The following is a 54,542-nucleotide window of genomic DNA, read 5'->3' on the forward strand; positions in this document are numbered from 1 at the left end:
GAAATTCAGCGGTTTTGTTGGGCTGAACACTCTGTTCGTGGCCCTGTGCAACAACGAAGGTTTCCGCAAGCTGGATTTCTCTGCACTGAAAGTCACCCTGTCCGGTGGCATGGCCCTGCAATTGGCTGCGGCCGAGCGCTGGAAAGCGGTCACCGGTTGCGCCATCTGTGAAGGTTACGGCATGACCGAAACCAGCCCGGTGGCCACCGTCAACCCAATCCAGAACATCCAGATCGGCACCATCGGTATTCCGGTTCCGTCGACCCTGTGCAAAATCATCGACGATGCCGGCGTTGAACAGGCGTTAGGCGACATCGGCGAGCTGTGTGTGAAAGGTCCGCAAGTGATGAAGGGTTACTGGCAGCGTCAGGACGCCACCGATGAAATCCTCGACAGCGAAGGCTGGTTGAAGACCGGTGACATCGCGCTGATCCAGCCTGACGGTTACATGCGCATCGTCGATCGCAAGAAAGACATGATCCTGGTCTCCGGTTTCAACGTGTACCCGAACGAACTGGAAGACGTGCTCGCGACTCTGCCAGGCGTGCTGCAATGCGCCGCCATCGGCGTGCCGGACGAGAAGTCGGGCGAGGCGATCAAGATCTTCATCGTCGCCAAACCGGGCGTGACCCTGACCAAGGAAACGGTGATGGAGCACATGCGTGCCAACGTCACCGGCTACAAGGTTCCGCGCTCCGTGGAGTTCCGCGATGCGCTGCCGACTACCAACGTCGGCAAGATCCTGCGCCGCGAGTTGCGCGACGAAGAGCTGAAGAAGCTCGGCGTCAAGAAGGTAAGCGCGTAACAAACAAAAGCCCCGCAGATGCGGGGCTTTTTGTTGAAGATCAAAAGATCGCAGCCTTCGGCAGCTCCTACATGGAATTGATGTACACCCTGTAGGAGCTGCCGAAGGCTGCGATCTTTTGCTTTTAAAGGCGGAACTGCGCGAAATTGACGTTGGTACCCGCCGGGCGCATGTCCTGGAGGTACGAGTCCTTGTCGGCGCTCAGTTCCAGGCTCAAGGCCGCTTTGCGTTTACCTTCGTTGCGCACCACCAGACCTTCGAGCTTCTCGCGCAGGAACACCGTCGGCACTTTCAGGTGCAGCAGTTCGTCGGAATCCGGGGTGTGCATCAGCAGGTGAACCCATTCGTACTGACCAATGGCCAGACGCGCGACCGGAATATCGAACCACCAGATGTTGCGGTTGCGGTTCAATTCGGTGAAATGGCAGTTGTTGACGCCAAGCACAGCACCGCCAAGTTCCTGGTTTCTGCGGGCAATGGCCTGCTTTTTATCGAGTTTCATAACATTCCTACGGGATTGGATCTTCAGCGCCATGGCCTGAATACGTTGCGCATTCTCGGGGGTTGGTCGGCAAACATAAAGCCCAACCTGCACTGAACGATGAAATGTGCTGCTGAAAATAAATGAAACTCCGCGCAAACGCCTCCGGTCAACCTTGTGTAACGACTTTTCTCGTTCAATTGTTCACAGGAGAAACACCATGAGCAGCACTGGCGATAAAGCAAAAGGCTTGGCCAACGAAGCAGTCGGCAACGTCAAACAAGGCGTCGGCAAGGCAACCGGCAACGACAAAATGCGCACCGAAGGTGTGGTGCAGGAAAGGAAAGGCGAAGCCCAGCAAGCGGTTGGCAAAGCCAAAGACGCGATCAAGAAAGGCATCGACAAGGCGTGATCCGGCCTTTGACGAGCAACAGAAACGGCCATCCGCGGATGGCCGTTTTTGTGTCAGCCTGAACTTGCACAAGGAAATTGTTTCAAACTCGCCAAGTAGGCTACTTTGATGTAGAAAACGGCCCCTGAGTCGCCACGACTTCGACCAAATTTGCGGCGAAAGGAGACGCTAATGTTTTTCCCACACATGAAAGGCCAGCGCCTGCACCGTGTCATGGTGCGCACGATCACCGAGTTCGTCGACGACGAGATGTCGACCTATGCCTCGGCGTTGGCCTATCAGATGCTGTTCTCGCTGTTTCCCTTCATTCTGTTCCTGATCGCCCTGATCGGTTTCTTGCACCTGCCGGACTTCTTCTCCTGGCTGCGCCTGCAATCGGAACTGGTCCTGCCGCCCCAGGCGCTGGAACAGGTGAACCCGGTCATCGACCAGCTCCAGCAATCCAAGGGTGGCTTGCTGTCGGTCGGTATCGTGATTGCCCTGTGGACCGCGTCCGCCGGTGTGCGGCTGATGATGAGCGCGATGAACGCCGCCTACGACGTGGTCGAAGGCCGGCCGGCGTGGAAGCGTTTCCCGCTGTCGATTTTCTACACTATCGGCATCGCCGGCATGCTGCTGGTGGCCGCTGCGCTGATGGTGCTCGGGCCGCAGGTGATGGGCTGGATCGCCTCGCAAGTCGGCCTCGAAGACTTCATCGTGACCCTCTGGACCATCGTGCGCTGGCCGGTGGTGGTGATTCTGTTGATGATGGCGGTGGCGCTGATTTATTACGTCATGCCCGACGTCAAACAAGAGTTTCGCTTCATCACCCCCGGTTCGGTGCTGGCCGTGGTGGTGTGGATCCTTGCATCGGTGGGCTTCGGTCTGTACGTCAAAACATTCGCCGACTACAACGCCATGTATGGCAGTATCGGCGCGATCATCGTGCTGTTGCTGTATTTCTACATTTCCGCCGCGGTGCTGTTGCTCGGCGCCGAGATGAATGCCGTGATCGAACACATGTCCACCGAGGGCAAGGACCCTGGCGAAAAGGTCCCCGGCGAGCTCGATCACGAACCCAAACACCACGTGTCGGGACTGGGTCGGGATCACTCGATCAAGCCGACCACTGACGAAGTCATCAAATGATCCGTGAAATTCTGAAAATGGGCGACGAGCGCCTGCTGCGCATTGCCCCGCCGGTGCCCGCCGAAATGTTCGACAGCCCTGAGCTGTGGCAACTGATCGACGACATGTTCCAGACCATGGAAAGTGTCGGTGGCGTTGGCCTGGCTGCGCCGCAGATCGGTGTCGACCTGCAACTGGTGATCTTCGGTTTCGAGCACAGCGAACGCTATCCGGACGCCGAAGCCGTGCCGCAGACGATTCTGATCAACCCGTTGATTACGCCGTTGAGCCCGACGCTGGAAGAGGGTTTCGAAGGCTGCCTGTCGGTGCCCGGCCTGCGTGGCGCGGTGGATCGCTATCAGCACATTCGGTACGAAGGTTTCGATCCCAAGGGCAATCCGATCGTGCGCGTTGCCGAGGGCTTCCATGCGCGGGTTGTGCAGCATGAATGCGATCACCTGATCGGCCGGTTATACCCGTCGCGCATCAGTGACTTCAGCAAGTTCGGGTTTACCGAAGTGATGTTCCCGGATCTCGATCCGAACTCAGACGATTAAACAGCTAAAAAAAGATCGCAGCCTTCGGCAGCTCCTACAGGTGTACGTAGAACCCTGTAGGAGCTGCCGAAGGCTGCGATCTTTTGATATTCACTGTTATTTCGCTGGTTCGATGAACCGCAAGCCATCCGGTCAATCTCACCGTGCCAACCCCATGGCGATCATCGGTTTGCTCCGCGCATAACGGCTCAAGCGTTCCGCCATGGAGTAGGGCAGTGGCGGGTCGAAGGTAAAACCGCGACGTTCATAAAACCCGCGCAAGTCCGGATGACAAAACAGCCACACAGGGCCTTCAAGATCTTTGAGTGCCTCGGCGATCAACGCCGCAGCGATACCCTGTTCTCGGCAGGCCGGATCGACAAACAAACCCGTCAGCCAATGCCCGTCCGCCACCGGTCGCAAACACAGTGCGCCAATGATCTCTTCGCGCCTGGCCACCCAGAGTTGAGCGTCGCGGACCGCTTTCATCGACGATTGGTGAGCGCGATAAAACTTGTTCATCAAGGGCCATAAAGGCTCGGCGAGCAAGGTGTAGTGGGTGTTGGGCATGGTCTTCGACTGTCGGTGCGCAAAGCGGGCGATTATAAAAGAACGCGCGCGCAGCGATAGGTGTATACCTGATCTCACATCCCGTATGAGTGGAGTAAGTATCATGGCCAAAGGCATGGATTCAAAAAAAGCGGCAAAGAAAAAACCGGCAAAAACCGCCGACGAAAAGCGCGCGGACAAGAAGGCCAAGAAGGTGGATGTGTTCGGTCATTGATCCCGTGACAAGGGAGCCCAGCCTCGGGCTCCCGCTGCTTCTGACGAAATAACCAAATAATCTGCAAGAAAACCCTGCGCCATTGCACAGAAGGGGATTGGTCCCCGATCTGAGCAACGCCATGCCCCATTACTTCGATACCGCCCACCGTGAAGAAATCGACACCCTGCGCCAACGCCTGACCGCTCGCACCGAGTGGCCGACCTGGTTGCTGCTGATCGGCGTGTACGCTGGTTGGTTCAGCATTGTTTTGGGGAGCCATCGGCTGGGGCTCTGGTGGAGCACGGTGCTGTTGATTCCGTTGGTGGTGCTCTGGTTGTCGGTGCAGCACGAATTGCTTCACGGGCATCCGACCCGTTGGACATTGCTCAATAAAGTCCTCGGCTACGCGCCGTTCGCCGTCTGGTATCCCTACACCCTGTATCGCGACAGCCATTTGCTGCATCACCGCGACGAAGACCTGACCCTCCCCGGTCGCGATCCGGAAAGCCGTTACCTGAGCGCCGAGCAATGGCAGGGCAGTTCGCTCTTCGAACAATGCCTGTACTGGCTGAACAAAACCGTGCTCGGGTGCTTCATGCTCGGCGCGCCGTTGGCTCTGCTGGCGCTGGCGAAGGAAGAACTGCAGCGGCTGATCAACGGTGAGCGGCAGGCCTGGTTGATGTGGTTGAGCCACGGCACGTTGACCCTGCTGATGTTGCTGTTTATCGCCCGCTACAGCGTGCTGCCGGTGTGGCATTACCTGTTGCTGATCAGCGTGCCGGCGCTATCGATTGCGATGATTCGCTCCTACTATGAACACCGTCCCCACGCCGAGCCCGCGCAAAGGACAGTCATTAATGAAGCCGCCTGGCCGTGGCGCTGGCTGTTCCTCAACCTCAATCTGCATTTGGTGCATCACGACTTGCCAGGGCTGCCCTGGTACGACTTGCCCCGCGCCTACCGCGCGCGTCGCGAGCAATGGCTGGCGCGCAGCGGCGGCTTTCTGGTGCAGGGTTATGGCCAGTTGTGGCGTCAGCATGGAGTGAAGGCCATCGACAGCCCGCGGCATCCGTTTCACTGATTTTTATGATCGACACCACTCCCTGTGGGAGCGAGCTTGCTCGCGATAGCGTTGGATCAGTCAACAGGTGTGTTGGATGAGAAATAGCCATCGCGAGCAAGCTCGCTCCCACATTTGAATGTCGTTATATTGGAACATTTTGATGACACAACACTTCGCCGAACTCCTGATGTACGTCGCCCCCGAGCCGATCCGCGAGGCCAACGAGCGCTGGCTGACGCGAATGCTCGAGCGACTGGGTGCCACTCGACTTAGCGCCGAAGGGCTATCGCTGATGGACCTCTGGTTGTCCCCGCACTTGCTGTTGACCCAAACCTGCGGCTACCCGCTGATGACCGCGTTGCGCGGTCGGGTCCGGGTCATCGGTCGTCCTCGTTATGAGCTGCCAGACGCTAACGGCGGCAACCATTGCAGCCTGTTGCTGAGTCGCGCTGATGATCCACGGCGCAGCTTACTGGCCTTTCGCGACAGTCGTGGGGTGATCAATGGCGAAGACTCCAACAGCGGCATGAACCTGTTGCGTCACCGTCTGGCGCCGTTGCATCGAGAGGGGCAGTTCTTCGCCAGTGTCGGTATCAGCGGCAGCCACCGCGAAAGTCTGCGCGGGTTGCGTGAAGGGACAGCGGATCTGGCGGCCATCGACAGCGTGACCTTCGCCTATCTGGCGCGGCACGCCGAAGAAGAAGTGGCCGGCCTGCGGGTCATTGCGCGAAGTGCATTCAGTCCGACCTTGCCGTTTATCACCGCCGCGACCGTCACCGATGAACAGGCTGAAGAGCTGCGGCAGGTGATGAACACGACGTTGCAGGCGTTGCCCAACGTCGCTGAAGTCCTCGGCCTGCACGAGGTTCTGCCGGCCAGCGAAAGCGACTATCAGATTGTGCTCGACTATCAGCTAGAGGCTGAAGCGCTGGGGTATGGGCGATTGCGGTAGGCAGAATCAAAAGATCGCAGCCTCGCTTCGCTCGACAGCTCCTACAGGTGTACGCCGATATCCTTGTAGGAGCTGTCGAGTGAAACGAGGCTGCGATCTTTTGATGTTTAATTCTTAAATGGAATATAAAAATGCTTTTTAAGTATTATTAATGAATAAGGCTCCTTGCTAGGATCGCGTCACCGGATCACCGGACATTCAGCGACCCCTAACCCTTGGAGCCTCTATGTCCGGCACCGACCTTTCCCATCGCAACGACGTGGGCGGCTTGTTCCGCGCGCATTACCCCTGGCTGTGCGCACGGTTGCGCCGGCACCTGGGGGCCAGTTCCAGCGTCGAAGACATCGCTGCCGAAACCTTTTTACAGTTGCTCGAATCGCCGGGGCTGACCCCGATCCGCGAGCCTCGCGCCTTGCTCACCACCATTGCCCAGCGGTTGATCTATCAGCTCTGGCGCCGCCGTGATCTGGAACGCCAACACCTCGATCAGTTGCAACACCTCGATCAGCAGCAAGCGATCTCGCCCGAAGAACGGGTGCAACTGACCCAGGCCTTGCATGGCCTCGACCGCACGCTTGAGCGCTTGCCGGGCAAGGTTCGCGCAACTTTCCTGTTGTCGCGAATCGACGGTCTGACCTACCCGCAAATCGCCGCCGAACTGGGCATTTCCCAGCGCTCGGTCAGCGTTTACATGACTCGCACTCAAGCCCTGTGCGCCCGGCACAGCGCCAACCAATCCTTGAATCCCCTGACCCGGAGGTCCGCATGAGATCGATCAAAACCCTGCTCGGCAGTTCGCTGCTGGCCCTGAGCCTTGTGGCAACCCACGTTCCCGCCGCGGAGAAAACTGCGCCAATCCATTTCGGTGACATCACCTGGGAAAGTGGCAGCCTGATCACCGAAATCCTGCGATTGATTGTCGAGAAAGGTTACGGCTACCCGACAGATACCTTGCCGGGCAGCACCGTCAGCCTCGAAGCGGCGTTGGCCAAGAACGATATTCAAGTGATCGGCGAAGAGTGGGCCGGGCGCAGTCCGGCGTGGGTCAAAGCCGCGTCGGAAGGCAAAGTGTTTGGGTTGGGCGACACGGTCAAGGGCGCCACTGAAGGCTGGTGGGTGCCGGAATACGTGATCAAGGGCGACCCCGAACGCGGCATCAAACCCTTGGCCCCGGAGCTGAAATCCGTCGCTGATCTGGCGCGTTACAAGGATGTGTTCCGCGACCCGGAAGACCCGAGCCGAGGACGCTTCCTCAACAGCCCGACCGGCTGGACCTCGGAGATCGTCAACAGTCAGAAACTCAAGGCCTATGACCTGACCGGCAGCTTCGTCAACTTCCGCACCGGCTCCGGGGCGGCGCTGGACGCCGAGGTGGCTTCGTCGTTCCGTCGTGGCAAACCGGTGTTGTTCTACTACTGGTCGCCGACGCCGCTGTTGGGGCGTTTCAAATTGGTGAAACTCGACGAGCCGGCCTTCGACGCCGAAGCCTGGAAGACCCTGGCCGACGCCAATAACCCGAATCCAAAGGGCACTCGGTCGATGCCGGCCAGCCTGGCGATCGGTGTGTCCGCGCCGTTCAAGGCGCAGTACCCGGACTTGGTGGCGTTCTTCGAAAAGGTCGATCTGCCGATTGATCTGTTGAACCATACCCTCGGCCAGATGAGCGAAAAGCGCCTGCAACCGCGTCAGGTGGCCGAAGCGTTTTTGCGTGATCAGCCGCAGATTTGGAAGGGCTGGGTTCCCGGTGAAGTGGCCAATCGTGTCACCGCGGGGTTGTGAACGGGCTTTCCCCGTGTGAGGCGTAATGGCGCCGATTGTCGAACCTGTTATTTGTGACAGTAGACAGACAATTGTAATGAATGAACTCTGTTCTCTATTCGCGCTGGATCTTTTCAGCGTTTAAAGAATGGAGTTTGTTTCATGAAAACCAGAGGGTTCGTTGGGTTCGCGATTGTGTGTGCCAGCATTAGCGCACTGTTCGTTTTTTATGCGACGCAAGCACCGGTCAAACAACACCGGTATGCACTGTTTAATCCCAGCATGACGGCTGAACAAAAAGTAGAGGTACAACAGCAAATTGATCGGCAGCTCAGTCGGAAATCGGGCGGACAGCAAGTCAGTTCAACTCAAGTGGCTTATCGCAACGGTGCCGTTGTGCTGACGTTCCCGGTACCCGGTGATACACGGCAGTCGGATGCCACCTGTGATTACGGTTATTTTTGTGTCTGGGATGCCTGGGATTTTGCAGGCAGGAAACTGTCGCTGCTCAGTACGCCGACAAGCCGCCCCGTCAACTTGGTGGACTACGGCATGGGATATCAGGTCTCGTCCTGGCAGCACAACAATAGAATCCATTCCGTGAAGATTTTCGGCGTGGATGGGCCTCGGGCGAAGGGCAGCCTGATGATGAGCAATATCAAGGAAGTTGGCTTGGGGAAGGGCTGCTGTCCGTTCAGCATTCCCGAACAGCCTAGCGTTACGGGAGCATGGACTGAAGTCTACTCACAGCGTCAATTGGTCGAATTTAACGACCGGATGGTCAGCGTCGCGTTTTCTCCCATGTTTATTTTATTTGCTCAGTAGGGTCCCGTTAGAGGGTAATGCTGTTCACTTAAGCGCGGGCGTCCACATTTGTGGCGAGGGGATTTATCCCCGTTCGGCTGCGAAGCAGTCGTAATCCAGACAACTTAGTCTGTCTGAAAAGACGCTGGGGCCGCTTCGCAGCCCAACGGGGATAAATCCCCTCGCCACAGGTTCTTGCTCGACTGAAGAATGTCTTAAGTGAACAGCATTGCCGTTAGAGGGACCCTTTTTAGTTGTTGCAGCGCCGTTAAAGCGAAGCGAGAAACTTGTCGACCACTTGGCTGCTGCCGTTTTCGCTGCTGCTGTTTTCTTTCTCGGCCTGCGCCAGTTTGATCTTGTCTTGCATGCGCTCGGCAATCTCTTTACCGATCGCCAGTTGTTTTTCCGGCGGCATGGCTTTTAAGTCATCTTCCGTCAGCCCCATCTCTTGCAAAATACTGTCGCGCAACCGCTGTTCCGGTGTTTTGCTCATGTACTCCTTGAAGGCGTCCGTGGCTGTTTCAACATCGGCCGGTAGTTGGGCGGACGAGGCTTGCAGTCCCACGCGGGTTTTGGCGAACGCCTCATCAACGTTGTCGCTGATCCGGGTCGCTTCGCTGACCTGTTGCGTGGCGATTTGGGTCGCGGAGTCCTGGACCTGCCTGCTGGCTTGCGCGGTTTGCGTCTGCACATTGTTTTGCAGGGCTTGGGTCATGGCGGCTTGCAGGCCGCCCTGAAGTCCGGCGGCAGCGTCCGTGATCGGTTCGTCGCCGGGCCGCTTGGGGAGGGGCGCCACCAGGTTTTGTTTTGCACTGACCAACATGATGAATAGACCTTGTAGGTATTTGCGGTGCAGTGCTTTCAGCAAATAGTGTGCCTAATGAAAAACACTAACAAAATCAATTGGTTGTGGTTTTACGGCTCAAGGGTAACCGAGGGGTTGCGGTCAACCTTTGCCGCCGGACGGCAGAGGTCGACCGCACGTTGGCTCAGCGATGAGCGATGTTTTCCAGTGCCAGGTTGCGGGTTCTTGGGCCGAACCAGCCGATGGTCAGCATCACGATCAGCATGCTGCCGACAATGAACGCCAGCACACCCGGCGTGCCGAAGTGCTCGAGGAAAATCCCGATCAGCAAACTGCTGAACACCGTCGACAATCGACTGAATGAATAACAAAACCCCACCGCCCGGGCGCGGATGTTGGTCGGGAACAATTCGCTTTGGTATGAGTGATAACTGAAGCTCAGCCAAGCGTTACAGAAGGTGATCATCACCCCGCAGAAGATCAGGCCGAAGGCGCTGGTTTGCAGGGCGAACAAGGTGCCGAAGGTCATGGCACCCAAGGCCGAGCCGACAATCTGCCACTTGTTCTCGAAGCGGTTGGCGAACTTCACGAACAGCAACGGCCCGAGCGGGTAGGCGAGGGTGATGATGAAGGCGTACATCAGGCTGTGCGTCACGCTCACGCCCTGGCCGGAGAGCAGCGCCGGCAACCAGTTGCCGAAGCCGAAGAAACCGATGGCCTGGAACACGTGGAAGACAATCAGCATCAACGCCCGACGGCGATAAGGCGGCTGCCAGATATCAGCGAAACGGCCCGTACCCTGGACATCCACCGCCGCCAGTTCCGGTTCATCCAGCGGCTTGCCCTGATCCTTCACGCAGCGGGCTTCGATGCCATCGAGAATCTTGCTGGCTTCGTCGAACCGTCCATGCTGGGCCAACCAGCGCGGCGACTCCGGCAACCGCGAACGCAGCCACCAGATGAATAGCGCAAACACCGCGCTCGCCAACACCACCCAACGCCAGCCGGACACACCGAACGGCGCTTGCGGCACCAGCCACCACGACATCAACGCCACCGCCGGCACCGACAGAAACTGTATGAAAAACGCGAAGGCAAATGCCGAGCTGCGCATGCGCTTGGGCACCAGTTCCGAGAGGTAGGCGTCGATGGTCACCAGTTCGATACCCAGTCCGATGCCCACCAAAAAACGCATGCAGATGATGCCAATGGCTGAACTCTGAACGCCCATCGCCACCGTCGCGACCGTGTACCAGATCAATGCGAAGGTGAAGATCGCGCGTCGGCCAAAACGATCGGCCAACGGGCTCAACAGACTGGCGCCAAGGAACAACCCGAGAAACGTCGCCGAGGCGAAGGCGGCCTGATCGGAGAAGCCGAACACGCCTTGGCTGCCGGTGGCGAAGATGCCGTCGCGAATCAGGCCGGGGCTGATGTAGGCCGTCTGAAACAGGTCATAGAGCTCGAAAAAACCACCGATCGAGAGTAGCGCCACCAATCGCCAGATTGTGGAGACGGCGGGGAGTCGGTCGATGCGGGCGGAAATCTGCGCGGCCCGAACGGGGTCGATTCCGTCAGGTTGAGCAAAGGCGGGGGAGTGGGCAGTCATGGGCTGATCCAATGCTTATCGTTGGAGAAGCTTAGCCTGCTATCGGAAATGAATGATTGTGAAACTCGGCGGCTTTGCGTCGAGATTCACTCAGTTATTGCAATGAATGTTTACATTTTAGCGATTTGTAGCGCGGGAGCCGCTCAAGGCAGTCCGTTGCAGCCATGTTTCAGGAATCCCGGGCGTTGTGCCAACCGTTGGAAATACTCGTCGATGGCGGGGTAGTCGGGACGCTCCATCGGTGTCATCAGCCAGCGGTTGACCGACAGCCCGATGACGATGTCCGCCAGCGTGAAGTATTGCCCGGCGACATACGCTTTGGTGGCCGCGAGCTGATGCTCGAGGATGCCCATTTTCTGATTCCAGCCGTGTACTCCGGCGGCAATGTGATGAGGGTCCTGGAACTCCGGATCTTTGCGTACCAATGCCGTGAACGCATAGCTCCAGGAGGCATTGAGTTCAGTCGCTTGCCAATCCATCCACTGTTCCACCCGAGCGCGGGCCGCCGGTTCGTGGGGTAGCAGATCGGTGTTGTGGTGTTTGCCGGCCAAATAGCGGCAGATGGTGTTGGACTCCCACAGCACGCCGGCCTCATCGATGATCACCGGCACCAGTGCGTTGGGGTTGAGCCTGAGAAACTCCGGCGTGTGGGTCGACGCATAACCGCCACCCCAGTCTTCACGTTCGTAGGCAACACCCAGTTCCTCACAGGTCCACAGGACTTTTCTGACGTTGATGGACGAGGCTTTTCCCAGAATCTTCAGTGCATGTTCCATTGAGCTACTCCGTTAGCGATTCGACGCTTCAGGAATCTAACAGACATTCAGCGTTTTCAAACCGGAGCCGGCAGCGCCGAAGTTGGCAAACCAAACGTGCGATCAAACAACCAGTTGAAGGCGAAGGTGTAGCACGGGATGAAAATGATCAGCGCCGCGTCCAGCAGGAAGGCTTGCACCAGGCTGATGTTCATCCACCAAGCGATCAACGGGATGAGGAACACTATCAAGGTTAGTTGAAAACCCACGGCATGGGCGATGCGCCGTTTAACGGTGCGGGTTCGCGAAGGCTGACGACTTTCCCAGCGTTCGAACAGCGTGGTGTAGATGAAATTCCAGGTCACCGCAATGGTGGTGATGATCACTGCCAACGGGCCAGTGCTGCCGGGCGAGGTGCCGGACAACAACGCCAGACCCAGGGCCGAGAAGGTCATTCCGATGACCTCGTAAAGGGACACGTAGAGCAGTTTTCGTTTAACGCCTTGCATGGGAATTTGCCTCTTTCTTGCTAACTTGAAGCCAGGAGCACTGGCGAAGGCGGCGAAAGATAGCTTCAATAGCGCTGACAGAAAAAGTCAGTAGCTTTCAGTTTTATTGATAGGAAGAGGGATGAATTTCAATAGTGACAGCATCGAGTTGTTCCTCGCGGTGATCGAGCGCGGCTCGTTTTCCGCAGCTGCCCGGGCGCTGGGTAAAGTGCCGTCGGCGGTGAGCATGGGCATCGCCAACCTGGAAGCCGAGCTCGGTTATCCACTGTTCGATCGCAGTCATCGCGAACCGGTGCCGACGGCGATGGCCAGCGCATTGGTGCCGCATGCGCGACTGATTGCCGAGCAGCTCAAACAGCTGCAAGTGCATGCGGTCGAGTTGTCGCTGGGGCTGGAAAGCAAGTTGTCGATCGGGGTCGTGGCGGACATCGACAAGGGCCGTGTGATGGCGGCGATCAAGGTCATCGCCGAGCGTCATCCTCTACTGGAAATCGAAATGCTCAGCGCGCCGCAGGATGATGTGCTGGCGATGCTCCACAGCGGCCGGGTCAGCGTTTGCCTGGCGTTCGCCGGGCTGAGCGTGAACGTGCTGGAGCGGTTTCAGTTCGTTGGCACCGAACGGATGATCGCCACGCTGGCGGCGGACAATCCGCTGTTTCAGGGCGGGGATTTGTTCCTGGAAGACTTGGTCCACGTACGGCAAATAATCGTTGCCAGCCGCGACCTGCCGATCAGCGAAACCCGGCCGCTGGTGGCCGAGTCTTACTGGCGCACCGACACCCTGGCCATGGCGCTGGAAATGGTCGAGGCCGGATTGGGCTGGGGCAATTTTCCGCTGTCGGTGGTCCAGCCGTTGCTGGAGGCCGGAAGGCTCAAGCGCCTGAGCTTTCGCAACATCGAGAACGGGTTGGTGCTGCCGGTGCATGCGGTGTGGCTCAAGAGCCAGCCGTTGCAGAAAGGGGCGTTGGCGTTTGTGGAGTTGATGGGGCGTTGATCCAGTGTGGGAGCAAGCTCGCTCCCACAGTGGCTACGTACTTTCGCGCACCTTCAATTCAAACCCCATGTCCTGCACCGGTTTGGCCACAGTGTTGCCAGCCATCAACGTCAACATCTGCTCCGCCGCGCGGCGGCCAATCGCCTCGCGCGGGGTGCTGATGCTGCTCAGGCGCGGGACCATGTGGGCCGAGGCCGGCAGGTCGTTGAAGCCGAGGATCGCCACTTGTTCGGGGATCTTGATCCCGCAGCGCATGGCTTCGAGCAGTGCGCCCTGGGCCAGGTCGTCGTTACCAAAGAAGATCGCGTCGACATCGGGATGAGTGGCGAGCAGTTGCAGGAACAGTTCGCCACCAAGGCCGACGGAGGAAGAGCGAGGGGTCAGCACTTCCAGGTCCGGGTCATATAAACCGGCCTTTTGCAGGGCTTTGCGGAAACCTTCGCCGCGCAGCAACGTGCGTTGATCCAGTTGCGCGCCGATATAGGCCAGACGCTTACGACCTCGTGACAGCAAATGCTCGGCCGCTGTCTCGCCGGCAGCGAGTTGCGAAAAGCCCACGCAATTCAGGCCGGCGGCGCTGTCCAGTTCCATCATGTACACGCAGGGAATATTGCTGGCCTCGATCATCCGGCGCGAACTTTCGGTGCGGTCGAAACCGGTCAGCAGCAAACCGCGAGGTTGATACGCCATGTAGTTGCGCAGCAGGTTTTCTTCTTCATCACGTGAGTAATGAAAGTTCCCGATCAGCACCTCAAAGCCTTTGGGGCGCAAAACCTGATGAATGGCTTCCAGCGTGTCGATGAACAATAAGTTGGACAACGACGGCACCAAAACCACCACCGAATGGCTCTGGGCCGAGGCTAAAGCGCGGGCGGCGGGGTTGACCACGTAGTTGAGTTCAAGCGCCGCTTTCTGCACTTTTTCCACCAGTTCGGTGGCCACCGTGCTGACCCCGCGCAGGGCGCGAGAGGCGGTGATCGGGCTGACACCGGCCAGGCGTGCGACTTCGTTCAAAGTGGGGCGGCCAGTGGTGCGCGTATTTTTATCGTTTTTAGGGGAGATCATCGGACGGCTTGCCAAACAAAATTCGAGGCACTAAGGTAGCGCTGTCTCGATGCAGCTGCAAATGCGTGAGCGGGGTTTGCCTGAACCTCGCTTTTTGGCCTTGGGTCCGAACATGCTGCAACCCACAAAAATGACAAGAAGGCGTCGGCAACTTCTGCTTTTGTTCTAGTGTCATAACTGGCAAAGGTAGCGCTGTCTGCGCGCTGAGGTGTTACATGAATCATCCCATCACCGCCCTGGTCATCATGGGTGTTGCCGGTTGCGGCAAGACTTGCGTCAGCGAGGCCTTGTGCCAACTCAGCGGCGCGACCGCCATTGAAGGCGACACCTTCCACCCTGCCGCCAATATCGAAAAGATGAGCGCGGGTATCCCCCTGAACGACGACGACCGTGCCGGCTGGCTCGACAGCCTGTGCGATGAATTGCGCCGCATTGACGCCAAGGGCGAACGCCCGGTGCTGACCTGCTCGGCCCTCAAACACATTTACCGTGAACGTCTGCGCAGCGCCTTGCCGGGCCTGGGCTTCGTGTTCCTTGAGCTGACCCCTGAGGTTGCCGCCGATCGTGTCTCCCATCGACCGGGCCACTTCATGCCGTCGACGTTGATCGACAGCCAGTTCGCCACCCTTGAATCACCCGTTGGCGAGCCCCTGACCCTGGCTCTGGACGCTTCTAACCACAGCGTCGACCAATTGGCGAAGCAAGCTCATGACTGGTGGCAGGCTCATGGCCTGAAACACGCCGTATGAGTTTTGCCCAAAGAGATAGCGCTGTCCTGTTGGCTTGCGAATTACCCGCTTTAATAACAACAACAACCAGGAGACACCCCTAATGTTTGGCATGTCCCACGAGACGTTCCTGCTGCTAGACGCAGTGGTCACGGTGATCGGGCTTATCGTCCTGATTACCAAGTTCAAGCTTCACCCGTTCATTGCCCTGATCATCGCCGCGGCTTTTCTCGGGCTGACCTCCGGCATGCCGATCGGCACCATCATCAAGGCGTTCCAGGACGGCTTCGGTGGGGTGCTTGGTTTCGTCGGGATCATCCTCGCGCTGGGCACGATGCTCGGCAAAATGATGGCCGAGTCGGGCGGGGCGGATCAGATTGCCCAAACCCTGATCCGCGCGTTCGGCAAGGACAAGGTGCAGTGGGCGATGATGTTCGCCGCGTTCCTGGTCGGCATTCCGCTGTTCTTCGAAATCGGCTTCGTGCTGCTGATCCCGCTGGTGTTCATCGTGGCCCGGCGTACCGGCGTGTCGATCATCAAGATCGGTATCCCGCTGCTGGCCGGTCTGTCCGCCGTGCACGGTCTGGTTCCGCCGCACCCGGGTCCGTTGCTGGCCATCGGCGTGTTCGGTGCCGACATCGGTAAAACCATTCTGTACGGTCTGATCGTTGCGCTGCCGACGGCCATCATCGCCGGCCCGATCTACGGCACGTTCATTGCCAAGTACATTCCGGGTCATCCTAACCAGGAACTGGTCGATCAACTGGCGCGCGAGCCAGAGGCGGCTGAGCTGCCGAGCTTCAGCATCACCCTGATCACTGTGTTGTTGCCGGTGTTCCTGATGTTGCTCAAGACCTTTGCCGACGTGGTGCTGCCGGAAGGCAACTTCTTCCGCTCGTTCATGGACCTGATCGGTCACCCGATTTCGGCGCTGCTGCTGGCGTTGCTGCTGTCGCTATACACCTTCGGGCACCGTCAGGGCATGGGCTCCAGCAAGATTCTCAAGTTGCTCGACGCGAGCCTTGCGCCGACCGCCGCGATCATTCTGATCATCGGTGCCGGTGGTGGCTTCAAGCAGATGCTGGTGACCAGCGGCGTGGGTGACGTGATCGGCCACATGGCGGTGAACGCACAGATCTCGCCGATCCTGCTGGCCTGGCTGGTAGCAGCGGTGATCCGTATCGCGACCGGTTCGGCAACCGTGGCGACCATTACCGGCGCCGGCATTGTGGTGCCGGTGGTGGGGATGATTCCAGGTGTGAACCGTGAGCTGCTGGTACTGGCGACCGGTGCCGGTTCGTTGATCCTGTCTCACGTCAACGACGCGGGTTTCTGGCTGGTGAAGCAGTACTTCAACATGACCGTGGCGGAAACCTTCAAGACCTGGACGGCGATGGAAACCATCCTGTCCGTGGTGGGTCTGGGCTTCATCCTGCTGTTGTCGCTGTTCGTCTGACACAAACGCCAAACACAAAAAAACCGCAGCAATGCGGTTTTTTTGTGGGTGATGAATCGAAATCCCTGTAGGAGCTGTCGAGTGAAACGAGGCTGCGATCTTTTGATTTTGTTTTTTTAGATCAAGATCAAAAGATCGCAGCCTCGTTTCACTCGACAGCTCCTACAGTGTCAGGTGTCAGGTGTCAGGCGTTGGTTTTGGTGATCAACCCATCCGCCCGGAACATCCCGCGAATCCCGCGTACGGCCTGACGAATCCGGTCCTGGTTTTCGATCAGCGCGAAGCGCACGTGATCATCCCCATACTCACCAAACCCCACGCCCGGAGAGACGCAAACCTTGGCCTCGGCCAGCAGTTTCTTGGCGAACTCCAGCGAGCCCAAGTGCGCATACGCCTCGGGAATCTTCGCCCAGACGTACATCGCCGCTTTCGGATTCTCGACCATCCAGCCCAGTTCATGCAGGCCTTTGACCAGCACGTTGCGACGCTGCCGATACTGCTCGGCGATGTCTTTGACGCACTGCTGATCACCTTCCAGCGCCGCAATGGCCGCGACTTGCAGCGGGGTGAACGTGCCGTAGTCGTGATAACTCTTGATCCGCGCCAGGGCGTTGACCAGCTCGGCGTTGCCGACCATGAAACCGATGCGCCAGCCCGCCATGTTGTAGCTCTTGGACAGGGTGAAAAACTCCACCGCGATGTCCTTGGCGCCTGGCACTTGCATGATCGACGGGGCTTTCCAGCCGTCGTAGACGATGTCGGCGTAAGCCAGGTCGTGCACCACCAAAACGTCGTACTGCTTGGCGAGGGCGATCACTCGCTCGAAGAAGTCCAGTTCCACGCATTGAGCAGTGGGATTCGACGGGAAGCCGAGGATCATCATTTTCGGTTTCGGAATCGAGCCGCGAATGGCGCTTTCCAGTTCGGCGAAAAAGTCCACGCCCGGAATCAACGGCACCGAACGCACCTGAGCGCCGGCAATCACCGCGCCGTAGATGTGAATCGGATAGCTCGGGTTCGGCACCAGAACGGTGTCGCCCTGGTCGAGGGTGGCCAGCATCAAATGCGCCAGGCCTTCCTTGGAACCGATGGTGACAATGGCTTCGCTTTCCGGGTCGATGTCGACCTCGTAGCGATCCTTGTACCAATTGGAAATCGCCCGGCGCAGACGCGGAATGCCCTTGGACGTCGAGTAGCCGTGGGTGTCTTCGCGCTGGGCGACGGTGACGAGTTTTTCGACGATGTGCGGCGGTGTCGGGCCGTCGGGGTTGCCCATGCTGAAGTCGATGATGTCTTCGCCACGACGACGGGCGGCCATCTTCAGCTCGGCAGTGATGTTGAATACGTAAGGGGGGAGTCGATCTATGCGCGCAAAGCGGCGCGGCGAACCTGGGTTGGCCATTGTTGCCTCGGATAACGTGAGCGCCCGGAACCGTCCGAGCGACGCTGGTCACTGCGGTGACCTGTGGCGGAATGTAAGGGCTGATGTGGCAAACTGTCCAGCGACTATGTAAACAAATTTGTCCGAAGGAAATCGGTTGATGGAATTTACCAGTGGCTTCTTGCTGAGCCTTTCGCTGTGCCTGGACATCGGCGTGGCCAACATCGCGATGATCACGTTGGCGATGCAGCGCGGCTATTTTCAAGGCTTCGCGCTGGGTTTGGGGACGTGTGTCGGCGACCTGATCTACGCCGTGCTGGCGCTGGCCGGGATGACCGTTTTGCTGCAATACGAAAGCGTGCGATGGGTGCTGTGGATCGGAGGTTCGGCGCTGTTGTTGTACTTCGCGGCGAAGATGATCTATTCGGCGATTCACCATGAGGCGGTACTGGCGCAGGCCGAAGACGTGGGTCAGAACTCCCATCGGCGCGAGTTTTTCCGTGGGATCTTCCTCGCCATGTCGTCTCCCAGCGCCATTCTCTGGTTCGCGGCGGTGGGCGGCACATTGATCGCTCGTTCCGGTGGCGGTGGCGCCCTTGGTTCGGCGCTGTTTCTCGGCGGGTTTCTCTGCGCCGGGGTGCTCTGGTGCGTCGCTTTGTGCTTCGCAGCGAGTCACGGCGGCAAATTGCTGGGTGACAAACTGCTGCGTTACTCCTATCTGGCATCGGCGGCGATCTTCTGCTATTTCGCGGTCTACGTGATCCTATCGGGGTATAACGAGTTCGTTGGGTCGGGCGCCGCCGAACAGCTGCACAGCCTCTGATTGGGAGAATCGGGTTTGGCTTCTATACTCCCAGCCGAACCCACTTTTTTTGATCAAGGAGTCGAGTCATGGATGAGCAAAAACACGTTGAAGTGTCGGAACCTCGCTTCGAACACGGGCACTTCCAGCTGATTGCAGGACTGGCCGGACGCTTTACCCAGGAAACCACCAAGGACATTCCAGCACTTTGGGAAAAATTCAGTCCTCACATCGGAAACGTTCCGGGCCAGAAGGGCGAAGTGACCTACGGCGTGTGTTTCAATTTCGACGGCAAGGGCGGCTTTGACTACATCGCCGGCGTCGAGATCAGCAAACTGGACGACTTGCCGGAAAAGTACCGCTGGGTGGAGGTTCAGCCGCAGCAGTACGCGGTGTTCGAGCACAAAGGGCCGTTGGATACCTTACCGCAGCTGTTCCAGTACATCTTTGGCACCTGGCAGCCGCAGTCAGGACGCGAGGTGTTGGACGCTCCGGAGCTCGAACGCTACAGCGAAGACTTCAACCCGAAGCTCAACACCGGTGTGCTGGAGATCTGGGTACCGCTCAAACCGGAGTGATCCAAGCCCCGGACGGGCACTTCACAGTGCCCGTCCAAGGCTGTCGTTGACTCCTCGCATCACCCCTCGCACACCGTCCGTTTCACTCGTTCTATACGCGGTCTTAATACCGCTGCCCCCAATCAGTGTCCGTCCTTGATACCCCCTCACTTACCCTGCAAGGCGCAGATGAGAGCGCGAATTCAGTGCGTTTTTTTGCACTGACGCTCTCTGCCGGTACCCGATTACGGGTGTCCTTTCGTTTTGTCAGGGGGAGCTGTCTTGTTAACACTCGAGTTCATTTACATCGCCAGCGGCCTGTGTGCCGCCCTGTTGTTTGCCTACCTGGGTTACGCCCTTATTCGTGCAGAGAAGTTCTGATGGCCGCAGTCATTGCGGCACAGGCTTTTTTATCAGCCCGCCAGGGCGGTCTTGAGAAAGGAAATCGGCAATGTACGACCTGATTTTTATGGGGGTTAGCGTGGTGTTTTTTGCTGCGACAGCCATGGTCATCGTCGCCATGGGCAAGATTTGAACGGAGCATCGACATGTTGAGCACTATGCTGGAATTTGCGGTGATTCTCGGGTTGATGACCGGACTCGCCGTGTTGATGGGTAAGTGGCTGACGCTGGTATTTACCGGGCGTAACCATGCCTTGGCGGAGCGCGCTACTTATCGTCTGCTGGGGATCGATACGGCCGAAACGATGGGCTGGGCACGTTATGGCTCGGCCCTGCTGCTGTCTAATGCGGCGATGATGTTGCTGGGTTACATCGTGTTGCGCCTGCAAGTTTTCATGCCGCTCAACCCCTTGGGGCTGAACGCGCAAACCCCTGATCTTGCGTTCAACACCGCTGCGTCTTTTATCACCAACACCAACTGGCAGGCTTATTCAGGTGAAACCAGCCTGTCCAATTTCAGCCAGATGGCGGTCATCACCTTCCTGATGTTCGTCGGCGCAACGGCGGGCGTTGTGGCCGCGGCGGGTTTCATCCGCGGCCTCAGTCGGTCGAATTCCGCTGATATCGGCAACTACTGGGTGGACTTCACTCGCACGCTGTACCGGGTGATGCTGCCACTGTGTTTTGGCATGGCGCTGGTTTATGTCTGGCAAGGCATGCCGCAAACCCTGAATTCCCAGGCCCTGGCCACCACTCTGGAAGGTGCACAGCAGCAGTTGATCGTCGGCGCGGTGGCGAGTTTTGAGTCAATCAAGCACATCGGCACCAACGGCGGCGGCTTCTTCAGCATGAACGCCGCGCACCCGTTCGAGAACCCGACGCCACTGACGAACATGCTGCATATCCTCAGCATGCTGCTGATCCCGTCGGCGCTGACGTACACCTTCGGCAGCATGCTGATGCGTCGACGTCAGGGCTGGGTGTTTTTTGGCACGTTCCTGGTGATGTTCGTCGGCTTTCTGAGCATCGTTTACACGGCTGAACAAAGTGGCAACCCGCTGCTGACCCAGGTGGGGGCGGACCAAGTGCTGTCGGCCACCCAGAGTGGCGGCAACATGGAAGGCAAGGAACTGCGCTTCGGGATTGCCGACACCAGCCTGTTCGTGACCACCACCACTGGCGCAACCACCGGCTCGGTGAACGCGATGCATGACTCGCTGACGCCCATGGGCGGCTTCGTACCGTTGGCGCAGATGATGCTCAATTGCGTGTTCGGTGGCGACGGAGTGGGGTTTATCAACCTGATCCAGTACGCGCTGCTGACGGTGTTTCTGGTGGGGATGATGATCGGCCGCAGTCCCGAATTCCTCGGCAAGAAGATCGAGGCACGGGAGATCAAGCTGGTCATGCTCTCGGTGCTGGCGCACCCCATCTGCATTCTCGGCTTCACCGCCCTGGCGACACTCTGGCCGGACACCCTGAACAGTCTCAACAACCAGGGGCCCCATGGCTTCAGCGAGGTGCTGTATGCCTACACCTCGGGCACTGCCAACAACGGTTCGGCGTTCGCCGGATTGAATGCCAATACGCCGTTCTTCAACACCACCATCGGTCTTGCCATGTTGCTCGGACGCTTCTTCACCATGCTGCCGATGCTCGCGGTCGCAGGTTCCTTGGCGATGAAAAAGAACATCCCGGCCGGTGCCGGCACCATCCCGACCGCCACACCGCTGTTCATGTTCCTGGTGGTGTTCGTGGTGCTGGTGGTGGGCGGCCTGACTTTCCTGCCGGCGCTCGCGCTCGGCCCGCTGGTCGAGCAACTGCAGTTGCTGTCTGGCCAGACCTACAAGTGAGGGCGCAGTGATGACTCAAGTACACATTCGAACCAAGACGCAATTTCTGTTTGTCGGCCTGTTACGCCCGGTGCTGATTTCGGCGGCGTTTTTCATGCTGCTGACCGGGCTGGCCTATCCGTTGTTCACCACCCTGGTGGCTAACGTGCTGTTCCCGTTTCAGGCCCGGGGCAGTCTGGTTGAACGGGATGGTCTGGTGATCGGTTCGGCGGTGATCGGCCAGCATTTCACCCGCCCCGAGTATTTCCAGGGGCGCGCAAGCATGACGCTTGGCGCCGATCCACTGGACCCGAGCAAGAGCGTGGCGCAGCCGTATAACGCAGGTTCCAGTGGCGCCAGCAACCTTGGCCCTACCAGCCAGAAGTTGATCGACACCGTGGCCCTGCGCGTCGAAGCCTACCGCCGACAGAATGGCCTGGCAGCCGATGCACAGGTGCCGGTGGATGCAGTCACCTCGTCGGCTTCAGGCCTGGATCCGCACATTTCGGTGGCCAACGCACAGATTCAGGCGACGCGCGTCGCACGTCTGCGCCACCTGCCGCAAGCCGATCTGTTGAAGCTGGTGAATACCCACACCGAACAACGCACCTTCGGCCTGCTCGGCGAACCCCGAGTCAATGTGCTGCAACTCAACCTCGCGCTGGATGCTCTGGCGCCTGCGCATCAGCCACCCCTTGCGGCCAGTGAGTAAGAGAAACAACCATGAGTAAGCAAGCTCGTTTGCCTTTGTTCGACCGTGGGTTGTTGCTCACGGCGTGCCTGGATGCCTTCAAGAAGTTGCTGCCCCAGGCGCAGTGGAAGAACCCGGTGATGTTTGTGGTGTACCTGGGCAGCATTCTCACCACGCTGTTGTGGTTTCAATCACTGGGCGGCAAGGGTGAAGCCCCCAGTGGCTTCATTCTCAGCATCACGTTGTGGCTGTGGTTCACCGTGCTGTTCGCCAACTTCGCCGAAGCCCTGGCCGAGGGGCGCAGTCGGGCCCAGGCGGCCAGCCTGCGCGGGATGAAACGCCAGACCCTGGCCAAGCTGTTGAAACAACCCCGGCATGGCTCCGCCTGGATGCCGATGCCTTCCGGCGAACTGCTAAAGGACAATGTGGTGTTGATCGAGGCGGGCGATCTGGTGCCCCTCGATGGGATGGTGATCGAAGGCGTGGCATCGGTGGATGAAAGCGCGATTACTGGCGAATCGGCACCGGTGATTCGTGAGGCAGGCGGCGACTTTTCATCGGTCACCGGCGGCACCAAAGTGCTTTCGGACTGGCTGGTGGTGCGTATCAGCGTCAACCCGGGCGAGTCATTTCTGGATCGCATGATTTCCATGGTCGAATCCGCGAAACGCCAGAAGACTCCCAACGAGGTGGCGCTGAACATTCTGCTGGTAGGCCTGACCTTTTTGTTTCTGCTGGTGATCGTGACCCTGGGTCCGTCCTCGATGTTTGCGGTGGCCATGAGCGGAGGCGACGTGGTCAGCGCAACGGTACTGGTGGCGCTCCTGGTTTGCCTGATCCCCACGACCATTGGCGGTCTGTTGTCGGCGATCGGTGTGGCGGGCATGAGCCGGATGATGTCGGCCAACGTCATTGCCACCTCCGGGCGAGCCGTGGAAGCGGCGGGCGACATTGACGTCCTGCTGCTGGACAAGACCGGCACCATCACGCTGGGTAACCGCCAGGCCAGCAGTTTCCTGCCGGCGCCCGGGGTTAAGGAGTCGGAACTGGCCGACGCTGCGCAACTGGCCTCGCTGGCCGACGAAACGCCGGAGGGGCGCAGTATCGTGGTGCTTGCCAAGCAGAAGTTCGACCTGCGGGCGCGGGACCTCAATGCCCTGGGTGCGAGCTTCGTGCATTTCACCGCGCAAACTCGCATGAGCGGCGTTGATCTGGCCGGTGGCCGGAGCATCCGCAAGGGCGCGGCAGATGCCATTCGCCTGCACATCGAGGCGCTGGGCGGCAGCTTCCCGTCCGCGTTGCAGGCCAGGGTCGATGAAGTCTCGCGTCGTGGCAGCACACCGCTGGTCGTGTGTGATGGCCAACAGGCCTTGGGCGTGGTGGAACTCAAGGACGTGGTCAAGGGTGGTATCAAGGAGCGCTTTGCCGAACTGCGGCGCATGGGCATCAAGACAGTCATGATCACCGGCGACAACCGCCTGACGGCGGCAGCGATTGCCGTGGAAGCCGGGGTTGACGATTTTCTCGCCGAGGCTCGGCCGGAAGACAAGCTACAACTGATCCGCGACTACCAGGCCCAGGGCAAGCTGGTGGCCATGACCGGAGACGGCACCAACGATGCGCCGGCACTGGCTCAGGCAGACGTGGCGGTGGCCATGAACAGTGGTACTCAGGCCGCCAAGGAAGCGGGCAACATGGTCGATCTGGACAGCAACCCGACCAAGCTGATCGAAGTGGTTGAAGTCGGCAAACAGATGCTCATGACGCGCGGCGCGTTGACCACCTTCAGCGTGGCCAACGATGTGGCCAAGTATTTTGCTATCGTACCGGCCGCATTCGTCGCGACCTACCCGCAACTGGGCGCACTGAACGTGATGCACCTGAGCAGCCCGAACTCGGCGATTCTCAGCGCGGTGATCTTCAATGCCCTGATCATCGTGTTTCTGATCCCGCTGGCGCTCAAGGGCGTGACTTACCGAGCCATCGGCGCGGCGGCGTTGCTCAATCGCAACCTGCTGATCTATGGCCTGGGTGGCGTGCTGGTGCCGTTCGCGGGGATCAAGGTGATCGACATGCTGTTGGCCGGGCTCGGCCTGGTTTGAAAGGACTGACTGCACGGCGCCGTGTATGGCGCCGTGCAGTTCAAAAGGATTGCCATGCCCGTTATTGATACGTTCACCGCTTCACGAGACGGCCGCCCTGATCCCGACGTGCTGTTGGAGAAGCTGAAACAGGACGAACAGGCCGCCCTGCGTGGGAAACTGCGCATCTATTTCGGTTCCAACGCCGGGGTGGGGAAAACCTGCGCGATGCTCACCGCGGCCCAACGCGAAGTGACCCAGGGCCGAGACCTGGTGGCTGGCGTGATAGAAACCCATGGCCGCCGGGAAACCGCCGAACTGCTCGCTGGCCTGGAATTGCTGCCGCGTTATAACGTGATGCATCGCGAGTGTGCCCTCAGCGAGTTCGATCTGGATGCCGCGCTGGCGCGGCGTCCGGCGGTGCTGCTGGTGGATGAACTGGCCCACAGCAATGTTCCCGGTTCGCGTCACCCCAAGCGCTGGCAGGATGTCGAAGAACTGCTGCGCGCCGGCATCGACGTCTGGACCACCCTCAATGTCCAGCACCTGGAAAGTCTCAACGATATCGTCAGCGGGATCATCGGCATCCGGGTGCGCGAGACCGTGCCCGACCATCTGTTCGACGGTGCCCATGAAGTGGTGGTGATCGACCTGCCCCCCGATGACCTGCTGCGCCGTCTCAAGGAAGGCAAGGTCTACCTGCCGCCCCAGGCCGAGCGCGCGTCCCGGCATTTCTTTCGCAAGGGCAACCTGCTGGCCTTGCGCGAGCTGGCGTTGCGGCGTACCGCTGATCGCGTCGATGCACAGATGCGCGACTATCGCCGCGAGCGGTCCATCAACTCCCTTTGGCCCGCGCGCGAGCGTTTACTGGTTGGCGTGGCAGGGCACCCTTCGGATGAACGTCTGGTTCGTGAAGCGGCGCGTCTGGCACAAAAACTTGAGGCGGACTGGATTGTCGTTCATGTGCCTTCGGTGCAGCGACGTGGCGCGGGTGCGCACCGCTATGCCGCCGCCATGAAGACCTTGGCACTGGCCGCCGAATTCGGTGCCGACACGGCCACGCTGTCCGGCATGGACGTGGCCGAGGCCTTGGTGGCGTTTGCTCGTGAGCACAACGCCAACCGCCTGGTGCTGGGGCATTACCCGCGCAAGGTCTGGCAGTTTTGGCATCAGTCGGTCAGTGACCGCATCAGCCGTCGCCATCCGGAGATCGATCAGATTGTCATCGCGCATGGCCCGTTGCCCGCCGTGGTTGCGGTTGCGGTGAACACTGATGCAGCGCTGCCGCCCAGCAGGGCTCCGGCTTATCTGTGGGCCAGCCTGGCATGTTTTGCCGCCACGGCGGTAGCCGCGTTGCTGTTGCAGGTGTTTGACCTGGCCAACGTGGTCATGCTGTTTTTGCTCACGGTGGTGCTGGTCGCCTTGCGCTTTGGGCGAGGGCCGGGTGTCTGGGCGGCGATGCTGGCGGTGCTGTGTTTTGATTTCTTCTTCGTCCAGCCACGCTGGTCGTTTACGGTCAACGACACCCAGTACTTCTTTACCTTCGCCCTGATGCTGGGTATTGCGTTGATCACCGGGCAGCTCACGGCACGCCTGCGTCATGAAGCCCGCACCGCTGCCAGCCGTGAACGGCGCGCGACTTCGTTGGCCAGGTTGGCTCGCGACTTGTCGGCGGCGCTGACGGTGGAGCAGATCACGGAGGTGGCGCTGCGCACCTTCAGCGGCGTATTTGAAGCGCGGGTCGGGCTGACACTGCCGGACGCCGCCGACAGTGTCCACGCGCGTGGTGCGGGTGCATTTGCGATCGATGAAAACATTGCTCAATGGGTTTACGACCATGGCCAACCCGCCGGCCAGGGCACCGATACGCTGGCCGCCGCTCAGGGCCGGTATTTGCCGTTGAAGGCGCCAATGCGCGTGCGCGGAGTGTTGGTGCTCGCGCTGGCTGAGCCCGAGCGGTTGAACGGGCCTGAAGAGCAGCGCTTGCTCGAGGCCTGCATGAGCCAACTGGCGATAGCGCTGGAACGGGTGCATTTCGTCGAAGTGGCGCAAAGCACCCTGGTGCAGATGGAGGGCGAGCGCATGCGCAATACCCTGCTGGCCGCGATCTCTCATGACCTGCGCACGCCGCTGACCACCATCATCGGCGCGGCAGACGCAGCAGCGCCCCATGCGCCGCCCGGACCGCTGACACAGTTGCTGGGCGGTATTCGCGATCAGGCCAGCTCCATGCAGCGGTTGATCGAAAACCTGTTGGACATGGCCCGAATGCAGGAACGCGGTGTGCGCCTCAACCGGCAATGGCACTCGCTGGAGGAAATCGTCGGCAGCGCTTTGCGTCAACTGCGCGAGCCGTTGGCGCGGCATGTGGTGCGCACCGCCCTGTCGCCGCTGTTGCCGTTGGTGGAAGTCGATGCGCTGTTGATCGAGCGCGTGCTGGTCAACCTGCTGGACAACGCCGCCAAGTACACCCCGGCCGGAACGCTGGTGCAGGTTGTGGCCCGGCAAGAGGAGGACAGCATTGTGCTGGAGGTGATCGACGCCGGTCCCGGTTGTCCTCAGGGCAGCACGCCTCAGAGCTTGTTCGAACCGTTCACCCGGGGTCAGCAGGAGTCGGCCGTTGCCGGCATCGGCCTTGGGCTGGCGTTGGCAAAACGGATTGTCCAGGCCCATGGCGCAACGATCGAGGCTCAGCCTCAGGCCATCTCGGGCATCCGCTTTGTCATCACTCTACCGGCGGGTCATCCGCCTTCCATGGAATCGTTATGACCAGTGCACGCATCCTCATTGTCGAGGACGAGGCCAACATCCGCCGTTTCATCGGTATCGCGCTGCAGGACGAAGGTTTTCAGGTGTTCGAGGCCGACAACGTCAAACGCGCCCTGATCCACGCCGCCAGCCGTCAACCGGATCTGGTGATTGTCGATCTGGGCTTGCCCGACGGTGACGGCAAACAATTGATCAGTGAGTTGCGGGGCTGGATGACGGTGCCGATTCTGGTGCTGTCGGCCCGTGATCGTGAAGAGGAAAAAGTGGCGGCACTGGATGCGGGGGCGGACGATTATCTGGTCAAACCCTTCGGTGTGCCCGAGTTGCTCGCGCGTATCCGCGCCCAGTTGCGTCGGCATGTGCAGAACGGGACCGCTGCGGTCACCAGCAAGGTGACATTTGGCATGATTGAAGTGGATCTGGCCACGCACGAGGTCCGGCGCGAGGGCCAATCGGTACATCTGACACCCATCGAGTATCGCTTGCTTTGCGCGCTGATTCGCGGACAAGGCCGGGTCATGACCCATCGCCAGCTACTGTTGGAAGTGTGGGGCCTGGATTACGTCGATCGTGCTCACTATCTGCGGGTGCACATGGCGCACTTGCGGCAAAAACTGGAGGCCGATGCGGCCCAGCCGCAGCATTTCATCACCGAATTGCAGGTAGGTTATCGCCTGGTGGGGCTGTAAAGCACGGCGGGCGCTGGCTGCAGCGCCTGGCGGTGTGTCGCTCACTTGTCTTTCTTTATCCGGCGCTCGTGCAGGAAATCGATGTACAGCGTGATGAAACCGAACGAAGAAATGCTGAACAACACGAGTAGGCCGATTTGAGTCGTGCTCATGATCAAAGTCCTGTGGGTGGGACGAGGAGCGCTCAACCTGCCGTGGCTGGGCGTCATCAATCGTCGAGACACAGATAGATAATACGAACCCGGGGCCTTGGATAGCGGTTATATGAAAGCTTTACGGCACCGTCCTTGAACCCTATGCACTTCATACGAGAGGTGGGTATCGGCCGTTCGAGAGCAAGCAAGTATTGCTAGAATCGGCGAGCGTTATCCTGTCTTCTCACTTGCCCCAAGGTCTGCGCTGCGCCATGAACTCGTCGAACCCTGTCATCCGAAACGTCCATTCTGCTGATCTGGACCGCTGCTACGCCATCGAAACCGTTGCCTACGAAGGCGACGAAGCTGCTACTCGCGAAAAGATCGCCACGCGCATCGCCACCTGGCCCGAGGGCTTCATCGTCGCCGAAGTCGATGGCGTGGTTGCCGGTTTCATCAATTCCGGTGCGGCGTTTCAGGTAGAAATGTCGGACGAGGCGTTCAAGGAGCTGATCGGCCACGATCCGGCCGGCCCGCACGTGGTGATCATGTCGGTGGTGGTGCACCCGGATTATCAGGGGCAGGGGCTGGCGAAACGGTTGATGGGCGAATTCATCGGGCGGATGCGCGCGCTGGGCAAGACCAGCATCCATCTGATGTGCAAGGAGCGGCACATTCCGCTGTATGCCGGGTTCGGGTTTGCCTACATCAAGCCTTCGGCGTCTGACCATGGCGGGATGGCGTGGCATGAGATGGTGTTGGAGTTGGGAAAAGAGCAAATGAGTTCTTGAGATAAGTTTTTTAATGGCCTAAATTCAGACCTTGTTGCGGCGACCATCCTGTTCGGATGGTGAGCAGAGGAATGAATGATGCGAGTTGAAACAATCAGTTTTGTTAAAAAGAATGCGGCAGCGCTGGATCTTTCCGAGCCGATGCTCGTCACTCAGAATGGTGTTCCGGCTTATGTGATCGAGTCCTACGAGGAGCGTAAGCGGCGAGATGAGGCCATCGCGCTGATCAAACTTCTTTCGTTTTCTTCTCGCGACAAAGAGCAGGGTAAGCTGATTTCTGGCGACACTTTGCTGGCCAGACTGGCGCAGCGGCGCCAATTGCAGCAAGACGATAACGATGCCTGAGGCCTTCAGGGTAGAGTTTGCGACCGCTGCGGAGCATGGGGTTATTTCGCTGGAGCACTATCTCACGCAGCAATGCGGTCAAAAAAAAGCTGCAGAGATAGTTGATCAGCTGGTGATGCAGATCGTTACGGCTCTGAGCAATCAGGCCCATGTTTACGGTGTTTGTCAGGAAGCAGCGTCGCTTGGGGTCACTCATTTTCGTGAGTACTTGCCCATGGGGCAGCGGGTTTTGTATGAGGTGTTCCCGAGTGAAAACCTTGTAGTGGTCGCTTTGGTTATCGGCCAGCGTCAAAGTATCGAGAAGCAGTTGCTCGATTACTGTCTTCTCCTCTAACAGCTAGTCAAATCTCAAAAGGGTTGCCTCAAGGCAACCCTTTTTCGTGTTTGATCAGTAGAGGCTGTCGCGCACACGAGCCGGCGCTTCCCGGTCATACGTCTCGGCATCGAACTGCCCGTCATTCAACCGCTTGTGAAACGCCCCCGCCGTCGGCAGCGCCGAGCGCTCCAGATGTTTCTCAGGGTTCCATAAATCCGAACGAACGATGGCCTTGGAGCAGTGGAAGTACGCCGCTTCCACCGTCACCAGCATCACCGTGCGCGCCGGTTTGCCATTGACCGCAAAGCTCTCCAGCAACCCAGGTTCAGCGCTGATTTTTGCCGTGCCGTTAACCCGCAACGTTTCGCCAATCCCGGGAATGATGAACAGCAGCGACACCCGCGAATCGAGCACGACGTTACGCAGCGTGTCGATGCGGTTGTTGCCCGGCCGATCCGGGATCGCCAGGGTGCGTTCATCAATGATCCGCACGAAACCCGGCGTGTCGCCCCGCGGCGAACCGTCCATCCCGTCAGGCCCCACCGAGCTGACGATCACCAGCGGCGAGGCGCGGACCATCGCCTGATAGTCCTCGTTCAGAAAAGGGATTTGCTTGCGTACGGCGCGGTCGTGGGGTTGGCCGTAGAGGGCTTCCAGTTCTTCGATGCTGTTGAGCATAACCACCTCAGAAAATCAGGCCCATGCGCCGTTCGTAACCGATCCGGGCCCTGTAGGCTTCGCCGCTGTCGACCCAGCCGAATTTTGCGTAAAGCGCGATGGCCGATGCGTTATCCGCATCCACCGACAACTCCAGTCCCTTTATTTCCGGAAACGCCTGACGCGCCACGTCGGGCAAGGCTTGCAGACAGGCCTTGCCATAGCCTTTGCCCTGAGCCCGTTGATCGACTTGCAGCGCATGCAGGGTCGCGCTGTGTTCATTGGCCCACGCCGGCAACACGGGCGGGCGCTTGAGCAGTAGAAAGGCCACGGGAACATCCTCGACCAGCAGGGCAAATCCTTTGACGCCGGGGCCGGGTTTGGACAGCAAGGTGTGCAACGCACCGTGAATGTCGCCGGAGAACTTGATTTGTTCTTTGTGAACTTCAATGGCCTCGACCTGCTGGCGCTGGCGCGCGTTAAGGCTGTCGTAAGGCACGAGTAGGGCTGTCACTGGAGTGTCCTTTTTCCAACAAAATGTGTTTCGGATTCTAACGAGTTTGCGTCCATGGATTATTTTTATTTCGGCTGTCGATTTGGCTTTTCGCCAGACGACTAAGGGTGTCTTCACAACAAAAACCACGGAGAACCACCATGAACGCTACCCACGAAATCCAGAGCCTGATCGACACCTATCGTCAGGCGGTCATCGCCAAGGATGTCGAGAAACTCATGCCCCTGTATGCCGAGGACATCGTCTCCTACGACGCGGTCAAGGCCCTGCAATTTCGGGGTAAGGCCGCCTACCGCGCGCATTGGCAGGAATGCATGGAAATGTGCCAGGGCGCGCACAAGTTTGATTTCGACCAGATGAATATCGTGGCGGACGAGCACATCGCCTTCGCCCATTGGCTGGCCCATTGCGGCGGCACCAACGAGAAGGGCGAAACCCAGGCCTGCTGGATGCGCGTGACCGCCTGCTATCGGCGCGACGATGGGCAATGGCGCATCGTCCACGAACACTGGTCGGCCCCGTTCGACATGATGAGCGGCACGGTGCTGTTCAACCTGGAACCATGAGCGTCTTGCTGATTCGTCGGGAATGTCGCGAAAGCGTCAATCTGCAGCCATAGTTGATCCGTTCGATTCAGGAGAGCCCCATGAAGTATTTATGCCTGGTCTACAGCAACGAGCACGAGTTGCACTCGCTGCCCGAAAGCCCGAATGACGCTGAATGCATGGCTTACGCCGAGGCGATCCAGGGCAGTGGCCGAATGGTCGCCGCCGAGGCGTTGGAGTCGGTGCAGACCGCAACCACGGTGCGGATGCGCAACGGGAAAATGTCGATCACCGACGGCCCGTTCGCCGAAACCAAGGAGCAATTGGCCGGCTTCTACCTGATCGATGCCAAAGACCTCAATGAAGCCATCCAGGTCGCCGGCAACATCCCGGCGGCCCGGGTCGGCTGTGTCGAGGTGCGTCCCGTTCGTCAGTTGAATCCCGGCGCCTGATGTCTGTCGAGTCGGTACGGGCGCAGGTCGAGCAGGTATATCGCGAAGACTCGCGGCGGATTCTGGCGACCCTGATCCGTTTGCTCGGCGATTTTGACCTCGCCGAAGAAGCCTTGCACGAGGCGTTTTTCGTCGCGGTCGAGCGCTGGCAGCGTGACGGTGTGCCGGACAATCCGCGTACCTGGCTTGTGTCCACCGGGCGTTTCAAGGCCATTGATGTATTGCGTCGGCGCGCACGTTTCATCGCGTCGCAACCGATGTTGATCGCTCAACTGGAGGCGCTGGAGCAGGCCGACTGGAGTGACGAAGACGTGGAAGACGATCGCCTGCGCCTGATCTTCACCTGTTGCCACCCGGCACTCGCGGCGGACGCCCAGGTGCCGTTGACGCTGCGCGAAGTCTGCGACCTGACCACGGAAGAAATCGCCCGAGCCTTTCTGTCGGCGCCAGCGACCATCGCCCAGCGCATCGTGCGTGCCAAGGCCAAAATCCGTGACGCGAAAATTCCTTATCAAGTGCCGACCCTGGCGGAATTGCCCGAGCGCCTGGACAGCGTGCTGCGGGTGATTTACCTGGTGTTCAACGAAGGCTATTCCGCGTCCATGGGCGCGGAACTGACCCGTGAGGATTTGACCCGCGAGGCGATTCGGCTCGGTCGTCTGTTGATGGAACTGCTGCCCGAACCCGAGGTGATGGGGTTGCTGGCGCTGATGCTGCTGCACGAGTCCCGACGCCCGGCCCGGACATCGACGAACGGAGAGTTGATCGTGCTGGATGAGCAGGACCGTTCGTTGTGGGACGCCGAGATGATCGAAGAAGGTTGCGCATTGGTAGAGCGGGCGCTGACGACTCGGCAATTCGGTCCTTATTGCCTTCAAGCAGCGATAGCGGCGTCGCATGCCGAAGCGCCCACGGCGGCGGAAACGGACTGGCTGGAGATTGTGGGTCTGTATGACGTGCTGTTGCGGGCGGCGCCTTCGCCAGTGATCGAATTGAACCGTGCGGCGGCGATCTCCAAACGGGATGGACCGTTGGCGGGGCTGAGGTTGGTTGAAGGGATTCTGGCACGGGGTGATTTGCTGGATTACCACTTGGCGCACGCGGCGCGGGCGGAGTTTTGTCGGCAGTTGGGAAGGGTTGATGAGGCGCGGACGGCTTATGAGCGGGCGTTGGAGTTGACGCAGCAAGTGCCGGAACGGCGGTTTATCGAGGCCCGTTTGCGGGAGTTAGATCGACCCCTCACCCTAACCCTCTCCCCAGGGGGTAGAGGGGACTGACCGAGGTGTTCTTTCGAGTTACATCGACCTGAAAAATCGAGTCGAACTCAGGATCTGAAAGCTATGGAGATCGAGCTCCCTTTCCCCCTCTCCCCCATGGGGAGAGGGCTGGGGTGAGGGGTGGCCCTCAAGCGCCGCTATTCCAGCATCTTGCCAAGCAACCAACTCCCCGCCGGCCCCGGCGGATGCAGCCGCGACCACAGTGCATCCACGAACACCGGTTTTGGCCAGCCGCGTACGTCCAGTTCCTGCAACGTCCCTGGGCCAAACCGCTCCACCAGCCACCGGGGCAACGGCGCCCAGCCGAATCCGCCCTGGGCCATTTCCAGCAGCATCAGATAACTCGGCGCCGACCAGACGCGCCCCTTTGCCCGGCTTTCATACGGATTGACGATCGTCGCCAGACGCAGCTCCCGGTGTTGTTGCAACACGTCTTGATTGATGTGGCTCAGTGCCGCCAGCGGATGCTCGCGGGACACGAACAGGGCAATCTCAGTCCGTTCTTCCACGGTCGAACTGACCAGGTCCGGCGGGTAACTGTCTTGTTTTTCGGCGAAGGCCACATGCGCCCGCCCCCGTTGCACCAAGGCCACCAGGTCATCGCATTCGGCGATCAGGCATTCAAGTTCCAGATCCGGATAACGCTGCTCGAAGGCGCTGAGCGCCGCTTCGAATCGGTCGGACTGATACGTGTCGGAAATCGCCACGGTCAGCTTCGGCTCGACCCCCTGGGACAGTTGGCTGGCGGTCATTTCCAGTCGGCTGGTGGCGGCCAGAATCTCCTCGGCTCGTTGCAGCATCACGTGCCCGGCCGGGGTCAGGGTCGGTTTGCGGCTGCTACGGTCGAACAGCGTCAGGTTCAAGTCGATTTCAAGGCTGGCCACGGCGGCGCTGATGGTCGACTGACTGCGGCCCAGTTTGCGCGCCGCGGCGGAAAACGAGCCTTGAGTCGCTGCCTGCACAAACGCCTGCAACACTTCCTGAGAGGCCATCTACTATCGCCTTGATCGATGGTTATTGGTTATGAAGTATCGGTGTGAAGAAGGATCATGGCAACCACAGTCACTCAGAGGAGTCTGGCCATGAGCGCCAACAAATCCATCACTGAACGTATTTTCCAGGCCATCGGTTTCGAATTGCTGGCCATCCTGATCTGTACCCCGTTGCTGGCGTGGATCATGGACAAACCGATGCTCGACATGGGCGTCGTGACCATGGCTATCGCGGCACTTGCCCTGGCCTGGAACGTGGTCTTCAACGGATTGTTCGACCGTGCGCTCAAACACTACGACATCGTGCACAACGCGTGGGTACGTGTTGTCCATGCGCTGTTGTTCGAAGGCGGTCTGGTCGCGGTGGGTGTGCCGTTGATTGCCTGGTGGCTGAAGGTCAGCCTGTGGCAAGCGTTCGTGCTGGATATCGGCGTGCTGCTGTTTTTCCTGCCATACACCTACGTCTACCACTGGACGTATGACGTGGTGCGCGAGCGGGTGGTGATGCGCCAGACTGTCTCGGGATAAAAGCAAAAGATCGCAGCCTCGTTTCACTCGACAGCTCCTACATTGGAATGCGATCCCTGTAGGAGCTGTCGAGTGAAACGAGGCTGCGATCTTTTGATCTTGATGGCGTTTACAAAAACATCCCGCCCGACGCTTCGACGCGCTGCCCGTTGATCCACTGACTGCCCGGTGCCAAAAGCAGCGCAATCGCGCCACCAATATCATCCGGCTGACCAACACGCCCGAGCGCAGTATTGCCGGCAACATAGGCATTCACGTCGCTGTTATCACGCACCGTGCCGCCGCCGAAATCGGTTTCGATCGCCCCGGGCGCCAGGGTGTTCACGGAAATGCCGCGTGCACCGAGTTCTTTGGCCTGATAACGCGTCAGCACTTCCATCGCGCCTTTCATCGCCGCGTAAGCGCCGTAACCCGGCAAGCTGAAGCGGGTCAGACCGCTGGAAACGTTGAGGATACGGCCACCGTCAGCCATCAGCGGCAGCAGGTTCTGGGTGAGAAAGAACGGCCCCTTCAGATGGATGTTCATCAGTAAATCGAACTGGGCGACGGTGGTGTCAACGAAGGTTGCATTCAGGCCGATGCCGGCGTTGTTGAGCAAAAAGTCGAAGTGCTCGCGATCAAAACGGCTGCGCAATACATCGGCGACCTGGGTGGCGAAGTCGGCGAAGCGTTCACTCTTACCAACGTCCAGTTGCAGCATGACGGCGCGACCGCCGAGGCTTTCGATTTCTGTGACCAGTGCTTGTGCCTCTTCGGCGCGGCTGTTGTAAGTGCCGATGACGTCGATGCCTTGGGCTGCCAGATGCAGAGCTGCGTTTTTGCCAAGGCCGCGGCTGGCGCCGGTGATCAGTGCGATTTTACGGTTCATGGGACTTCCTCAAGGAGCAGTGGGTGATGACGTGGAGGAAGTTTATTTATCCGTCCTGAAGTGATAAACAGGCTGAAATCGGAATCACTGGTCGGTTAATCCGAACAATAAAGGTCGGCCCATGAACAAGTTGGAACTGCTGCGCACGTTCGTTCGCGTCACCGAGATGTCGAGTTTTACCCTCGCCGGTGAAAGCCTGGGTTTGCCCAGGTCCACCGTGTCCGAGCACGTCCAGGCTCTCGAAACGCTGGTCGGCACGCGGTTACTGCAACGCACCACGCGCAAGGTTCAGGCGACTCAGGACGGCCTGGTGTTGTATGAGCGCAGCAAGGACTTGCTGTCGCACATGGACGAAATAGAAGGGTTGTTCCGCCAGGACGAAGCGTCGCTCGTTGGGCGGATTCGCATCGACATGCCGAATATTCTGGCCCGTCGGGTGGTGATGCCGCGTCTGCCCGAGTTCATGGCGCAGCACCCCAATCTTGAGCTGGAAATCAGCAGCACCGACCGCCGGGTCGATTTGCTCAGTGAAGGGTTTGATTGCGTGGTGCGAGTTGGCGCGCAACCGGATCAATCGGTGGTCGCGCGTCACTTGTGCGATTTCACCATGGTCAACTGCGCCAGCCCCGAGTATCTGCAGCGTTATGGCATGCCTGAACGGCTCGAAGACCTGACGCAGCACCGGCTGGTCCATTACGTCGGCGTATTGGGTTCACGGTCGGAGGGTTTTGTGTACGAGCAAGAGGGCACGTTGCATCGAGTGCCGATGGCGGGCAGCGTCACGGTCAACAGCACCGATTGTTACGAGTCGGCGTGTCTGGGCGGTTTTGGTTTAATCCAGGCGCCGCTGATGGGCATGCTGCCCCACCTGCTCAGCGGCGAGTTGGTGGCGGTGCTGCCGCAATTCAACGCGCCATCCATGGAGGTTTCGCTGCTCTACGCCCGGCAACGGCATTTGCCGTTGCGGGTGAGAGCATTTATGGGTTGGTTGGGGCAGGTGATCCAATCCGCGATCTGACACTGGTCTCCTGTGGGAGCGAGCTTGCTCGCGATAGCGGACTGACAGTCAACATTGATGTTGAATGTGATGGCCTCATCGCGAGCAAGCTCGCTCCCACAGGGTATTGCGCGGCTTCAGAAGAGTTGGGTGAAGAGCCAATACAAACTGCCCGACAACAGAATCGCCGCCGGCAAGGTCAGCACCCAGGCCATCAGCAGGTTGCGGATGGTCTTCATCTGCAAGCCGCCGCCGTTGGCGACCATGGTCCCGGCCACCCCCGAAGACAGTACGTGTGTGGTCGACACCGGCAGGCCGAACATGTCCGCCGCGCCGATGGTCAGCATCGCGACGGTTTCCGCCGAGGCGCCTTGCGCATACGTCAGGTGGGTTTTGCCGATCTTCTCGCCAACCGTCACCACGATGCGCTTCCAGCCGACCATGGTGCCCAGCCCCAGTGCGATGGCCACCGCGATTTTCACCCACAGCGGAATGAACCGCGTGGCGTTGTCGATCTGCTGCTTGAACAGTTGCAGCTTGCCGTTGGTATCGGCGTCGAAGTTGCCGACCTTGTTTTTGTCCATCAGGCGAATGGTTTCGCTGGTCAGGTACATGTCGTTACGCACGTTGCCCATGGCCTCGGCCGGGACTTTCGAGAGCGAGCCGTAGCCCTTCACTTCGTTACCGATGTTGCCGGTCAAGGCGGCGAGGGCGGGGATCAGTTGCGGTGTGGCTTCCTTGCTGCGCACGTATTCGGACAGCACCGGACGCGGGTCGGCCGGCGCTGGCAGCGGCGAACTTTTGACCAGTGCTTGTTGGGTGACTTCGGCCACGGCGGCAAACTGCAGCGCCTGGTCCGCCGGCATGGTGCGGTTCAGTGCGTAAGCCATCGGCAGCGTGCCGACCAGAATCAGCATGATCAGGCCCATGCCTTTCTGGCCGTCGTTGGAACCGTGGGCGAAAGACACGCCCGTGCAGGTCAGGATCAGCAGGCCGCGAATCCACCACGGTGGCGGAGTGTCGCCCTTCGGTGCTTTGTACAGCGCACGATTCTTGACGAAAGCACGCAAGGCCAGCAGCAACAGCGCGGCAAACACGAAGCCGATCAGCGGCGACAGCAACAGCGCGTAACCGATTTTGGTTGCCTGCGCCCAGTCCACGCCGCTGGTGCCGTCGCGGCCGTGCATCAGGGCATTGGCCACACCGACGCCGATGATCGAGCCGATCAGGGTGTGCGACGAAGACGCCGGCAAGCCCAGCCACCAGGTGCCGAGGTTCCACAGGATCGCGGCGATCAACAGGGCGAAGATCATGGCGAAACCGGCGGAGGAACCGACTTGCAGAATCAGTTCCACCGGCAGCAGGGCGATGATGCCGAACGCCACCGCGCCGCTGGACAGCAGCACCCCGAGGAAGTTGAAGAACCCGGACCAGGCCACTGCGAAATTCGGTGGCAAGGAGTTGGTGTAAATCACCGTGGCCACGGCGTTGGCGGTGTCGTGGAAACCGTTGACGAATTCAAAGCCGAGGGCGATCAGCAGCGCCACGCCCAACAACAGAAACGGCGTCCAGGTGGTCACCACGGTGCCGAGTTCGTTCATGTCGTGCATCAGGCTGTAGGCGGTGAACAACAGCCCGCTGCCCAGTACCGCGAAGAAAATCACAATGGTGAGCAGGCCAGGCTTTTTATCGAGTTGCGGTTTGGCGCTACTGGCGGGCGCCTGGGCGGCGGTGAAGGAAGGAGTAGCCATGACGGACAATCCTGAGGCGAGAAGGAGTGTCGCCCATGATCGTTGCTGAATGTTACAGAGAGACTGCGCTGAGTCAGGGTTTGGTTTTTTAAAGGCAGAATCAAAGGATCGCAGCCTCGTTTCACTCGACAGCTCCTACATTTGGAATGCGCAACCCTGTAGGAGCTGTCGAGTGAAACGAGGCTGCGATCTTTTGATCTTAATAATCCTGGCGCTTACGAAACGCCCAACGCCCGGCGATCACCGTAAACGTCGCAACCAACGCCACCAGAATCCAGAACCCTTCCGGGTCGCCGGAAAGCGGCACCCCACCGACGTTCATGCCAAAGAAGCCGGCGATGATGTTTATCGGCAACGCCAGCACCGTGACCACGGTCAGGGTGAACAGTGTGCGGTTGCTCTGTTCGTTGAGGTTGGCGGCGATTTCTTCCTGTAACAGCTTGATCCGTTCGCCCAGCGCCGTGAGGTCGTTGATGATCAGCGCGAACTCCTCGGTGGATTTGCGCAGCTCCTTGACGTCTTCCTTCTGCAACCACTGCGGCGGGCGATTGAGCAGGCGCAGCAACGAGCCCGGTTCCAGCGCCAACAAGCGTTGCAGGCGCACCAGCACCCGTCGGTTGGCACCCAGCTCAGCCCGGTTGGTCGACAGTCGCGAAGACAGCAACTCATCTTCGATCTGATCGACACTGAGGCTGGTCTTGCGCACGATCTGGGTCAGCACTTCGCCCTGATCGCGCAGCAGATGCACCAGCAATTCCAGCGGCGAGCGAAAGCATTCACCGGCCTTTACCGACGAGCGCAGCTTGTCCACCGAGTGCAGCGGTTGCAGCCGTGCGCTGATGATCAGCCGACTGCGGGCGCAGACCCACAGCGTCGAAACATCGGACGAAACCATGCTGCTGAGGTTGAACACCACGTCGTTGACCACCGCCAGCAACGCTGAATCCACATGCTCGATACGCGTCGAACGGGAGCCCTCATGCAGCGCTTCGAAAAACTCGTCGGGCAATTCCAGATGGCTTTTCATCCAGCGTTCGCATGCGGCGTGGGCCAGATTCAGGTGCAACCAGAGAAATTCGTCGTTATCGCCGGGTTGTTGCAGGCACTGCAATGCCTTGGCTGAATCGAGCTCCCGGCCGCGCTCGCCGGGGCGAAAACTGAAACCGTACAGCAGACCGAACAGGTCCGTGTCGCGATGACTTTGGTCGATGCTGTGGTTCATGAGGTCTCGCTGTGAGGAGGCGCCTGCCGCGGGTTTCACAGGTTCACTTGAGCCGCATCATCGCAAGGAGTTTTGACAGTTTTGTGACAGAGTAGTGAAGGCGAAATAGTGGCACTACCGACGGTCGGAATTGATTAAAGAACCGCTCTGGTACGCCGATCTTGCCTACGTTAACTTGCACGGCTTTGGCCACGAACCAAGGTCGCAGACAGGGATGTCCGGACACCTTTCACGCCTTGTTGCGGCGTGCCTCATCCCTGTCATGAGTATCACTCGATGCTGCAAAAGTCCCTGAGAGCACAAATCCTTGCCTTGTTGAGCGGCAGTCTGTTCGCGATGCTGTTGATCGCCCTGGCCTGCTTTCACTTTCTGTCCAGCGGTGTTCAGAACTACGCGAATCTGATCGAAGGCCCACTGCACACCTCGCAATTGATCGATGAAGCCAACCTGCAATTCAAGGTTCAGGTTCAGGAGTGGAAAAACGTCCTGCTACGCGGCAAGCAGCCTGCGGATCTGGACAAATACTGGAAGCAATTCGAAGACCGTCAGCGCGATGTGCAGGGCATCCTCGGTGAACTGGCCGGGCAGAAGGGTATCGAGCCGTCACTCAAGACTCGCATCGAACGCCTGCGGGACGAACATCGTCTGTTGGGCGCGGCTTATCAGAAGGGCCGTGACGCTTATGTGGCGGCAGGCGCCGACCCAACGGTTGGCGACACGGCGGTCAAAGGTGTGGACCGCGCGACCAGCGAGCAGATGAGTGAGTTGGTCAGCGAATTGCGCAAGCAGGGTGCCGAGCAATCGAAGCTGATCAGCGCTGACGCCGACCGCACCGTGTTGCTGGGGATCATAGTGATGCTCGCCTCGGGTCTGTTGATCGGGTTATTGAGCCTGTGGCTGGTCAACCGCAACCTGGTCGAGCCGATTCGCAAACTGATCGAGTACGTGGCGCAACTCAGCCAGGGCAAGTTTGCCGAACGCGTGGCCAGCAGCCGTCAGGACGAGTTGGGCAAGTTGGCGGTAGCCGCCAACACCTTGCGCGATTTCCTCGCCGAAACCTTCAGCCGTTTGCAGCGTAGTGCCAAGGATCTGGACAGCGCCAGCGGTGAACTGAATTCCATCGCCAGCCTCATGGCCAGCGGCACCAACGAGCAGTTCAACCGCACCGATCAGGTGGCCACGGCAATGAACGAAATGTCCGCTACCGCGCAAGAAGTCGCACGCCATGCTGCCGATGCAGCACGTGCCGCCGACGATGCCGACCAGTCCGCCCAGCAGGGCGAAAAGGTCATGCAGGGCACCATTCACACCATCACCCAAATGCGCGGCGAAATTGCCAACACCGCCACGGTCATCCGTCGTCTGGAAACCGACAGCGGGCGCATCGGCAAGGTACTGGAAGTGATTCGCGGCATCGCCGAGCAGACCAATCTGCTGGCGCTCAACGCCGCTATCGAAGCGGCCCGTGCCGGTGAAGCCGGGCGCGGTTTTGCGGTGGTGGCCGATGAAGTCCGCAGCCTGGCCCAGCGCACGGCGGCGTCGATCATCGAGATCAACCAGATCATTCAAACGGTGCAAACCGGTGCAGTGGACGCCGCTCAGGCAATTGAAAGCGGTCAGTCGCGCAGTGAGGAAAGTGTCGAGCAAGTGACTCAGGCCGGCGCCATGCTGGAGCGCATCACCCTGGCCGTGGAAGCCATCCGCGACATGAACCGCCAGATCGCCACCGCCGCGGAAGAGCAGACGTCGGTGGCCGAAGACATCTCGCGCAACCTCACCGAAATCACCAGTATCGCCAGTACCAACCTGGACAATGTGCAACGCACCGAAGCGGCCAGCCACAACCTGCACGGGTTGTCGGGGCAGTTGAATGAAGTGACGGCACGTTTAAGCGCGTAACGGTAAGGGCTGTGTACCGGTTTGCTTACCGAGTCGGTACACAGTCGATCTCAAGTCCGCAGTGTCGATGTCGATGACCACGGTAATCCCATAATCCCAATGGAAAACCGCCATGGTCAGCATCACTTCCGTTTCGATCACCCCGACGGCCACGACTGCTTTGAACAAGACTGCCGTCAGCGACAGCACCGAAGACACCTCAGTCACGGCAACCGCTGAGGCGTCCAGCGACACCACGAAGGTATCCGCCGGCGGCGCCCCCGCGGCGAGCGGCAGCAGTTCCAGCAGCAGCGAAGAATCCGATACGGTGAAAGAGCTGCGCAAGCAGATCGCCGAATTGCAAAAGCAATTGCAGGAACAACAACAGCAACTGCAAGCGGCCCAGGCCAAACAGGAAAGCGCCGAAGCTAAAGCGGCGGACGTTGCGGCGGCTCAGTCGCAGATTGCGACGACTTCGGGTTCGTTGCAGACGGCAACGGCGGCGTTGTTGCAGGCGTTGCAGGATTCCGGTTCCAGTACGTCCGGCGCGCTGGTCAGCACATCCGCCTAAGCAATGATGTTGACGGAGTCTGAACACTCAGGCGACCGTTGATCGAAAAAGCTTGGTTGAAGCACCTGATTTAGCCACTACCTGTTATTTCTGACAGTAGACAGGTTTTTTCTCGCAGCGCTAGATAACCACTGGCACGCATTTTCGAACCGAACTTGCGCCAGTACTTTCACAAGGAGCGTTGCGATGGCCGAATTATTGAGCCCTATGACAGTTGTCGGTGGTCAGGTAGTCGTTTTGTACGTTGATCAGGCAGACCCACTGATTCCGAAAGTAGTCATACCGGCACGAGAAGATTTTGATGAAGGTGAAAAAATCATTGTGTTTTGTGGCGACACTGAGGTGGGCTTTCACACCTATCGAACAGGTGATTTCTTTCCAATACATCTTCCTTTGGACAAAGAGGCTCTGGGTCAGGTGCAGGGTGGGGGGGAGGCTTACTACGAGATCAAGCATCTGGATGGAACGACCTCCACCTCAAGTTCTTTCCGTGCCAGGGTCGAGGTGTTTAACAGCCAGTCGTCCGTAAGTCACGCTAACGAGATCAAGGCGTAGAGGCTGTCATCACTGCGTCAAAGCCAGCGTAAACATGAACTCCGTCCCGTTGGACGGAGTTGACTTCACATCAAGCAACCCACCATGGGACTGCGCAATCTGACTGGCAATGTACAACCCCAACCCGAGGCCGGTCTGCGGTGTTCCGCTGGCCGGTCGCGAGTAGGGCCGGAACAGATGGGGCAGCGCATCCTCGGCAATCAGCCCCTGATTTTTCACGCTCAGCACGAACTGCCCTTCATTGATCTGCGCGCTGATATCGATCGAGCCATCGGGATCTCCGTGAGCAACCGCGTTCGCCACCAGATTGGAGAGTAACTGTGCGACCCGCTCGCGATCACAATGAACGCTGCGCAGGTCACCGATGGACGATTGAATGGTGCGGTCGGGATGGACGCTCTGAACCTCTGAAATCACATGCCGCAATGCATCCTCGAGATCCGGGCACGGTTCAATGTTCACGGGAATGCCACGGCCTAAAGAGCCGCGAGCGAAATCCAGAACGTCATCGACCAGTTTGGTCGCACGACGGGCGCTGGTGAGGATGTGCCGGGCCCGTTGCTGATTCGCCGGATCGGGTAGTTTGCGCAGGAGCATTTCGGCGCTGGCGTTGATGGCGAACAAGGGGTTGCGCAGATCATGCCCGAGCACGGCGATGAACTGTTCGCGCAGTTTGGCGGTTTCCCGTTCCTGCCTCAGCGCTGCTTCGGTCTTTTGCAGGTTTTCTTCGGCCTCGATCTGCAGCGCCAGCATCCGGGCGAAGGATTCCATGGTGCTCTGGATCGTGCTGGATTTGAGGGGCGCAGGGTTGGGGTCAAGAGCGCAGATGGTGCCGAAAAAGCGTCCGTCGGTGCGGAAAATCGGCACGGCGATGTAGCTTTCGAACTGATAGAGGCGAGGGGTGTGGTGATCGCGGTAAAGCGGGTCTTCACTGGCCTTGTCGATGACCACCGAATGATGCGCCTGACGAATTTCGTGGCACAGGGTCGTGACAAGATCCAGCTCACCGCCGACCTGTAAACCGAAATTCAGCTGGTCGAGCACCGCACACGCCGTCCACGACTCTTCGGTGACCCGAGCTACGGCGGCAAAGCGCAGGCCCGTCAGTTCACGGATCACTTGAAGAATCGCCGGCACCGCACTGATCCGACCGATCGTGGCGATGTCTGCTGCCGCTGCTTGCCCCATTTCAATCCATCTCTGCATGAACAGTGTGGTGGGATTCTAGCGGGCTGACGCTGCGTTGGCGCGACTTGATTGCCTGAATTTGACGTGCAAAAAAGCCGCACGATCCGAAGATCGTGCGGCTTGGTGTTTGTGCATCAGGTGTCTTGTTTGTCGCTCAGTACTTTGCCCGTGGTGGCATCGAAGTCCACGTCAAATTCTTTGCCGTCGGCGGTTTTCAGTTCCACTTCGTACTCATAGTTATTGAAATGGTTATCCAGATCCGTGTCGGTGATGGTCGCGCCCGGGTGCAGTTTCAGCGCAGCCTGGTTCATTTCTTCCAATGGCTTGATCTTGCCGCTTTTGACCAGCTCAGGGATCTGGTCGACGCGGACATCGGCCTGGGCCAGGCCAGCGGTGAGAGTCAGGGCAGCGGCAGTGAACAGGGCAGTCAGGGTTTTCATGAGGTTCTTTCCTTGGGTGATCTGTTTAAGTGGGATCAGGTTAACCGGCGCAACTTAATCCACCCTTAATTCTCCGAACGCGACTGGGTAGCGATCGTTCCCACGTTCATCAATAACCGTTGTTCTGCAGCAACTGCGCAACACTGGCTGCCGCCGGGCGTTTGTAGAACTTGAGCAGTTCGCTGGCGCGGTTGGTGAAGATACCGTCGACGCCGGCGTCCATGACTTTCTGGTAATCCACGGCATCGTCGATGGTGTAAACGTGCACCAACAAGCCCTGATCGTGGGTGTACTGGTTCATCCACGGTTGCACCAAGTCCGAATAACTCTGATCACCGCCCTTGGTCAGCGCGGCAGAAGGGCCGGTGCCGATCGCGCCCTGGGCTTTGGCGTACTCGACCCATTGCTGGAATTCGGCTTTGTCTTTCGGTTGTTGTTTGGCGTAGTAAGTGGCTTTGTCCTTGTCGCCGGACTCGGCAAACGTCACCTTGGATTTCGGCTCAATGCTGCCTTCGCCGACCCACAGCAGGAGGATTTTCGGCACTTTCGGCATTTCCTTCTCGAGCAGTTCGAGGCTGCTCTTCTCGAAGGTTTGCAGCACGACTTTACCTTTGCCTTGGCCAACCGCCAGATCGCTCTTCGCCAGTTTCGAACCCGCCGGGCTCAACCAGCCGCGATCCTGGAGTTTTTCCTTGAGGTCGCGCTCGATCCCGGGAAATTGCTTCGGCTCTTTGGTTTCGATATACAGACCGGGCTTGTGCAGCGGGTTGCCTTGGGCGATATCGATGATTTCGTCCAGCGTCAGGACTTTCAGACCAGCGTACGAAGGACGCGCGCGATCCGGATAGGCAGCGTTGAACCAGCTGCCGGCATCGAGGGTTTTCAGCTCGGCGATAGTGAACTCGTTGGCCGGGCGGTCCTTGCGCTCAGGGAATTTACTGGCGACGTCGGTGGTGCGTTGCAGGTTGTCGTCGTGCAGGGCGAACAGCACGCCATCCTTGCTGCGTTGCACATCCATTTCCAGGTAGTCGGCACCCAGATCGCGGGCCAGTTTGTAGGCGGCGGCGGTGGATTCCGGGGCATCGAAGGACGCGCCACGGTGAGCAATCACGGCCGGATGCGGGATGCCCGTGCGGGTTGCCAATGCGGTGGGGCTTGGCTCGCTGGCGGCCTGTGCCTGGCCGAGGCCCAGCATCAGACTCAGCATCAGGGCGCTCTTGGTGAAGGTAACAGGCATGCTCGAGGTCCTTTCGCAGATTTTCAAAGACGTATCTTTTAACAACTGAGCGCCGCTTGCGCTATCGCCAGACCGACATAAACGTGTTTAAAGCTGATTTTTTCAGCGCTTTTGTGCGCTTCTTTGCAGTACTCTTGGCCCCGGCAGTTACCCCGGCAGAGGGAACGCCCATTCGCTTGCCCTGCGTGTAAACCATCGATCACCGGTCCTTTGCGACCTTCTGTGAGGTTTATCATGCGCATCACTTCCGAGCTCATCTGCCAGGCCGCCGACCAACTCAAAGGCTTCGTCGGCCTCAATCGCAAGACCGGCCAGTACATTGTTCGTTTCAGCGAAGACTCTTTCGGCATGGACGTGGCTGACGACGGCATTATTCCCACCAGCGAATTCGTCTGGGCCCCAGGTTCCGCGCAGGCCATGACGCTCAAGCGTGAGTTGATTCAGTTATTGCTGGATCAGAACATCGATGACCGGATCAACATCACCGAGCCGTTGCGGGTGTACATGAATCGGCGGGAAGTGCCGGAGATTTCGGCGGTTCGCAGTCTCGTGCAGAGCTGATGTTTTTGCAGTGAATGCGCTGGCCTCTTCGCGAGCAAGTCGAATCGTCGCACCGCCGCTCCCACATGGGTTATGTGTCGATCATAAGACCCATGTGGGAGCGAGCCTGCTCGCGATGGCGGCCTGAAAGACACTGCACATCATTACTACTGAAACCGATAATCCCGCTCAACCTTGCACACCCGCGTATGACAAGACGAATACCAGGTCGACCGCCCGCGCTCGCGAATCTCACTGTGCTCGGGATGATGTTTCCACGCCAGAATCGCCGCTTCGCTGGCCCAGTAGGACACCGTAATCCCGAGCCCGTCCTCACCCCGAGCCGATTCCACCCCCAGGAAACCGGGTTGCTCTCGGGCCAGTTCGACCATGCGCCTGGCGGCCTGCTCGTAACCGTGATCACCGTCGGTGCGCTGGGAGGTAAAAATCACCGCGTAGTAAGGCGCTGGCGGAGTCTTGGCGATCATGGCTTCTGCCTCTTGCAGGCTGCGATCAACGCACGGACCAGCGGCGGCAGATTGCCCTTGAGTGCTGCGCGTTCAGGTTGGAACAGCGTCGCGACGAAGAACGGATGCCCGCGCAATTCCACCGCCCGCAAGTCGCCCGAAGCATCGTGTCCAACGGCGCACAGCTGTTGGCTCAACAGCTCACGTTCAAATGCTGGATTAACGCCGTAGCGGCAGCGATATCCTTCGACAATCTCAGCGCTTTCGTACGCCTCGGCGATCAGCGAGCCTTCAACCAGATGGATGCTGTCGACGGCCTCCACCAGCGAACAGGTCAATGGCGTGAGCAGCGCTCGCGCCGCATCCGGCGATGTTTCACCGTGTTCGGCATCGTCCCAGCCCATAACATTTCGGGCGTATTCGAGAACGGCGTGTTGAAACCCGCCGCAGGTACCAAGGAAGGGTCGCTGCTGTTCACGGGCAAAACGAATCGCCCGCAACGCACCGTCCATATCGCGGTAGGGGCTGGCGGGCACGCACCAGAAACCGTCGAAATCAGCCAATGGCGCATCGGCGCTGATGCGTTCGGTAGCCAGCCACTGGAACTGCACGTCTGTGCCCGCCTGTTCGGCGGCCATGCCGAGGGCGATGGGGATGGCCTGGTGAGCGGTGACGTGCGGATCGTAATCGCCGATCAAGGCTATGCGAATTGGGCGGGTTTCCATGAGTGCGCTCCACGCTTGTTGATTCCTGGCACCCACTATAGATTGGCGTTCACGCACTCAATATTGGCGTTATCCCAATTGATCAATGCACCGATGCACTATCGACTGGATTACCCCGACCTGTCCCTGATCCTCGCGCTGGTGCGCGGCGGCTCTCTGGCCCGGGCATCGACGCTGTTGACGGTCGACGTCTCGACCGTATTTCGCGCCGTGCGCCGACTGGAAGCCGCGCTGGGCCAGCAGCTGTTTGAAAAGAGCCGCGCCGGTTACTTGCCTACCACCTTGGCGCAAACTCTGGCCGAGCAGGCTGAGCGGGCCGAACAGGCGCTGGAGGCGGCGCGCATTGGCGTGGAGCAGGGCGGTGAAGTCATCAGCGGCACGGTGCGCCTGACCTGCACCGATTCGGTCTTGCAAGGCTTGCTGCTGCCGGCGTTGGCGAAGTTCATGCCCGGCTACCCGGCGCTGACCATCGAGTTGAGTACCTCTAACGACTTTGCCAACCTCAGCCGCCGGGACGCGGATATCGCCTTGCGCCTGACCCGCACACCGCCCGAGCACTTGGTCGGCCGGCGATTGGCCCAGGTTTCCTATCGAGTCTGTGCCAGTGAGGTGTATCTGAAATCGGTCGATTCCGAAGACTTGGCTTCGCTGACCTGGATTGCCCCGGACGACTTCCTCCCCGATCACCCCACCGTTGTGTGGCGCCGTCAGCAGTTGCCCGGCGTCACACCGGGTTATCGCTGCAACAGCATGTTGTCGGTGACTGAGCTGGTGCGGGCCGGGCTCGGTGTCGCGGCATTGCCGGACTTCCTCATCGGTGAAGGGTTGCAACCGTTGAGCGAGCCGTTACACGGTTACGACACGGCGCTCTGGCTGCTGACCCGCCCGGACTGCCGCGCCTTGCGCTCGGTGGTGACGTTGTTCGATGAGTTGGGGCGGGCGCTTCGATTGCCTTGACCGAGCGCTAAACCTTCGGCTGATCCTTGCCCACGAAGTGCTGATGCATTTCCGAGGTCAGGCTTTCGATGCGTTCGGTCAGGGACTTGGTCATTTCGGTGAGCCGGGTGTTTTGCTCGAGCAACTCCAGCAGTTGCGCGCTGTTCTGCGCCGCTTGTGCCTGGCGTTCACTGTTGGCGACGGCGAGGGATTCGCGGTGCAGGGCGTCGGCGTCGGACTGGGCTTTGTCCCGCGCCGCCTGACGGGTCTGGGCCAGCAGAATCAACGGCGCGGCATAAGCCGATTGCAGGCTGAACGCCAGGTTCAGCAGGATGAACGGGTAGAGATCGAAGTGAGCCACGCCGAACAGATTGAGGCAAACCCATATCACCACGATCAGCGTCTGCGCCCCGAGAAAGGTCGGCGTGCCGAAGAACCGCGCGAAGGCCTCGGCGCGCAGGGCAAACTTGTCGTTGCCGAACGTGGGCGCCAGGTGGGCGTGGGGGCGATGAAAACGCAGATGATCGACGGGAAGGGCGGGTTTAGTGTCGGAAGTCGTGGTGGTCATAGTGCTCTCTGCATGGCGCTGGGACTGAGGCTCACTATAGCCCCAGCGCCAGTTTCATTCTGAAACACATTGCGGTGTTTTATTCCGCGCTACCGATCACCGCTAAAGCGGCGGACATTGTCATTTATTGCAGCTGATAGCAGGCCAGAAACATGTCCAGCGCCGACTCCACAACAGTGGTCTGCATTTCGGCTGACAGGCCGGGCAGACCCATGGAAATCTGTGGCCAGAACGCAAAGGATTTGAGCATTCCCTGAATCTGTTGTGCAGCGAATTCGGGGGCGACCGGTTTCAAACGGCCATCGGCCTGAGCGGCGCGGATCCACACAGTCAGGCCCTCTTCGCGCTCACCCATTCGGGCGACCATGTTCTGGGCGCGCTCGGGGGAATGGATGGTGGCGGCGATGGCCACTCGCGCCAGGTCGAGAAAATTGTCATCGCCCAGCATCTGCAATTTTGCCATCAACATTTGGCGCATCTGGTCGCGCAGCGGCAGGTCAGGGTGGTAGGGCGTTTCCTGTTCTGACGTCACCCGCGCCCATAATTGATTGAGGATTTCGGCGAACAACTCTTCCTTGCTGGGGAAATGGTTGTACACCGTGCGCTTCGACACGCCGGCGGTGGCAGCGATCTTGTCCATGCTGGTGATGTCGAAACCGTTGGCACGGAATTCGGCAATCGCCGCCTGAATGATGGCTTCGCGTTTTCGGTCGGTGAGGCGCTGTGGAGCTGTCATAAGTACGCTTCGGCAGGAAGAAGTGAGAACTACACTTGGCAGTTTACTTGTGATCGGCTTTGATGCAACCTAGAAACTACACTGTGCAGTGTAATGTTTTGTTAATCCTGCACAGCGAACAATAGATCTCCGGCTGATGCGTGCATGCCTTGGCCATTTATCGTCCCAAGCGGAAAACTGCGAATCAGGTGGTTTTCCTGGAGTCATTTAGTCATGGCCACTTCAACTTCCCCTGCGGATAACGCCTCCACGCCTGAAGCATCCCGTCAGGCAGAAGGGCACTTCCGAAATCATGCGCCCGTGCAACGTGAAGGCTTTCGCAAAATGGTGCGCATCATGTGGAACATGATCTTCCACAAACCGCGTAACACCCGCCCGACGGCGCCTGTCCCGGTGCAAACCCTGACTCAGGCAGCGTTGATCGCCGCACCTAACCACAGCGTTTATCGCCTCGGCCATTCCACTGTACTGCTGAAACTGCAGGACAAATTCTGGATCACCGACCCAGTCTTCGCCGAACGCGCCTCACCGGTGCAATGGGCCGGCCCCAAGCGTTTTCACCAGCCGCCGATCAGCCTTGAAGAGTTGCCGCCGATCGAAGCGGTGATCCTGTCCCACGATCACTACGACCACCTCGACTATCAAGCCGTGCTCAAACTGGCGGACAAGGCCAAGTACTTTCTGACGCCTCTGGGCGTGGGCGACACCCTGATCAAATGGGGCATCGACGCCAGCAAAGTGCGCCAGCTGGACTGGTGGCAAGGCACTGAGGTCGACGGTATTCAGTTCATCGCCACACCTTCGCAGCACTTTTCCGGTCGCGGTCTGTTCGATGGCAACAGCACGCTGTGGGCCTCGTGGGTGATGATCGACGGCGACACGCGAATCTTCTTCAGCGGCGACAGCGGTTATTTCGATGGCTTCAAACGCATCGGCGAACAGTACGGCCCGTTCGACCTGACGCTCATGGAAACCGGTGCCTACAACGTCGAGTGGCCGCATGTTCACATGCAGCCTGAGCAAACCCTACAGGCGCACATCGACCTGAAAGGCCGCTGGTTATTGCCGATCCATAACGGCACGTTCGATCTGTCGATGCATGCCTGGTACGAACCGTTTGACCGGATTCTGGCGCTGGCCTGGGAGCGGAATGTTTCGATCACCACGCCGCAGATGGGGCAGGCGTTTAATGTGATGTATCCGCAACGGGGTGGCGCCTGGTGGTCGGAGATGGAAAACGTTGGCGATCAGGTGGAGCCGCAGAACGCATAACGTTGTGAAGCCGGGCTGCTTACCTGCAAGCGGCCCGGGCCGACACCTCACTCAACCATCGCATAATCCGCCCGCCCCACCGGATCAGGCGTCGTCCCTTTCACATTCATTCCTCTCCCCGGCGCAAACCCCCGGGAAGAACACCAACCCCTCCGATTCAAACCGATAAGCCAACGCCAGCCGCGTAACATCCAGCACATCGCGCTCATCCTCAAATCGCTGAATAGCGTCAACCGAAACCCCGGATTCCCGAGACAGTTCCTCCACACTCCAACCCAGCATCGCTCGGGCCTGAACGCTATGCGCGGGGGTGAATTGGAAAAGGGCGATACGTTCCAGGGTGATTTTCATCGCAAGAGAGGCCATGGTGTTCTCCGGGCTCAAGAGTGCTGATTCAAAAAATACTGTGTTTTTGTACAGTTGTTTTGAGCCCGAATCAAACTCATTTTTTTGATCGATTCTATTTTTCCTCTCAGGCAGGAGCGTTGGACCGACTACGCTATTTTTAGGCGGGCTGAAAGCTCAATGGGTTTTCAACACCCGTCAGCAGCAATGTTTGAACGTCAGCTTTCTGATTTTCAATACAAGGAAAGGTGGCGTTTCAGAGGCTGTGCGCCACAGCGTTATGCAGGGAAGGGAATCATGAAAAGACTACGTCTGCTATGTACCCTGATCGGTTTTACAAGTCTGCCCGTCCTGGCCGATATGGCATCGTCAAACAAAGATGCCTTTGTGACCAACCTGATGACTCAGATGACCCTGGAAGAAAAAGTCGGCCAACTGCGGCTGATCGCGATTGATGAAAAGATGACTCCCGAAAGGATGTACCAAGAAATCACCGCCGGGCGAATCGGGGGTACGTACGGCTCTGTGAGCCGTTACGTAAACCGACCCATGCAGGACGCGGCTCAACAAAGCCGCCTGAAAATACCGATGTTTTTCGGCTGGGACGTGATACACGGTCATCGAACCATTTTTCCCATTGGCTTGGCATTGGCCTCCAGCTGGGATATGGACGCCATTGAGTTGAGCGGTCGAACGGCGGCGAAAGAAGCCAGTGCGGACGGTATCGATATGACCTTTGCACCGATGATAGATATCGCCCGTGATCCTCGCTGGGGGCGTACATCCGAAGGCTTCGGTGAAGACACCTATCTGGTTTCGCGCATTGCCAAAGTGATGGTTCAGGCCTACCAGGGCAAAAGCCTGAATGCACCCGACAGCATCATGGCCAGCGCCAAACACTTCGCGTTGTATGGTGCTGTCGAGGGTGGACGCGACTACAACAGCGTCGACATGGGCCTGGCCAGAATGCACCAGGACTACCTGCCACCTTATCGTTCGGCGATTGAGGGTGGCGCGGGAGCGATGATGGTGGCGCTTAACTCGATAAATGGCGTGCCAGCCGCTGCCAATGCATGGTTGATGCAAGACCTGCTTCGCAAAGCATGGGGCTTCAAGGGGCTGGTCATCAGCGACCACAATGGGATAAACGATCTGGTTCAGCACGGTGTTGCGAAGAATCACCGCGAAGCGGCCAGGCTCGCGATCAGGGCCGGTGTTGATATGAGCATGAACGACTTCTCTTATGGTCCGGAGCTACCCGGGCTGCTTGAGTCTGGCGCTATTTCCCAGAGCAATATCGATAATGCTGTGCGGGAAGTTCTGGGGGCCAAGTACGACATGGGGCTGTTCGAAGACCCTTACCGGCGCATCGGCGTTGCCGGTGAAGACCCCGCTGATAACAATGCCGAAAACCGTCTGCACAGAGCGCAGGCCCGTGAGGTGGCACGCAAGACATTGGTGCTGCTGAAGAATGAAAACGGGCTCTTGCCACTAAAGAAAGAGGGCGTGATTGTGCTCATAGGCCCGTTGGCAAAAAGTACCGTCGACATCATGGGCAGTTGGTCCGCAAGCGGCGTGCCCTCGCAATCGGTGACGATCTACGACGGGCTGAAAAACGCTATGGATAAGGGCTCGCTGATCTATGCCCGAGGCGCCAATCTCGAGGAGGATCAGGAGGTTGTTAAATACCTGGAATATCAGGGAGTGTCCGAAATCGCGAACGACGCTCGTCCGGCAGCAGAAATGATTGACGAAGCGGTCAAGGCTGCACAGCAAGCCGATGTCGTGATTGCGGTGGTGGGCGAGCCACGCAGTATGTCTCATGAAGCGGCCAGTCGAACCAGCCTCGATCTGCCAGGACGCCAGAGTGAATTGATCACCGCCCTGAAAGCCACCGGCAAGCCGCTGGTACTGGTATTGATGAACGGCCGGCCACTGTCCATCGGCAAGGAGCAGAAGCAGGCCGATGCGATTCTGGAAACCTGGTACAGCGGATCCGAGGGAGGCAACGCCGTTGCCGATGTATTGTTCGGTGACTACAACCCCTCCGGCAAGTTACCCATCACCTTTCCACGCTCCGTGGGGCAGATCCCGAATTACTACAGCCATTTGAACACCGGCCGCCCCTACCTGCCGGGTGGGCTTCGCAACTACACGTCTCAATATTTCGATCAATCCCATGGTCCGCTTTATCCCTTCGGCTATGGGCTGAGTTATACCGATTTCAGCCTGACCGACATGGCCCTGTCTTCGACCACACTGAACAAGACCGACAAGCTCGTCGCCAGCGTCATAGTGAAGAATACCGGCCAGCGCGACGGCGAAACGGTGGTTCAGCTGTATATCCGCGATGTCGTTGGCTCCCTCAGCCGTCCGGTCAAAGAACTGAAGAACTTTCAAAAAATCATGCTCAAGGCCGGAGAAGAGAAAGCGGTCCACTTCAGCATTGATGAGAACGACTTGAAGTTCTTCAACGCTCAGTTGGAATACGCCGCCGAGCCGGGCGAGTTCCAGGTGCAGATCGGTCTGGATTCTCAGGATGTGAAGGCGCAGAGTTTTGAGCTGCTATAAGGCCGAGGTATTAGCGGCAGTGGCTAATGCCAGTCAGTTGAGCCGTTATGCGATCTGTAGCAGCTGGCGAAGCCTGCGTTCGGCTGCGTAGCAGTCGTAAAACCAGAGATTGCGGTGCATCAGGCAGACCGCGTCAGTCGGATTCACGACTGCTTCGCAGCCGAACGCAGGCTTCGCCAGCTGCTACAAAGTGTGCGTCGCGGCTGAAATTGCTTAACTGACTGGTATTAACGGCAGTGGCCTCTCTTTTTGGGCTAACTACTTCGCCCCCTCCAGCCAGACGGACGGTGCCTGTCCCAGTACACGGCGGAACATCGTGGAGAACGCCGCCGGGCTGTCATAGCCAAAATCCAGGGCAATGCGCGTCACCGGTTCGCCCTCCACCAGACGCGCCAGAGCCAGCACCACACAAGCCCGCTGCCGCCACTGGCTGAAACTCAGACCCGTCTGTTGGCGGAACAGGCGATTGAAGGTGCGCAGACTGATATGCAACTGATCGGCCCATTGCTGTGGCGACTGGTGAGCGTCGGGCCGCTGCACAAAGCGCTGGCACAACGTGAGTAGCCGCGCATCGACGGGCAGCGGAATGTGCAACGGCAGGTGAGTGCTGCGCGCCAGTTCATGCAGCAGCAAGTCGATCAGCGTACCGTCGCGCCCGCGTTCGTCATACGCCAGCGGGATTTCCACCGCCTCCATCAGCAAGTGCCGCATCAACGGCGAAACGCTGATCACCTGGCAGCGATCCCCCAGATCCACCGCCCCCGGCTCGATATACAAACTGCGAGTACTCACCCCCAGCATCAGCACCTCGTGCGCCACCCCCGCCGGAATCCACACCGCCCGCTGTGGTGGCACCACCCAACTGCCGTCGTGCGTGCTGACCTGCATTACCCCGGTGGCGCCATACAACAATTGCGCCCGCCGATGCGTATGACGAGGCAACACATGGCCGTGGGAATAATCCGTACCGATGGCCACCACCGGCCGTGGCGTGCGGTCCAGCAAATCAATCGAAACATTGCGCATCGAGCAGCCCCAGCGGTTGGCGTAAACGCGAATATTATTGGCTGACTTGCTGAAGCAGGCCAAGGCGCATCGTTCTATCGTCGACCGCTCTCAACCAACGGACGACCTCCATGTTCTATCTTCTGCTGGCACTCTTCGGCTGCATGACCGGCATCACCGCGGTGCTGTTCGGTTTCGGCGGCGGCTTCGTCGTCGTGCCATTGCTGTACCGCATGCTCATGACCAGCCACGGCACAGACGACCCCGTCAGCCAATCGGCGATGCACATTGCTGTGGCAACCTCGACCTG

Annotated in this window: 58 protein-coding genes and 1 pseudogene (2 of these 59 cut by a window edge); 36 read left to right on the forward strand and 23 right to left on the reverse strand. The window is 59.1% G+C overall.

The features are described from left to right. On the forward strand, positions 1 to 805 hold the 3' portion of the coding sequence (fadD1, locus tag ACA059_RS06645) for a long-chain-fatty-acid--CoA ligase FadD1 (RefSeq protein WP_497633169.1). The gene continues 896 nt to the left of window position 1, outside the view; 805 of the gene's 1,701 nt are visible here — the last part of the coding sequence; its start codon lies off the left edge, out of view; its stop codon occupies positions 803 to 805. A 124-nt stretch (positions 806 to 929) separates the two neighbouring features. Here the strand turns inward: fadD1 and ACA059_RS06650 are convergent, their stop codons facing one another. Then, on the reverse strand, positions 930 to 1,307 hold the full coding sequence (locus tag ACA059_RS06650) for a hypothetical protein (RefSeq protein WP_309675757.1): 378 nt from the start codon (positions 1,305 to 1,307) through the stop codon (positions 930 to 932). Positions 1,308 to 1,506: 199 nt separating this feature from the next. Here ACA059_RS06650 and ACA059_RS06655 point away from each other — a divergent pair, with 199 nt between their 5' ends. The 3 genes from ACA059_RS06655 (at position 1,507) to def (ending at position 3,362) form a co-directional block, all read left to right on the forward strand. Next, a complete protein-coding gene (locus ACA059_RS06655; RefSeq protein WP_129437765.1) occupies positions 1,507 to 1,698 on the forward strand; it encodes a CsbD family protein in 192 nt (63 codons plus the stop codon). A gap of 171 nt (positions 1,699 to 1,869) precedes the next feature. After that, the gene (locus ACA059_RS06660) at positions 1,870 to 2,826 is read left to right on the forward strand and encodes a YihY/virulence factor BrkB family protein (RefSeq protein WP_497633170.1); all 957 of its coding nucleotides are present in this window, start codon (positions 1,870 to 1,872) and stop codon (positions 2,824 to 2,826) included. Next, entirely contained in the window at positions 2,823 to 3,362 is a 540-nt protein-coding gene (gene def / locus ACA059_RS06665; protein ID WP_415757592.1) for a peptide deformylase, read from the forward strand. Before ACA059_RS06660 ends, def begins: the two co-directional genes overlap by 4 nt. 138 nt (positions 3,363 to 3,500) lie before the next feature. Here def and ACA059_RS06670 read toward each other — a convergent pair whose 3' ends face one another. Continuing rightward, positions 3,501 to 3,911, reverse strand: coding sequence for a GNAT family N-acetyltransferase (locus ACA059_RS06670; RefSeq protein ID WP_497633171.1), 411 nt, complete (start codon positions 3,909 to 3,911; stop codon positions 3,501 to 3,503). Positions 3,912 to 4,246: 335 nt separating this feature from the next. Between ACA059_RS06670 and ACA059_RS06675 the strand changes: the two genes are divergently transcribed. The 5 genes from ACA059_RS06675 (at position 4,247) to ACA059_RS06695 (ending at position 8,705) form a co-directional block, all read left to right on the forward strand. After that, positions 4,247 to 5,188, forward strand: coding sequence for a fatty acid desaturase (locus ACA059_RS06675; RefSeq protein ID WP_497633172.1), 942 nt, complete (start codon positions 4,247 to 4,249; stop codon positions 5,186 to 5,188). Positions 5,189 to 5,330: 142 nt separating this feature from the next. Beyond that, on the forward strand, positions 5,331 to 6,122 hold the full coding sequence (locus tag ACA059_RS06680; protein WP_497633173.1) for a phosphate/phosphite/phosphonate ABC transporter substrate-binding protein: 792 nt from the start codon (positions 5,331 to 5,333) through the stop codon (positions 6,120 to 6,122). Between the two features lie 226 nt (positions 6,123 to 6,348). Continuing rightward, a complete protein-coding gene (locus ACA059_RS06685) occupies positions 6,349 to 6,891 on the forward strand; it encodes a sigma-70 family RNA polymerase sigma factor (RefSeq protein ID WP_497633174.1) in 543 nt (180 codons plus the stop codon). Continuing rightward, complete coding sequence (locus ACA059_RS06690) at positions 6,888 to 7,901, forward strand: ABC transporter substrate-binding protein (RefSeq protein WP_497633175.1); 1,014 nt, start codon at positions 6,888 to 6,890, stop codon at positions 7,899 to 7,901. The genes ACA059_RS06685 and ACA059_RS06690 overlap by 4 nt, the downstream gene beginning before the upstream one ends. A 141-nt stretch (positions 7,902 to 8,042) precedes the next feature. Further along, on the forward strand, positions 8,043 to 8,705 hold the full coding sequence (locus ACA059_RS06695; protein WP_497633176.1) for a peptidase inhibitor family I36 protein: 663 nt from the start codon (positions 8,043 to 8,045) through the stop codon (positions 8,703 to 8,705). Positions 8,706 to 8,952: 247 nt separating this feature from the next. Here the strand turns inward: ACA059_RS06695 and ACA059_RS06700 are convergent, their stop codons facing one another. The 4 genes from ACA059_RS06700 to ACA059_RS06715 form a co-directional block, all read right to left on the reverse strand. Continuing rightward, a complete protein-coding gene (locus ACA059_RS06700) occupies positions 8,953 to 9,507 on the reverse strand; it encodes a hypothetical protein (RefSeq protein ID WP_497633177.1) in 555 nt (184 codons plus the stop codon). A gap of 166 nt (positions 9,508 to 9,673) precedes the next feature. After that, positions 9,674 to 11,098 (reverse strand): MFS transporter, encoded by a 1,425-nt coding sequence (locus ACA059_RS06705; RefSeq protein ID WP_497633178.1) that lies wholly within the window; start codon positions 11,096 to 11,098, stop codon positions 9,674 to 9,676. Between the two features lie 143 nt (positions 11,099 to 11,241). Beyond that, positions 11,242 to 11,874: a glutathione S-transferase family protein gene (locus ACA059_RS06710; protein WP_497633179.1), complete on the reverse strand. Its 633-nt coding sequence runs from the start codon at positions 11,872 to 11,874 to the stop codon at positions 11,242 to 11,244. Between the two features lie 56 nt (positions 11,875 to 11,930). Then, positions 11,931 to 12,362 carry a PACE efflux transporter gene (locus tag ACA059_RS06715; protein WP_497633180.1) on the reverse strand — a complete coding sequence of 144 codons (432 nt, stop codon included), beginning with the start codon at positions 12,360 to 12,362 and terminating at the stop codon, positions 11,931 to 11,933. A 121-nt stretch (positions 12,363 to 12,483) separates the two neighbouring features. Between ACA059_RS06715 and ACA059_RS06720 the strand changes: the two genes are divergently transcribed. Continuing rightward, entirely contained in the window at positions 12,484 to 13,356 is an 873-nt protein-coding gene (locus ACA059_RS06720; RefSeq protein WP_497633181.1) for a LysR family transcriptional regulator, read from the forward strand. 33 nt (positions 13,357 to 13,389) lie between these two features. Here the strand turns inward: ACA059_RS06720 and gntR are convergent, their stop codons facing one another. Then, positions 13,390 to 14,421 (reverse strand): HTH-type transcriptional regulator GntR, encoded by a 1,032-nt coding sequence (gntR, locus tag ACA059_RS06725; protein WP_123367178.1) that lies wholly within the window; start codon positions 14,419 to 14,421, stop codon positions 13,390 to 13,392. Between the two features lie 215 nt (positions 14,422 to 14,636). Between gntR and ACA059_RS06730 the strand changes: the two genes are divergently transcribed. Beyond that, positions 14,637 to 15,170 carry a gluconokinase gene (locus tag ACA059_RS06730; protein WP_046049516.1) on the forward strand — a complete coding sequence of 178 codons (534 nt, stop codon included), beginning with the start codon at positions 14,637 to 14,639 and terminating at the stop codon, positions 15,168 to 15,170. 82 nt (positions 15,171 to 15,252) lie between these two features. Continuing rightward, the gene (locus ACA059_RS06735; RefSeq protein ID WP_129437734.1) at positions 15,253 to 16,605 is read left to right on the forward strand and encodes a GntP family permease; all 1,353 of its coding nucleotides are present in this window, start codon (positions 15,253 to 15,255) and stop codon (positions 16,603 to 16,605) included. A gap of 184 nt (positions 16,606 to 16,789) precedes the next feature. Here ACA059_RS06735 and alaC read toward each other — a convergent pair whose 3' ends face one another. After that, on the reverse strand, positions 16,790 to 18,007 hold the full coding sequence (gene alaC, locus ACA059_RS06740) for an alanine transaminase (protein WP_497633182.1): 1,218 nt from the start codon (positions 18,005 to 18,007) through the stop codon (positions 16,790 to 16,792). 139 nt (positions 18,008 to 18,146) lie between these two features. On the opposite strand from alaC, the gene ACA059_RS06745 reads away from it, so the two are divergent. From ACA059_RS06745 to ACA059_RS06795, 11 genes are all read left to right on the forward strand, one after another. Next, entirely contained in the window at positions 18,147 to 18,809 is a 663-nt protein-coding gene (locus ACA059_RS06745; RefSeq protein WP_497633183.1) for a LysE family translocator, read from the forward strand. Between the two features lie 68 nt (positions 18,810 to 18,877). Beyond that, positions 18,878 to 19,366 (forward strand): GyrI-like domain-containing protein, encoded by a 489-nt coding sequence (locus ACA059_RS06750; protein WP_497633184.1) that lies wholly within the window; start codon positions 18,878 to 18,880, stop codon positions 19,364 to 19,366. 261 nt (positions 19,367 to 19,627) lie between these two features. After that, positions 19,628 to 19,726, forward strand: a complete 99-nt coding sequence (kdpF, locus tag ACA059_RS06755; RefSeq protein WP_095130908.1) for a K(+)-transporting ATPase subunit F — start codon at positions 19,628 to 19,630, stop codon at positions 19,724 to 19,726. A 167-nt stretch (positions 19,727 to 19,893) separates the two neighbouring features. Continuing rightward, entirely contained in the window at positions 19,894 to 21,600 is a 1,707-nt protein-coding gene (kdpA, locus tag ACA059_RS06760; protein WP_497633185.1) for a potassium-transporting ATPase subunit KdpA, read from the forward strand. 10 nt (positions 21,601 to 21,610) lie between these two features. Further along, positions 21,611 to 22,291 (forward strand): K(+)-transporting ATPase subunit C, encoded by a 681-nt coding sequence (kdpC, locus tag ACA059_RS06765; RefSeq protein WP_497633186.1) that lies wholly within the window; start codon positions 21,611 to 21,613, stop codon positions 22,289 to 22,291. Positions 22,292 to 22,302: 11 nt separating this feature from the next. Beyond that, positions 22,303 to 24,372 (forward strand): potassium-transporting ATPase subunit KdpB, encoded by a 2,070-nt coding sequence (gene kdpB, locus ACA059_RS06770; protein ID WP_497633187.1) that lies wholly within the window; start codon positions 22,303 to 22,305, stop codon positions 24,370 to 24,372. Positions 24,373 to 24,426: 54 nt separating this feature from the next. Beyond that, positions 24,427 to 27,120, forward strand: coding sequence for a DUF4118 domain-containing protein (locus ACA059_RS06775; protein WP_497633188.1), 2,694 nt, complete (start codon positions 24,427 to 24,429; stop codon positions 27,118 to 27,120). After that, positions 27,117 to 27,809 (forward strand): response regulator, encoded by a 693-nt coding sequence (locus ACA059_RS06780; protein WP_150633905.1) that lies wholly within the window; start codon positions 27,117 to 27,119, stop codon positions 27,807 to 27,809. The genes ACA059_RS06775 and ACA059_RS06780 overlap by 4 nt, the downstream gene beginning before the upstream one ends. 406 nt (positions 27,810 to 28,215) lie before the next feature. After that, the gene (locus tag ACA059_RS06785) at positions 28,216 to 28,734 is read left to right on the forward strand and encodes a GNAT family N-acetyltransferase (RefSeq protein WP_497633189.1); all 519 of its coding nucleotides are present in this window, start codon (positions 28,216 to 28,218) and stop codon (positions 28,732 to 28,734) included. Between the two features lie 78 nt (positions 28,735 to 28,812). Beyond that, positions 28,813 to 29,079 carry a prevent-host-death protein gene (locus ACA059_RS06790; protein WP_046049521.1) on the forward strand — a complete coding sequence of 89 codons (267 nt, stop codon included), beginning with the start codon at positions 28,813 to 28,815 and terminating at the stop codon, positions 29,077 to 29,079. Beyond that, positions 29,072 to 29,413: a type II toxin-antitoxin system RelE/ParE family toxin gene (locus ACA059_RS06795; RefSeq protein WP_497633190.1), complete on the forward strand. Its 342-nt coding sequence runs from the start codon at positions 29,072 to 29,074 to the stop codon at positions 29,411 to 29,413. Before ACA059_RS06790 ends, ACA059_RS06795 begins: the two co-directional genes overlap by 8 nt. Before the next feature lie 54 nt (positions 29,414 to 29,467). Here ACA059_RS06795 and ACA059_RS06800 read toward each other — a convergent pair whose 3' ends face one another. After that, a complete protein-coding gene (locus ACA059_RS06800) occupies positions 29,468 to 30,073 on the reverse strand; it encodes a pyridoxamine 5'-phosphate oxidase family protein (RefSeq protein WP_461960995.1) in 606 nt (201 codons plus the stop codon). A 7-nt stretch (positions 30,074 to 30,080) separates the two neighbouring features. After that, positions 30,081 to 30,566 (reverse strand): GNAT family N-acetyltransferase, encoded by a 486-nt coding sequence (locus tag ACA059_RS06805; protein ID WP_497633191.1) that lies wholly within the window; start codon positions 30,564 to 30,566, stop codon positions 30,081 to 30,083. A 140-nt stretch (positions 30,567 to 30,706) separates the two neighbouring features. On the opposite strand from ACA059_RS06805, the gene ACA059_RS06810 reads away from it, so the two are divergent. From ACA059_RS06810 to ACA059_RS06820, 3 genes are all read left to right on the forward strand, one after another. Next, positions 30,707 to 31,132, forward strand: a complete 426-nt coding sequence (locus tag ACA059_RS06810) for a YybH family protein (RefSeq protein ID WP_497633192.1) — start codon at positions 30,707 to 30,709, stop codon at positions 31,130 to 31,132. 80 nt (positions 31,133 to 31,212) lie between these two features. After that, entirely contained in the window at positions 31,213 to 31,563 is a 351-nt protein-coding gene (locus ACA059_RS06815) for a YciI family protein (RefSeq protein WP_008151161.1), read from the forward strand. Next, positions 31,563 to 32,840 carry an RNA polymerase sigma factor gene (locus tag ACA059_RS06820; protein ID WP_497633193.1) on the forward strand — a complete coding sequence of 426 codons (1,278 nt, stop codon included), beginning with the start codon at positions 31,563 to 31,565 and terminating at the stop codon, positions 32,838 to 32,840. The genes ACA059_RS06815 and ACA059_RS06820 overlap by 1 nt, the downstream gene beginning before the upstream one ends. Before the next feature lie 137 nt (positions 32,841 to 32,977). Here the strand turns inward: ACA059_RS06820 and ACA059_RS06825 are convergent, their stop codons facing one another. Further along, a complete protein-coding gene (locus ACA059_RS06825) occupies positions 32,978 to 33,832 on the reverse strand; it encodes a LysR family transcriptional regulator (protein WP_497633194.1) in 855 nt (284 codons plus the stop codon). A gap of 90 nt (positions 33,833 to 33,922) precedes the next feature. Between ACA059_RS06825 and ACA059_RS06830 the strand changes: the two genes are divergently transcribed. Then, positions 33,923 to 34,360, forward strand: a complete 438-nt coding sequence (locus ACA059_RS06830; protein WP_497633195.1) for a multidrug/biocide efflux PACE transporter — start codon at positions 33,923 to 33,925, stop codon at positions 34,358 to 34,360. 109 nt (positions 34,361 to 34,469) lie between these two features. Here ACA059_RS06830 and ACA059_RS06835 read toward each other — a convergent pair whose 3' ends face one another. Then, positions 34,470 to 35,228, reverse strand: a complete 759-nt coding sequence (locus tag ACA059_RS06835) for an SDR family NAD(P)-dependent oxidoreductase (RefSeq protein WP_497633196.1) — start codon at positions 35,226 to 35,228, stop codon at positions 34,470 to 34,472. 121 nt (positions 35,229 to 35,349) lie between these two features. Here ACA059_RS06835 and ACA059_RS06840 point away from each other — a divergent pair, with 121 nt between their 5' ends. Further along, positions 35,350 to 36,246, forward strand: a complete 897-nt coding sequence (locus tag ACA059_RS06840; RefSeq protein WP_497633197.1) for a LysR family transcriptional regulator — start codon at positions 35,350 to 35,352, stop codon at positions 36,244 to 36,246. Between the two features lie 116 nt (positions 36,247 to 36,362). Here ACA059_RS06840 and ACA059_RS06845 read toward each other — a convergent pair whose 3' ends face one another. Both ACA059_RS06845 and ACA059_RS06850 read right to left on the reverse strand, forming a co-directional pair. Further along, positions 36,363 to 37,976, reverse strand: a complete 1,614-nt coding sequence (locus tag ACA059_RS06845) for an inorganic phosphate transporter (RefSeq protein WP_497633198.1) — start codon at positions 37,974 to 37,976, stop codon at positions 36,363 to 36,365. A gap of 199 nt (positions 37,977 to 38,175) precedes the next feature. After that, on the reverse strand, positions 38,176 to 39,198 hold the full coding sequence (locus tag ACA059_RS06850) for a transporter (protein ID WP_149628512.1): 1,023 nt from the start codon (positions 39,196 to 39,198) through the stop codon (positions 38,176 to 38,178). Between the two features lie 276 nt (positions 39,199 to 39,474). On the opposite strand from ACA059_RS06850, the gene ACA059_RS06855 reads away from it, so the two are divergent. The 3 genes from ACA059_RS06855 to ACA059_RS06865 all read left to right on the forward strand — a co-directional run bounded on the left by ACA059_RS06855 (position 39,475) and on the right by ACA059_RS06865 (position 42,202). Further along, a complete protein-coding gene (locus ACA059_RS06855) occupies positions 39,475 to 41,097 on the forward strand; it encodes a methyl-accepting chemotaxis protein (protein ID WP_497633199.1) in 1,623 nt (540 codons plus the stop codon). 112 nt (positions 41,098 to 41,209) lie between these two features. After that, the gene (locus ACA059_RS06860; protein ID WP_497633200.1) at positions 41,210 to 41,647 is read left to right on the forward strand and encodes a hypothetical protein; all 438 of its coding nucleotides are present in this window, start codon (positions 41,210 to 41,212) and stop codon (positions 41,645 to 41,647) included. A gap of 186 nt (positions 41,648 to 41,833) precedes the next feature. Next, positions 41,834 to 42,202: a hypothetical protein gene (locus tag ACA059_RS06865; RefSeq protein ID WP_497633201.1), complete on the forward strand. Its 369-nt coding sequence runs from the start codon at positions 41,834 to 41,836 to the stop codon at positions 42,200 to 42,202. A 9-nt stretch (positions 42,203 to 42,211) separates the two neighbouring features. Here ACA059_RS06865 and ACA059_RS06870 read toward each other — a convergent pair whose 3' ends face one another. The 3 genes from ACA059_RS06870 to ACA059_RS06880 all read right to left on the reverse strand — a co-directional run bounded on the left by ACA059_RS06870 (position 42,212) and on the right by ACA059_RS06880 (position 45,067). Continuing rightward, a complete protein-coding gene (locus ACA059_RS06870) occupies positions 42,212 to 43,390 on the reverse strand; it encodes a GAF domain-containing sensor histidine kinase (protein WP_497634632.1) in 1,179 nt (392 codons plus the stop codon). A 134-nt stretch (positions 43,391 to 43,524) separates the two neighbouring features. Then, entirely contained in the window at positions 43,525 to 43,830 is a 306-nt protein-coding gene (locus tag ACA059_RS06875) for a PepSY domain-containing protein (RefSeq protein ID WP_010457288.1), read from the reverse strand. Between the two features lie 109 nt (positions 43,831 to 43,939). Continuing rightward, on the reverse strand, positions 43,940 to 45,067 hold the full coding sequence (locus tag ACA059_RS06880; protein WP_497633202.1) for a glycerophosphodiester phosphodiesterase: 1,128 nt from the start codon (positions 45,065 to 45,067) through the stop codon (positions 43,940 to 43,942). Between the two features lie 234 nt (positions 45,068 to 45,301). On the opposite strand from ACA059_RS06880, the gene ACA059_RS06885 reads away from it, so the two are divergent. Beyond that, entirely contained in the window at positions 45,302 to 45,628 is a 327-nt protein-coding gene (locus ACA059_RS06885; RefSeq protein ID WP_076028337.1) for a DUF2025 family protein, read from the forward strand. Between the two features lie 146 nt (positions 45,629 to 45,774). On the opposite strand, the gene ACA059_RS06890 is transcribed toward ACA059_RS06885, so the two are convergent. Both ACA059_RS06890 and ACA059_RS06895 read right to left on the reverse strand, forming a co-directional pair. Next, a complete protein-coding gene (locus tag ACA059_RS06890; protein WP_497633203.1) occupies positions 45,775 to 46,095 on the reverse strand; it encodes an antibiotic biosynthesis monooxygenase family protein in 321 nt (106 codons plus the stop codon). Beyond that, positions 46,092 to 46,799 (reverse strand): CTP synthase C-terminal region-related (seleno)protein, encoded by a 708-nt coding sequence (locus ACA059_RS06895; protein ID WP_497633204.1) that lies wholly within the window; start codon positions 46,797 to 46,799, stop codon positions 46,092 to 46,094. Before ACA059_RS06895 ends, ACA059_RS06890 begins: the two co-directional genes overlap by 4 nt. 15 nt (positions 46,800 to 46,814) lie before the next feature. Here ACA059_RS06895 and ACA059_RS06900 point away from each other — a divergent pair, with 15 nt between their 5' ends. Then, a complete protein-coding gene (locus ACA059_RS06900) occupies positions 46,815 to 47,756 on the forward strand; it encodes a LysR family transcriptional regulator (RefSeq protein WP_497633205.1) in 942 nt (313 codons plus the stop codon). A 7-nt stretch (positions 47,757 to 47,763) separates the two neighbouring features. On the opposite strand, the gene ACA059_RS06905 is transcribed toward ACA059_RS06900, so the two are convergent. Beyond that, positions 47,764 to 48,303 (reverse strand): DUF1003 domain-containing protein, encoded by a 540-nt coding sequence (locus tag ACA059_RS06905; protein WP_497633206.1) that lies wholly within the window; start codon positions 48,301 to 48,303, stop codon positions 47,764 to 47,766. Between the two features lie 124 nt (positions 48,304 to 48,427). Continuing rightward, on the reverse strand, positions 48,428 to 49,039 hold the full coding sequence (locus ACA059_RS06910) for a TetR/AcrR family transcriptional regulator (protein WP_497633207.1): 612 nt from the start codon (positions 49,037 to 49,039) through the stop codon (positions 48,428 to 48,430). Positions 49,040 to 49,252: 213 nt separating this feature from the next. Here ACA059_RS06910 and ACA059_RS06915 point away from each other — a divergent pair, with 213 nt between their 5' ends. Continuing rightward, a complete protein-coding gene (locus ACA059_RS06915) occupies positions 49,253 to 50,311 on the forward strand; it encodes an MBL fold metallo-hydrolase (RefSeq protein WP_497633208.1) in 1,059 nt (352 codons plus the stop codon). 47 nt (positions 50,312 to 50,358) lie between these two features. Here ACA059_RS06915 and ACA059_RS06920 read toward each other — a convergent pair. Further along, positions 50,359 to 50,677, reverse strand: a pseudogene (locus ACA059_RS06920) (helix-turn-helix domain-containing protein). A 276-nt stretch (positions 50,678 to 50,953) separates the two neighbouring features. On the opposite strand from ACA059_RS06920, the gene bglX reads away from it, so the two are divergent. Further along, complete coding sequence (gene bglX / locus ACA059_RS06925) at positions 50,954 to 53,227, forward strand: beta-glucosidase BglX (RefSeq protein ID WP_497633209.1); 2,274 nt, start codon at positions 50,954 to 50,956, stop codon at positions 53,225 to 53,227. Positions 53,228 to 53,485: 258 nt separating this feature from the next. Here bglX and ACA059_RS06930 read toward each other — a convergent pair whose 3' ends face one another. Continuing rightward, the gene (locus tag ACA059_RS06930) at positions 53,486 to 54,253 is read right to left on the reverse strand and encodes an AraC family transcriptional regulator (RefSeq protein WP_497633210.1); all 768 of its coding nucleotides are present in this window, start codon (positions 54,251 to 54,253) and stop codon (positions 53,486 to 53,488) included. Between the two features lie 110 nt (positions 54,254 to 54,363). Here ACA059_RS06930 and ACA059_RS06935 point away from each other — a divergent pair, with 110 nt between their 5' ends. Then, positions 54,364 to 54,542, forward strand: the beginning of a protein-coding gene (locus tag ACA059_RS06935; protein ID WP_497633211.1) for a sulfite exporter TauE/SafE family protein. Its footprint extends 637 nt past the window's final position; the window shows 179 of its 816 coding nt (coding positions 1–179); the start codon lies at positions 54,364 to 54,366; its stop codon lies beyond the right edge, outside the window.

The sequence above is a fragment of the Pseudomonas sp. LBUM1647 genome, from assembly GCF_059716175.1.

What these genes read in the sequence shown, in the direction of transcription:
- ACA059_RS06795 (WP_497633190.1), top strand. Translation starts at nt 29,072, where the DNA reads ATGCCTGAGGCCTTCAGGGTAGAGTTTGCGACCGCTGCGGAGCATGGG.
- ACA059_RS06820 (WP_497633193.1), top strand. Translation starts at nt 31,563, where the DNA reads ATGTCTGTCGAGTCGGTACGGGCGCAGGTCGAGCAGGTATATCGCGAA.
- ACA059_RS06745 (WP_497633183.1), top strand. Translation starts at nt 18,147, where the DNA reads ATGGAATTTACCAGTGGCTTCTTGCTGAGCCTTTCGCTGTGCCTGGAC.
- ACA059_RS06710 (WP_497633179.1), bottom strand. Translation starts at nt 11,874, where the DNA reads ATGGAACATGCACTGAAGATTCTGGGAAAAGCCTCGTCCATCAACGTC.
- ACA059_RS06930 (WP_497633210.1), bottom strand. Translation starts at nt 54,253, where the DNA reads ATGCGCAATGTTTCGATTGATTTGCTGGACCGCACGCCACGGCCGGTG.
- ACA059_RS06715 (WP_497633180.1), bottom strand. Translation starts at nt 12,362, where the DNA reads ATGCAAGGCGTTAAACGAAAACTGCTCTACGTGTCCCTTTACGAGGTC.
- ACA059_RS06825 (WP_497633194.1), bottom strand. Translation starts at nt 33,832, where the DNA reads ATGGCCTCTCAGGAAGTGTTGCAGGCGTTTGTGCAGGCAGCGACTCAA.
- ACA059_RS06685 (WP_497633174.1), top strand. Translation starts at nt 6,349, where the DNA reads ATGTCCGGCACCGACCTTTCCCATCGCAACGACGTGGGCGGCTTGTTC.
- ACA059_RS06730 (WP_046049516.1), top strand. Translation starts at nt 14,637, where the DNA reads ATGAATCATCCCATCACCGCCCTGGTCATCATGGGTGTTGCCGGTTGC.
- ACA059_RS06800 (WP_461960995.1), bottom strand. Translation starts at nt 30,073, where the DNA reads ATGCTCAACAGCATCGAAGAACTGGAAGCCCTCTACGGCCAACCCCAC.
- ACA059_RS06750 (WP_497633184.1), top strand. Translation starts at nt 18,878, where the DNA reads ATGGATGAGCAAAAACACGTTGAAGTGTCGGAACCTCGCTTCGAACAC.
- ACA059_RS06815 (WP_008151161.1), top strand. Translation starts at nt 31,213, where the DNA reads ATGAAGTATTTATGCCTGGTCTACAGCAACGAGCACGAGTTGCACTCG.
- ACA059_RS06915 (WP_497633208.1), top strand. Translation starts at nt 49,253, where the DNA reads ATGGCCACTTCAACTTCCCCTGCGGATAACGCCTCCACGCCTGAAGCA.
- ACA059_RS06650 (WP_309675757.1), bottom strand. Translation starts at nt 1,307, where the DNA reads ATGAAACTCGATAAAAAGCAGGCCATTGCCCGCAGAAACCAGGAACTT.
- ACA059_RS06720 (WP_497633181.1), top strand. Translation starts at nt 12,484, where the DNA reads ATGAATTTCAATAGTGACAGCATCGAGTTGTTCCTCGCGGTGATCGAG.
- ACA059_RS06870 (WP_497634632.1), bottom strand. Translation starts at nt 43,390, where the DNA reads ATGGGGCAAGCAGCGGCAGCAGACATCGCCACGATCGGTCGGATCAGT.
- ACA059_RS06860 (WP_497633200.1), top strand. Translation starts at nt 41,210, where the DNA reads ATGGTCAGCATCACTTCCGTTTCGATCACCCCGACGGCCACGACTGCT.
- kdpA (WP_497633185.1), top strand. Translation starts at nt 19,894, where the DNA reads ATGTTGAGCACTATGCTGGAATTTGCGGTGATTCTCGGGTTGATGACC.
- ACA059_RS06830 (WP_497633195.1), top strand. Translation starts at nt 33,923, where the DNA reads ATGAGCGCCAACAAATCCATCACTGAACGTATTTTCCAGGCCATCGGT.
- ACA059_RS06705 (WP_497633178.1), bottom strand. Translation starts at nt 11,098, where the DNA reads ATGACTGCCCACTCCCCCGCCTTTGCTCAACCTGACGGAATCGACCCC.
- gntR (WP_123367178.1), bottom strand. Translation starts at nt 14,421, where the DNA reads ATGATCTCCCCTAAAAACGATAAAAATACGCGCACCACTGGCCGCCCC.
- ACA059_RS06865 (WP_497633201.1), top strand. Translation starts at nt 41,834, where the DNA reads ATGGCCGAATTATTGAGCCCTATGACAGTTGTCGGTGGTCAGGTAGTC.
- ACA059_RS06855 (WP_497633199.1), top strand. Translation starts at nt 39,475, where the DNA reads ATGCTGCAAAAGTCCCTGAGAGCACAAATCCTTGCCTTGTTGAGCGGC.
- ACA059_RS06690 (WP_497633175.1), top strand. Translation starts at nt 6,888, where the DNA reads ATGAGATCGATCAAAACCCTGCTCGGCAGTTCGCTGCTGGCCCTGAGC.
- ACA059_RS06695 (WP_497633176.1), top strand. Translation starts at nt 8,043, where the DNA reads ATGAAAACCAGAGGGTTCGTTGGGTTCGCGATTGTGTGTGCCAGCATT.
- ACA059_RS06670 (WP_497633171.1), bottom strand. Translation starts at nt 3,911, where the DNA reads ATGCCCAACACCCACTACACCTTGCTCGCCGAGCCTTTATGGCCCTTG.
- alaC (WP_497633182.1), bottom strand. Translation starts at nt 18,007, where the DNA reads ATGGCCAACCCAGGTTCGCCGCGCCGCTTTGCGCGCATAGATCGACTC.
- ACA059_RS06840 (WP_497633197.1), top strand. Translation starts at nt 35,350, where the DNA reads ATGAACAAGTTGGAACTGCTGCGCACGTTCGTTCGCGTCACCGAGATG.
- ACA059_RS06675 (WP_497633172.1), top strand. Translation starts at nt 4,247, where the DNA reads ATGCCCCATTACTTCGATACCGCCCACCGTGAAGAAATCGACACCCTG.
- kdpB (WP_497633187.1), top strand. Translation starts at nt 22,303, where the DNA reads ATGAGTAAGCAAGCTCGTTTGCCTTTGTTCGACCGTGGGTTGTTGCTC.
- ACA059_RS06885 (WP_076028337.1), top strand. Translation starts at nt 45,302, where the DNA reads ATGCGCATCACTTCCGAGCTCATCTGCCAGGCCGCCGACCAACTCAAA.
- ACA059_RS06850 (WP_149628512.1), bottom strand. Translation starts at nt 39,198, where the DNA reads ATGAACCACAGCATCGACCAAAGTCATCGCGACACGGACCTGTTCGGT.
- ACA059_RS06775 (WP_497633188.1), top strand. Translation starts at nt 24,427, where the DNA reads ATGCCCGTTATTGATACGTTCACCGCTTCACGAGACGGCCGCCCTGAT.
- ACA059_RS06910 (WP_497633207.1), bottom strand. Translation starts at nt 49,039, where the DNA reads ATGACAGCTCCACAGCGCCTCACCGACCGAAAACGCGAAGCCATCATT.
- ACA059_RS06875 (WP_010457288.1), bottom strand. Translation starts at nt 43,830, where the DNA reads ATGAAAACCCTGACTGCCCTGTTCACTGCCGCTGCCCTGACTCTCACC.
- ACA059_RS06880 (WP_497633202.1), bottom strand. Translation starts at nt 45,067, where the DNA reads ATGCCTGTTACCTTCACCAAGAGCGCCCTGATGCTGAGTCTGATGCTG.
- ACA059_RS06790 (WP_046049521.1), top strand. Translation starts at nt 28,813, where the DNA reads ATGCGAGTTGAAACAATCAGTTTTGTTAAAAAGAATGCGGCAGCGCTG.
- ACA059_RS06895 (WP_497633204.1), bottom strand. Translation starts at nt 46,799, where the DNA reads ATGGAAACCCGCCCAATTCGCATAGCCTTGATCGGCGATTACGATCCG.
- ACA059_RS06660 (WP_497633170.1), top strand. Translation starts at nt 1,870, where the DNA reads ATGTTTTTCCCACACATGAAAGGCCAGCGCCTGCACCGTGTCATGGTG.
- ACA059_RS06845 (WP_497633198.1), bottom strand. Translation starts at nt 37,976, where the DNA reads ATGGCTACTCCTTCCTTCACCGCCGCCCAGGCGCCCGCCAGTAGCGCC.
- ACA059_RS06835 (WP_497633196.1), bottom strand. Translation starts at nt 35,228, where the DNA reads ATGAACCGTAAAATCGCACTGATCACCGGCGCCAGCCGCGGCCTTGGC.
- ACA059_RS06735 (WP_129437734.1), top strand. Translation starts at nt 15,253, where the DNA reads ATGTTTGGCATGTCCCACGAGACGTTCCTGCTGCTAGACGCAGTGGTC.
- ACA059_RS06785 (WP_497633189.1), top strand. Translation starts at nt 28,216, where the DNA reads ATGAACTCGTCGAACCCTGTCATCCGAAACGTCCATTCTGCTGATCTG.
- def (WP_415757592.1), top strand. Translation starts at nt 2,823, where the DNA reads ATGATCCGTGAAATTCTGAAAATGGGCGACGAGCGCCTGCTGCGCATT.
- kdpC (WP_497633186.1), top strand. Translation starts at nt 21,611, where the DNA reads ATGACTCAAGTACACATTCGAACCAAGACGCAATTTCTGTTTGTCGGC.
- ACA059_RS06655 (WP_129437765.1), top strand. Translation starts at nt 1,507, where the DNA reads ATGAGCAGCACTGGCGATAAAGCAAAAGGCTTGGCCAACGAAGCAGTC.
- ACA059_RS06780 (WP_150633905.1), top strand. Translation starts at nt 27,117, where the DNA reads ATGACCAGTGCACGCATCCTCATTGTCGAGGACGAGGCCAACATCCGC.
- ACA059_RS06905 (WP_497633206.1), bottom strand. Translation starts at nt 48,303, where the DNA reads ATGACCACCACGACTTCCGACACTAAACCCGCCCTTCCCGTCGATCAT.
- ACA059_RS06810 (WP_497633192.1), top strand. Translation starts at nt 30,707, where the DNA reads ATGAACGCTACCCACGAAATCCAGAGCCTGATCGACACCTATCGTCAG.
- ACA059_RS06680 (WP_497633173.1), top strand. Translation starts at nt 5,331, where the DNA reads ATGACACAACACTTCGCCGAACTCCTGATGTACGTCGCCCCCGAGCCG.
- ACA059_RS06890 (WP_497633203.1), bottom strand. Translation starts at nt 46,095, where the DNA reads ATGATCGCCAAGACTCCGCCAGCGCCTTACTACGCGGTGATTTTTACC.
- bglX (WP_497633209.1), top strand. Translation starts at nt 50,954, where the DNA reads ATGAAAAGACTACGTCTGCTATGTACCCTGATCGGTTTTACAAGTCTG.
- ACA059_RS06700 (WP_497633177.1), bottom strand. Translation starts at nt 9,507, where the DNA reads ATGTTGGTCAGTGCAAAACAAAACCTGGTGGCGCCCCTCCCCAAGCGG.